Origin of the sequence: Lactiplantibacillus sp. 30.2.29 (assembly GCF_018991255.1) — a bacterium.
Classification (GTDB): Bacteria; Bacillota; Bacilli; order Lactobacillales; family Lactobacillaceae; genus Lactiplantibacillus; species Lactiplantibacillus pentosus.
In genome coordinates, this window is sequence record NZ_JAGYGU010000010.1 from 1 (window position 1) to 57,671 (window position 57,671).

43 protein-coding genes, 2 tRNA genes, 1 pseudogene and 1 riboswitch (1 of these 47 running past the window's edge) are annotated in these 57,671 nt (G+C 47.9%); of the genes and pseudogenes, 15 read left to right on the forward strand and 31 right to left on the reverse strand.

The genetic code is table 11. The annotated features are described in order from the left end of the window. Window positions 1-181: 181 nt before the first annotated feature. Window positions 182-949 (reverse strand): SGNH/GDSL hydrolase family protein, encoded by a 768-nt coding sequence (locus tag KGF65_RS06900; RefSeq protein ID WP_105924364.1) that lies wholly within the window; start codon window positions 947-949, stop codon window positions 182-184. A 559-nt stretch (window positions 950-1,508) separates the two neighbouring features. On the opposite strand from KGF65_RS06900, the gene KGF65_RS06905 reads away from it, so the two are divergent. The 5 genes from KGF65_RS06905 to KGF65_RS06920 all read left to right on the forward strand — a co-directional run bounded on the left by KGF65_RS06905 (window position 1,509) and on the right by KGF65_RS06920 (window position 8,308). Further along, window positions 1,509-2,597, forward strand: coding sequence for a bifunctional glycosyltransferase family 2/GtrA family protein (locus KGF65_RS06905; protein ID WP_105920851.1), 1,089 nt, complete (start codon window positions 1,509-1,511; stop codon window positions 2,595-2,597). Then, on the forward strand, window positions 2,587-4,572 hold the full coding sequence (locus KGF65_RS06910; protein WP_122212243.1) for a glycosyltransferase family 2 protein: 1,986 nt from the start codon (window positions 2,587-2,589) through the stop codon (window positions 4,570-4,572). Before KGF65_RS06905 ends, KGF65_RS06910 begins: the two co-directional genes overlap by 11 nt. Before the next feature lie 15 nt (window positions 4,573-4,587). Further along, on the forward strand, window positions 4,588-6,135 hold the full coding sequence (locus KGF65_RS06915) for an ABC transporter permease (RefSeq protein WP_313819571.1): 1,548 nt from the start codon (window positions 4,588-4,590) through the stop codon (window positions 6,133-6,135). A 126-nt stretch (window positions 6,136-6,261) separates the two neighbouring features. After that, window positions 6,262-6,426: a hypothetical protein gene (locus KGF65_RS17405; RefSeq protein WP_367114416.1), complete on the forward strand. Its 165-nt coding sequence runs from the start codon at window positions 6,262-6,264 to the stop codon at window positions 6,424-6,426. Window positions 6,427-6,442: 16 nt separating this feature from the next. After that, on the forward strand, window positions 6,443-8,308 hold the full coding sequence (locus KGF65_RS06920; protein ID WP_216748237.1) for an ABC transporter permease: 1,866 nt from the start codon (window positions 6,443-6,445) through the stop codon (window positions 8,306-8,308). Between the two features lie 171 nt (window positions 8,309-8,479). On the opposite strand, the gene ribH is transcribed toward KGF65_RS06920, so the two are convergent. Genes ribH through ribD form a run of 4 tightly spaced genes read right to left on the reverse strand, consistent with a single transcriptional unit; the run spans window position 8,480 to window position 11,830 of the window. Then, the gene (gene ribH / locus KGF65_RS06925; RefSeq protein WP_105924361.1) at window positions 8,480-8,947 is read right to left on the reverse strand and encodes a 6,7-dimethyl-8-ribityllumazine synthase; all 468 of its coding nucleotides are present in this window, start codon (window positions 8,945-8,947) and stop codon (window positions 8,480-8,482) included. Continuing rightward, window positions 8,947-10,158, reverse strand: coding sequence for a GTP cyclohydrolase II (gene ribA, locus KGF65_RS06930; RefSeq protein WP_216748239.1), 1,212 nt, complete (start codon window positions 10,156-10,158; stop codon window positions 8,947-8,949). The genes ribH and ribA overlap by 1 nt, the downstream gene beginning before the upstream one ends. 1 nt (window position 10,159) lies before the next feature. Beyond that, window positions 10,160-10,762: a riboflavin synthase gene (locus KGF65_RS06935; RefSeq protein WP_105924359.1), complete on the reverse strand. Its 603-nt coding sequence runs from the start codon at window positions 10,760-10,762 to the stop codon at window positions 10,160-10,162. Next, a complete protein-coding gene (gene ribD, locus KGF65_RS06940; RefSeq protein WP_105924358.1) occupies window positions 10,763-11,830 on the reverse strand; it encodes a bifunctional diaminohydroxyphosphoribosylaminopyrimidine deaminase/5-amino-6-(5-phosphoribosylamino)uracil reductase RibD in 1,068 nt (355 codons plus the stop codon). A gap of 152 nt (window positions 11,831-11,982) precedes the next feature. Then, a riboswitch (FMN riboswitch) is annotated at window positions 11,983-12,115 on the reverse strand. A gap of 217 nt (window positions 12,116-12,332) precedes the next feature. Here ribD and KGF65_RS06945 point away from each other — a divergent pair. Then, window positions 12,333-14,912 carry a YfhO family protein gene (locus KGF65_RS06945; RefSeq protein ID WP_216748806.1) on the forward strand — a complete coding sequence of 860 codons (2,580 nt, stop codon included), beginning with the start codon at window positions 12,333-12,335 and terminating at the stop codon, window positions 14,910-14,912. Between the two features lie 1,150 nt (window positions 14,913-16,062). Here KGF65_RS06945 and KGF65_RS06950 read toward each other — a convergent pair. The 5 genes from KGF65_RS06950 to KGF65_RS06970 all read right to left on the reverse strand — a co-directional run bounded on the left by KGF65_RS06950 (window position 16,063) and on the right by KGF65_RS06970 (window position 23,393). Next, complete coding sequence (locus KGF65_RS06950) at window positions 16,063-18,114, reverse strand: hypothetical protein (protein ID WP_105924356.1); 2,052 nt, start codon at window positions 18,112-18,114, stop codon at window positions 16,063-16,065. Continuing rightward, entirely contained in the window at window positions 18,111-19,106 is a 996-nt protein-coding gene (locus tag KGF65_RS06955) for a glycosyltransferase family 2 protein (RefSeq protein WP_105961893.1), read from the reverse strand. The genes KGF65_RS06950 and KGF65_RS06955 overlap by 4 nt, the downstream gene beginning before the upstream one ends. Before the next feature lie 571 nt (window positions 19,107-19,677). Further along, a complete protein-coding gene (locus KGF65_RS06960; RefSeq protein WP_088769691.1) occupies window positions 19,678-20,238 on the reverse strand; it encodes a hypothetical protein in 561 nt (186 codons plus the stop codon). Window positions 20,239-20,335: 97 nt separating this feature from the next. Then, window positions 20,336-22,774, reverse strand: coding sequence for a flavocytochrome c (locus KGF65_RS06965; RefSeq protein ID WP_216748241.1), 2,439 nt, complete (start codon window positions 22,772-22,774; stop codon window positions 20,336-20,338). A gap of 4 nt (window positions 22,775-22,778) precedes the next feature. Beyond that, window positions 22,779-23,393, reverse strand: coding sequence for an NADPH-dependent FMN reductase (locus KGF65_RS06970; RefSeq protein WP_216748242.1), 615 nt, complete (start codon window positions 23,391-23,393; stop codon window positions 22,779-22,781). 292 nt (window positions 23,394-23,685) lie between these two features. Between KGF65_RS06970 and KGF65_RS06975 the strand changes: the two genes are divergently transcribed. Both KGF65_RS06975 and KGF65_RS06980 read left to right on the forward strand, forming a co-directional pair. Continuing rightward, window positions 23,686-24,633 carry a LysR family transcriptional regulator gene (locus KGF65_RS06975; protein WP_105920840.1) on the forward strand — a complete coding sequence of 316 codons (948 nt, stop codon included), beginning with the start codon at window positions 23,686-23,688 and terminating at the stop codon, window positions 24,631-24,633. A gap of 368 nt (window positions 24,634-25,001) precedes the next feature. Beyond that, window positions 25,002-25,988, forward strand: a complete 987-nt coding sequence (locus tag KGF65_RS06980) for a S41 family peptidase (RefSeq protein WP_105924352.1) — start codon at window positions 25,002-25,004, stop codon at window positions 25,986-25,988. Window positions 25,989-26,201: 213 nt separating this feature from the next. Here KGF65_RS06980 and KGF65_RS06985 read toward each other — a convergent pair whose 3' ends face one another. After that, the gene (locus tag KGF65_RS06985; protein ID WP_216748243.1) at window positions 26,202-27,362 is read right to left on the reverse strand and encodes a hypothetical protein; all 1,161 of its coding nucleotides are present in this window, start codon (window positions 27,360-27,362) and stop codon (window positions 26,202-26,204) included. Between the two features lie 588 nt (window positions 27,363-27,950). Between KGF65_RS06985 and KGF65_RS06990 the strand changes: the two genes are divergently transcribed. Further along, the gene (locus tag KGF65_RS06990; RefSeq protein ID WP_213472194.1) at window positions 27,951-28,625 is read left to right on the forward strand and encodes a dihydrofolate reductase family protein; all 675 of its coding nucleotides are present in this window, start codon (window positions 27,951-27,953) and stop codon (window positions 28,623-28,625) included. 186 nt (window positions 28,626-28,811) lie between these two features. Here the strand turns inward: KGF65_RS06990 and KGF65_RS06995 are convergent, their stop codons facing one another. The 9 genes from KGF65_RS06995 to KGF65_RS07030 form a co-directional block, all read right to left on the reverse strand. Further along, window positions 28,812-29,792, reverse strand: a complete 981-nt coding sequence (locus tag KGF65_RS06995; protein ID WP_021336329.1) for a 3'-5' exoribonuclease YhaM family protein — start codon at window positions 29,790-29,792, stop codon at window positions 28,812-28,814. Window positions 29,793-29,802: 10 nt separating this feature from the next. After that, window positions 29,803-32,298, reverse strand: coding sequence for an AAA family ATPase (locus KGF65_RS07000; protein WP_213472192.1), 2,496 nt, complete (start codon window positions 32,296-32,298; stop codon window positions 29,803-29,805). Next, complete coding sequence (locus KGF65_RS07005; protein WP_105924348.1) at window positions 32,285-33,505, reverse strand: DNA repair exonuclease; 1,221 nt, start codon at window positions 33,503-33,505, stop codon at window positions 32,285-32,287. Before KGF65_RS07005 ends, KGF65_RS07000 begins: the two co-directional genes overlap by 14 nt. 68 nt (window positions 33,506-33,573) lie before the next feature. Next, window positions 33,574-33,918, reverse strand: a complete 345-nt coding sequence (locus tag KGF65_RS07010; protein WP_050340010.1) for a YlbF family regulator — start codon at window positions 33,916-33,918, stop codon at window positions 33,574-33,576. A gap of 90 nt (window positions 33,919-34,008) precedes the next feature. Next, window positions 34,009-36,138, reverse strand: a complete 2,130-nt coding sequence (locus KGF65_RS07015) for a PBP1A family penicillin-binding protein (protein WP_213472190.1) — start codon at window positions 36,136-36,138, stop codon at window positions 34,009-34,011. Between the two features lie 1,315 nt (window positions 36,139-37,453). Further along, window positions 37,454-37,576 (reverse strand): hypothetical protein, encoded by a 123-nt coding sequence (locus KGF65_RS17270; protein WP_003638431.1) that lies wholly within the window; start codon window positions 37,574-37,576, stop codon window positions 37,454-37,456. A 68-nt stretch (window positions 37,577-37,644) separates the two neighbouring features. Further along, on the reverse strand, window positions 37,645-38,106 hold the full coding sequence (gene argR, locus KGF65_RS07020; RefSeq protein WP_050340008.1) for an arginine repressor: 462 nt from the start codon (window positions 38,104-38,106) through the stop codon (window positions 37,645-37,647). A gap of 268 nt (window positions 38,107-38,374) precedes the next feature. Further along, a complete protein-coding gene (locus tag KGF65_RS07025; RefSeq protein ID WP_050340007.1) occupies window positions 38,375-39,496 on the reverse strand; it encodes an aminotransferase in 1,122 nt (373 codons plus the stop codon). A gap of 65 nt (window positions 39,497-39,561) precedes the next feature. Beyond that, complete coding sequence (locus KGF65_RS07030; protein ID WP_216748244.1) at window positions 39,562-40,170, reverse strand: LysE/ArgO family amino acid transporter; 609 nt, start codon at window positions 40,168-40,170, stop codon at window positions 39,562-39,564. Window positions 40,171-40,384: 214 nt separating this feature from the next. Here KGF65_RS07030 and KGF65_RS07035 point away from each other — a divergent pair, with 214 nt between their 5' ends. The 5 genes and pseudogenes from KGF65_RS07035 (at window position 40,385) to KGF65_RS17010 (ending at window position 44,243) form a co-directional block, all read left to right on the forward strand. Further along, on the forward strand, window positions 40,385-41,836 hold the full coding sequence (locus tag KGF65_RS07035) for a PLP-dependent aminotransferase family protein (protein ID WP_088769703.1): 1,452 nt from the start codon (window positions 40,385-40,387) through the stop codon (window positions 41,834-41,836). 105 nt (window positions 41,837-41,941) lie between these two features. After that, window positions 41,942-42,178: a D-alanine--poly(phosphoribitol) ligase subunit DltC gene (dltC, locus tag KGF65_RS07040; RefSeq protein ID WP_003638426.1), complete on the forward strand. Its 237-nt coding sequence runs from the start codon at window positions 41,942-41,944 to the stop codon at window positions 42,176-42,178. Window positions 42,179-42,481: 303 nt separating this feature from the next. Continuing rightward, window positions 42,482-43,092, forward strand: a pseudogene (locus tag KGF65_RS07045) (L,D-transpeptidase). Further along, a complete protein-coding gene (locus tag KGF65_RS17005) occupies window positions 43,092-43,652 on the forward strand; it encodes a hypothetical protein (RefSeq protein ID WP_225368238.1) in 561 nt (186 codons plus the stop codon). Before KGF65_RS07045 ends, KGF65_RS17005 begins: the two are co-directional and overlap by 1 nt. Window positions 43,653-43,850: 198 nt before the next feature. Continuing rightward, window positions 43,851-44,243: a hypothetical protein gene (locus KGF65_RS17010; RefSeq protein ID WP_253954398.1), complete on the forward strand. Its 393-nt coding sequence runs from the start codon at window positions 43,851-43,853 to the stop codon at window positions 44,241-44,243. 179 nt (window positions 44,244-44,422) lie between these two features. On the opposite strand, the gene KGF65_RS07055 is transcribed toward KGF65_RS17010, so the two are convergent. Beyond that, window positions 44,423-45,079 (reverse strand): hypothetical protein, encoded by a 657-nt coding sequence (locus KGF65_RS07055; protein WP_050340002.1) that lies wholly within the window; start codon window positions 45,077-45,079, stop codon window positions 44,423-44,425. 587 nt (window positions 45,080-45,666) lie between these two features. Then, window positions 45,667-47,715, reverse strand: coding sequence for an ATP-binding cassette domain-containing protein (locus KGF65_RS07060; protein WP_216748245.1), 2,049 nt, complete (start codon window positions 47,713-47,715; stop codon window positions 45,667-45,669). A 177-nt stretch (window positions 47,716-47,892) separates the two neighbouring features. Here KGF65_RS07060 and KGF65_RS07065 point away from each other — a divergent pair, with 177 nt between their 5' ends. Next, window positions 47,893-48,357 (forward strand): hypothetical protein, encoded by a 465-nt coding sequence (locus KGF65_RS07065; RefSeq protein WP_105924343.1) that lies wholly within the window; start codon window positions 47,893-47,895, stop codon window positions 48,355-48,357. Window positions 48,358-48,499: 142 nt separating this feature from the next. On the opposite strand, the gene argS is transcribed toward KGF65_RS07065, so the two are convergent. The 9 genes from argS to KGF65_RS07110 all read right to left on the reverse strand — a co-directional run. Further along, window positions 48,500-50,188, reverse strand: coding sequence for an arginine--tRNA ligase (gene argS, locus KGF65_RS07070; protein ID WP_105924342.1), 1,689 nt, complete (start codon window positions 50,186-50,188; stop codon window positions 48,500-48,502). A 273-nt stretch (window positions 50,189-50,461) separates the two neighbouring features. Then, window positions 50,462-50,908 (reverse strand): GNAT family N-acetyltransferase, encoded by a 447-nt coding sequence (locus tag KGF65_RS07075; protein ID WP_105924341.1) that lies wholly within the window; start codon window positions 50,906-50,908, stop codon window positions 50,462-50,464. Window positions 50,909-51,061: 153 nt separating this feature from the next. Then, a tRNA-Asp gene (locus tag KGF65_RS07080) sits at window positions 51,062-51,136 on the reverse strand. Window positions 51,137-51,188: 52 nt separating this feature from the next. Further along, window positions 51,189-51,259 (reverse strand) — tRNA-Gly (locus KGF65_RS07085). A gap of 63 nt (window positions 51,260-51,322) precedes the next feature. Further along, window positions 51,323-51,568 carry a hypothetical protein gene (locus KGF65_RS07090; protein ID WP_003638418.1) on the reverse strand — a complete coding sequence of 82 codons (246 nt, stop codon included), beginning with the start codon at window positions 51,566-51,568 and terminating at the stop codon, window positions 51,323-51,325. Window positions 51,569-51,694: 126 nt separating this feature from the next. Further along, on the reverse strand, window positions 51,695-53,086 hold the full coding sequence (locus tag KGF65_RS07095; protein ID WP_216748246.1) for an MATE family efflux transporter: 1,392 nt from the start codon (window positions 53,084-53,086) through the stop codon (window positions 51,695-51,697). Between the two features lie 455 nt (window positions 53,087-53,541). Then, a complete protein-coding gene (locus KGF65_RS07100) occupies window positions 53,542-55,320 on the reverse strand; it encodes an SLC13 family permease (protein ID WP_216748247.1) in 1,779 nt (592 codons plus the stop codon). Window positions 55,321-55,792: 472 nt separating this feature from the next. Beyond that, window positions 55,793-57,532 carry an aryl-sulfate sulfotransferase gene (locus KGF65_RS07105; protein WP_105924339.1) on the reverse strand — a complete coding sequence of 580 codons (1,740 nt, stop codon included), beginning with the start codon at window positions 57,530-57,532 and terminating at the stop codon, window positions 55,793-55,795. Window positions 57,533-57,577: 45 nt separating this feature from the next. Beyond that, on the reverse strand, window positions 57,578-57,671 hold the 3' end of the coding sequence (locus KGF65_RS07110; protein ID WP_105924338.1) for a bifunctional oligoribonuclease/PAP phosphatase NrnA. 875 nt of this gene lie beyond the right edge of the window; 94 of the gene's 969 nt are visible here — the last part of the coding sequence; its start codon lies beyond the right edge, outside the window; it ends in the stop codon at window positions 57,578-57,580.

The window sequence follows — 57,671 nt, forward strand, 5'->3', positions numbered from 1 at the left end:
TGAAAAAAAGAACCCAATTCGTAAATGAATTGGATTCTAAATATAACTTCATCAACACCGGTTGACAGAGACCCAAACATAACGACCGGATGAGCCTATCACATGACAGGTTCATCCGGTCGTTATTTTTATTGCTTTTGACTATCAACGGAAGCCTTGAAAACGCGAAATCGATTGACGATTATGCTTCCGACTGGCGAAGCACGTCTGTTAATTGTTGCCGAAAAATTGGCGTCCAGATATTCCGATAGCCTAATCGGGTTGGATGAGCGTCGTCGACCATTGCCAATGGCTGGGTGCGATTTTCAGCTTTGACCACTGGATCTTGCCAGAGGTCAATAATCGTGAAGTGCCACTTTTTTTGTAAGACTTTCAATTGCTGCACTAATTTACCATAATTCGCATCGTGTTTTCGCACACAGGTAAAGAACACGACCGGCACCGCCCAATGCTGTTGAACATAGGCCACGATTGTTTCAATCGCTCCGAGCGTCGTCGTTTCGTCAAAGCCGTGGCGCTGTTGTGCACCCGTGACTTGTCCCATAGCCTTATCATGCCGCCCATCATTGGTTGAAAGTTGGCAGACAAAAGCGTCCAATGGTTGGGTCACTGGAATCCGATGATAGAGCCGCTGCACATAACTATCTGGTGCGTTACCTGCTAAAGTGGTGCCGCTCACCGCTTCCTTGATGGCAATCACGCCATCCGTCGCGACGAGATAATCGACGAATGAATCTTCCAGTGCACCCGCACCGGCTGTAATTGACGAACCCAGAAATGCGATCCGCCGACCCATCAACGGTGACTTGAAATTCAAGGTTTGATGGCTGGGGGCGTAACTAGGCAAATTGCCCGCAATCAACCGCCCCACCATCGTCTCACGCTGCAACTGCTTATTCACCGTTCCGACCTTGATTGCCGCCTGCAACAACTGCTTACGAATACTCATCTCGTCCGCCTCCTGCATTTCCAACGTGTTTGCAATACGTTGCTTACTCAACTACTGTAGCACATTCAGTTGCGTTAATGTTAGCTGTGGCTACTGTAAATCGTTGTAAATCACAAGTCATCAATTTGGTTGGCAGAGTTGTCATTCGCTACCAGCAGTGCGGTCAGAAATTGGCCTCGTGTAGCCGTTAAATAAACGCAACCTTTCTTGATTCAATACCATTGCAATACCACGATTCAAAACTTTTTATATGTGCAACAATCCGAGACCTCATCAGTTACCAAGAGATCATGATTTGATGCCAATCCATCAAAACTGTGATACGTATTCTTTGAAACAACTAATTCACTCCCAGTTATTAATCATATATGATTTTCTGAAATACAGTTAGTTAATTGAACAACCCAACTTAGAAAACATCTCCTAAACAACAAGCTTCTCATTACTGCCATCATTAAAGGTTACCCGTGGTCTTTGTTAATCGTATATACTTTTCAATAATAATGTGATAAGTTAAAGTATATAAACACAACAGATTCAGGTACCAACGGGGGGAACCATGGAACAAATCAACGTTATTATTCCGGCACTAAATCCCGATAAAAAGCTAATTGCTTTGATTCGGGATTTTATTGACGCGCCGGAACTAATGCAGAAAATTCGAGCATTCATTATTGTGGACGATGGCAGTGACAGCGATCATCAACCGATTTTTACACAATTAGAACAGCTACCTTTAAATAACCTAACAATTTTACATCACACACACAATCGCGGTAAGGGGGCCGCATTGAAAACTGGCTTTCAGTATGTCGAGGCACACTTACCAACCGTTTCCGGAGTTGCAACGATGGATTCTGATGGTCAGCACACCGTTGCAGCACTTGCAAGCTGTGTCGCGACATTCAGTCGACAGCCACAACAGTTGGTCATTGGCGTTCGGCACTTTACCAACGCGGTCCCCTTTCGTAGCCAGTTCGGCAATCTGCTGACCAGTGGCCTCGTCCGTTTGTTGACTCATCAGAATATTTCCGATACGCAGACTGGTTTGCGTGTGATTCCAATCAGGTACATACCAGCATTGATTCGATTTCCGGGAGACCGGTTTGAATTTGAATTTGATATGCTACTGCAAGCTAAAAAGTACCAGATTAAAGTCATCGAACAGCCGATTCCGACGATTTATCTAGATGGAAACTCATCTTCCCATTTTCGTGTTATTCGGGATTCGATTGCGATTTATGCGCGCTTTTTTAAATTTGCTGCGAGTGGCCTCATCTCATTTGTGGTTGACATCAGTCTGTTCTATCTCACACTTTTTATTCTGGGCAACCATGTCTTGAACAGTATTCTCATTGCGACAATTGCATCCCGCGTGCTTTCGTCGATCGTCAACTACGCCATCAACCATCGTGTGGTCTTTGAACATGCCGGTCAGCAAACGTTACTTAAATATGCGGGCCTCTTCATCGTGCAAATGTTAGCTTCTGGTTTCTTGACCAATGCCTTAACTGCGGTGTTACCGGCTTCAAGTGGACAAATTGTGCCAACGATTGCCAAGATGCTGGTCGACTTTATGTTATTTATTATCAGTTATCAGATTCAACGTGATTTTATATTCAAGGAGCGGACTCAACATGTCCAATAAACGGCGTTTTCTCTATTTTCTAGCAATTGCATTATCGATTATTTATCTGCTGTGGCGCGTCTTTTTTACGATTCCATGGCGGGCAAATATTCTAACGCTTGTTTTTGCATTATTGCTCGTGATTAGTGAAATCCTCTCAAATTTGACCGGGTTTATCTTGATCTTTTTCAGGATGCTTTCAACTAAGAAAAAATGGAACTTAGTCATTCCTGATTACACGTCAACCCAGCCATTACCTGACGTCGATATCATTATCGTGACGCACAATGAACCGGTTGAACTGCTACGAAAGACCATAAATGCCGCGACTTATATTGACTATCCAGACAAAAGTAAAGTTCATGTGGTGGTCGCAGATGATGGCAATCGGCCGGAAGTTCAGGCGTTGGCGAAACACTACCACGTCGGCTATTCCGGTATGGACGACAATCATCAAGCAAAATCTGGAAATATCAACCATACGCTCGCAAAACTGCACGCACCGTTATTTGCAATTTTTGACACGGACATGATTCCCTTTTCGAGCTTTCTCCGGAATACCGTTCCGTTGTTCACCGAAAATTTCCAGCAACTGGCTGACGACCCTGACCACACCGAACCACTGGGTTTTGTGCAAACGCCGCAAAGTTTTTACAATGCGGATATTTTTCAGTTCAATCTATTTTCCGAAAAAATCATTCCGAATGAACAAGATTTTTTCTCGCGTGATGTCAACATTCTAAACGGCGGTAACAAACGCGCCCTCTTCACGGGCTCCAACGCCGTCTTTTTGCGGCAAGCAGTCGATGAAGTCGGCGGGTTTCCGACCGACACGATTACCGAAGATTTCGAACTGGGCACGATGCTCAATATGGCCGGCTATATTAGCTTGGCGACCAAGGTACCACAATCAAGTGGCATCACCCCAATTGATATGAAAGGCGTCATCAAACAGCGGACGCGTTGGGCTCGCGGCGTGATTCAAAGTTGCCGCAACTTGCATATTTTTACGAATCGCCACTTATCTTTTATTAATCGCGTCATCCTGCTCAACACGTACTTCTATTGGTGGGCTTTTTTCCGGCGAATGATTTATATGATTGCCCCGATTTTGTACGCACTCTTCAAGATTCAAGTCGTCAATGCCAACTTCTGGATTTTGATGGTCATTTGGGCACCGGGATACTTCCTGCTCCACTACGTCATGGGTGACACTTCTGGCATGGGGGATAACGCCAAGATTCGCAATGAACGCTGGGGCGAAGTTCAAGAGACTTTCTTTGCACCCTATCTCTTTATTCCCGTTATTCTTGAAAGTCTCGGAATCAAGGCGAAAAAGTTCAAAGTCACTGCCAAGAACGTGACCTATTCACTAAAAGACAAACTTTATATCCTACCGTACTTGATTTTATGGACCATCACCTTGGTAGCGATCATTAAATTTAATTACGGTAAGTATGGCTCTGAGATCCTAGTCGGCAGCGTGATTACTTTCTGGCTCCTGATGCATTTTGTGAATTTAAGCATGTGTTTATTTATTGCAATGGGGCGTCCGGTGTACCGCAAGAATGAGCGCTTCATCCGTCGCGTGTCTGGCACCGTTCAAGCCACTGATGGGCAGTGGCACCCCATCATGACTGAGGATGTCTCTGAGGGCGGAATTGCCTTTCGAACGACTGATGGCCCGGTTGAAACCATTGCCGAGGGTGACCATATCAAATTGACCGTAAAGCATCAGGACTTCACCATCCACTTATCTGGTCAGGTCGCTCGTATCAGTCATCGAGATGATGACGTGATCTACAGTGTTCAAGTTGAAGTTACTGCTGATGAAAATCGCAACCATTATTTACAACTTATTTACGATGGCAGCAACAAAACCCTCCCAAGTGTTCAAGATACCTGGGTCACGCCATTTGATGAGCTTTACATGAACTTAGTAGTGCGTGCTCGCACTTATGAACGCAAGCTTAGTCGTCGTTTTAATCGCTTTTAGGAGGAATCAGTCGTTATGTCAGTTTGGCTTGGATTCGCGATATATGCCATTGGACTTTTAGGTTATAATGGGACGCTCCGCCGCCTGGGAGTCAGTCCCTACCTGGCCTGGATCACTGCAATGTTGGTTCAAATTTTGATCTTATATGGGTTTGCCATGACCGGCTGGCTCACGCTTGGCATTCAAGTCGTCACCTATCTAGGCGTTGGACTCGCAGGCCTCTGGCTAGTCATGAGTTTCTTTCGGAAAGCTCAGCTGCGTTTTGAAGGTATCCATTTATTTGATTTCTGGATGATTGGACTGGGCATCGTCACCGGGCATACCTTATGGCAAAGTCCCTTAGTTCATTACGATAATTTCTCTCACTGGGCCGTGATGGTCAAGTTTATGGTGTTCACCGGTCGGCTGCCCGGAGCTAGCGACCATCTGATTTCATTTACGTCTTATCCACCAGCAACAGCACTGTTCATCACCCAGTTCGTGCACTGGGTCGGTTTTAGTGACGGCGCCATGCTGGTCGCTCAGTTTATCTTGATTTGGGGTGCAGCCTACGCCCTTTTTGCTGGCTTAAGGGATCGCTCACGCGCATTGACCAGTTTTGCCCTGTGCTTCACTTTGGCAATCTCATTCGTGTTCAACGTGGCAATTCGACTCAATAATTTACTCGTTGATTACGTCCTGCCAATTGTGACGATTGCGGCACTCGTCGGAATTTTTGTCTATCGGAAGCGACCAATTTTGCTGTGCGCCCACGTGGCTATTTTTGTCTCAGTCTTACTACTAGTTAAAAATTCAGCGACCTTTTTCGTCATCATGATTGGCGCCTATTTCTTATACACCTTAATCACCAACCATCACTGGCACTGGCGCCGACTAATCACCGTACCGATTCAATTTGCGGCTAGCATCGGCGCCGGCGTTTTGCCATTTGTTTGGTGGCAATGGCACGTGAAACAGACGTTTACCGTTTCAAAGCACCAGATCAGCACCCAGGCGTACGCTAAACAACTCAGCGGTGAAAGTCAGCAAGCCCTGTTGAAAATTGGTCACAAGTTTTTAAACCAAATTTTCAGTCTCAATTCACTATCCACTAAGGGCATCCTATTGATCAACGTCGTTTTGATTGTAACTTGGGCCTTTGTTCGGCTTCGGCAACATCAACGGAACAATCTATTGGCAACAGCCATCCTGCTCGATGTGATTTTCATCGCCTACTATGCCAGTTTGTTTGGCATGTATATCTTATCAATGCCATACGCGGAAGCCATTCTCCTCGATGGCTTTGAACGCTATATGGCAAGTACCGTGATCCTTAACCTATTCATCGGGGCAATCGCGCTCGTCCGGGTTCTTGATCGGCAACAATTCGAGCAAAATTTTGCAAAACGTGACACCCAAGCTTTCAAGAGTGCGACCACCAAAAATATTTATCAGATAGCGACCCTCGTCACCGGCTTTTTCGCCATCACCATGATGTATTCTGAAATCACCGGGACTAAGTTCACCAATGAGATGAATCACAATACACTTCCTTTACAAATGTCGCGGGTCTCTAAGCAGTAGACTCACTTAAATCACCGTAAAGTACTGATTGTTGATCCCGAAGTCGTCGATGTAAATGATTACTATGCAGGCTACGTCGGCCGCTACTGGTACTTCACTGACAAAGCGGTCGGACAAGAGGACTTTATGATGACGCCGAAAGTCTTCAAACGGACCGTTGAGCAGTATCAGTACGTCGCTATTCCAGAAAGCCATCGCACGTTTACGGTACTGACCAAAAAAGTCTTCCATCAACACGTCGTTACGGGACTGTTTAAAGTCACAAAACACGGGTTGATTCGGATGCATTAAGAAAGGTGGGGTCAACTTGGCTATCATTGGGGGACTCTTCTTCGCCCTGGCGTTAATTGGTTATAGTAGCGCACTCCGGCTAGTCCACGTGAATCCCTATTTAACGTGGATTACCGGTATTCTGATTCAAATGATGTTGTTGTATGGTTTCGCAATGGTCAATCTGTTAAGACCTGGAATTTGGCTTGTGACTAGTTTGGGCGTCGTGTTGCTCATCACCCGCCTGGTACTCGGCTATACCGGGAAAGTTAGCATCCATTATGACGGACTACATCTATTTGACATTTGGATGATTTTCCTAGGAATCGTGATGGCGATCGTACTTGGTCAGAGCCCACTCATTCATTATGATAATTTTTCACACTGGGCGACGATGGTTAAATTCATGACGTATACCGGACATTTACCTGGCGCAACCGATACCATTATTTCCTTCAGTTCCTATCCACCCGCGACCGCCCTATTTCTAACACAGTTCGTGACGTTTGCTGGATTCAGCGCGGGGGCAATGTTGGTCGGACAATTTATCTTGATTTGGGCGGCTAGCTACACTATTTTTGCAACACTCCGGGATCGAACACGCGGTCTCAATTCAATGTTACTCTGTCTGACGATTGCAATTTCGTACGTCTTTAACATCAACATTCGACTCAATAATCTCTTGGTTGATTACGTGCTCGCAATCATCACCGTCGCCGGTATCGTTGGCATCTTCGTTTACCGGTCGCGTCCCAAGATGCTAGCAGCACACGTCGCCCTGTTTTGTGGCGTCCTGCTACTCATCAAAAACTCGGCCGCATTTTTTGTCGCCATTTTAGTCATTGACTATCTCGCCACGCTGATTCACCACCGCGTGCGTGGCCACCGATTCCGACAAACGTTGAAGATCACTGCACGACTATTGGGGACACTACTGGTTGCGGCGCTACCGTTTATTTGGTGGGAAATTCATGTTCACCTGACCTTTACCACTTCGAAACACGAAATCAGTGCGGCAGCCTATCAAAACCAGTTTGCTCGTGAAGGCGTCACCGGTTTAATCAAAATTGGACAAGCAATTTTAAATCAAATATTCAGTTGGCAGTCGTTATCCACTCAAGGCTTCCTGGTGATCAACCTCGGTTTGATTGCGGCCTGGGCCATTATTAAATTTGTGTGCCATCATCCGAATTCGCTGCTAAAACTTTTAGGCCTGCTTGACCTAATTACGCTTATCTATTACGGTAGTTTGCTCGGTATGTACGTCTTATCGATGCCATACGCTGAAGCTATTACACTTGATGGTTTTGAACGGTACATGTCGACCGTCGTAGTGTTGAATTTGTTCATCGCCATGATGGCGCTCGTCCGTGTCATTGACAAAACGTTCTATGAACAGAATCTAGCCGAGCGCAGTCCCCGGACTTTTCGTTCGATTTGGACTAAGAATGGCTACCAACTTGCGACCTTCTTGGTGATGTTTTTTGCAATCATCATGATGTACTCTGAAATCAACGGCACGACGTTTACGAATCACTATAACCGCCGCTCACTGCCGGTCAAGCTCAGTCAAGTGACGCAACCGTGGACCAAACTGAACAACGCCAAAATTTTGATCGTCGACCCGCAACAAGTTGAAGTGACCACTTATTATGCGGGCTATCTGGCAAACTATTATTTCTTCACCAATAATGCCAGTGGTCAGGCGCACTTCAGTAAATCGCCTCAACGATTTCGCAAATCCTTGCGTCAGTATGAGTACGTCGTCATCCCTAAATACGACCGTTCTTTCACACGCGGCGTTAAGCGGGCCTACCATCGACGCATTCGGACCGGCTTCTACCGGGTCACACGCAACCAGCTACGACCAGTGACGCGACATGAAATCCAGCGTTATCGGTAAGTTACCGAAAAACGGTATTGTCAGAAATGCTTCATATCAATAGGCATAAAAAACAACCCGAAGCCAACTGCATCCGTGATGCAAATTAGCTTCGAGCTGTTTTTTGATACACATACACGTGTCTAAACGGTTCACGCTGTTTTGAATTCACAACGCTTCGTTTCACGCCAATTACTCAGTTAGCGCCCGTTGCACATCGATCGTCTCCAATAAACTGACCGCGCAATCGGCCCCCTTGTTACCGCTCTTAAAACCAGCGCGGTCCATCGCCTGTTCAATGGTGTCAGTGGTCAATACGCCAAACATCACCGGCGTGTCGGTAGCCAGGCTGACGGACGCGACACCGGTGGTCACACCGCTACAAACGTAGTCAAAGTGCGCGGTCGCACCGCGAATGACAGCACCTAACGCAATCACACCATCGTAGCGCTTGGTGTTAATCATTTTCTGTACGGTCAGTGGGATTTCAAACGCCCCCGGCACCCAGGCAACATCAATATCATCCGCATTAACCCCGTGTTGTTGCAGGCTTTCTTGTGCGCCAGCCAGCAGTTGCTTGGTCACGAATTCATTGAACCGGGCCACGACGATGCCGACTTTGAGTCCTTGACCTGTGATTTGTCCCTTAAAAGTTGTCATTAGTTAACCTCCGTAAGTTTGAGTTCATGATGGAAACGATCCCGCTTCGTCTTGAGATAGGCATAATCGTGTTGATTGGCTGGAATTTCCAATGGCACGCGTTCGACGACTTTGATGCCTAATGCTTGCAGCTGCTTGACCTTGTCCGGATTGTTCGTGAGTAACCGCACCTTGGTCACGCCGAGTTGCCGTAACATAACAGCGGCAATGTCGTACCGACGCTCATCCGGTTTAAAACCGAGTTTAACGTTGGCATCATAGGTATCCGCACCTTGGTCTTGCAAGGCGTACGCCGCGATTTTATTTGCCAAGCCAATGCCGCGACCTTCTTGCCGTAAGTATAAACAAACCCCACGTTTGGCCTGACTGATTGTTCGCAGGGCTGCGTGTAATTGTGCGCCACAGTCACAGCGTTGTGACCCTAAGACATCACCCGTAAAACACTCGGAATGCAACCGCACTAGTACGGGTTCGTCCCCACTAATATCACCGGTTTGTAGTGCTAACGGTAATTCCGTGTGCCCCGGAACCTTGAAGCCCGTTAACTTAAACGCGCCGTCCTGAGTGGGTAGATCAACTGTCGGTGTTGTGTCAAGCTTGACCGCACCCGTTTGGATGGCGTATTGTAATAAATCTTCAATCGTAATCATTGGCATCTGCAGTCCTTCCGCCAATGATTTCAAATCGCGCCGGCGCGCCATTAAGCCGTTTTTCTTGACCACTTCACAGATGTAGGCAACGGGCGAACCACCGGCCAACTTGGCCAACGTCACCGCAGCTTCCGTATGACCGCGTCGTTCTAGTAAGCCACCGGCCCGTGCAATCAGTGGAAAAATATGGCTGGGATGATAAAAGTCAGTTGGTTGACTATCAGTTGAGGCCAACGCTTGAACCGTCTTGGCACGGTCGGCAGCAGAGATTCCCGTACTCGTCGTTCGATGGTCAGTTGAAACGGTGAAGGCAGTTCCAAATGCGTCACGTTCGCCAGTCATTGGTTTTAAGCCCAAGCGGGTCGCAATTGCTGGCGCTACCGGGACGCACAACAACCCCCGTGCTGAGGTAATCATGCGATTAACGGTCGCGGTAGTGGCTTTGGCGGCCAAACCGACCATGTCGCCCTCTGCTTCCCGTGTCTCATCATCAGCGACAATAATCAAATCACCGCGTTTTAATGCGGCCAAGGCTTGTTCAACTTTTGTCATCGTATCCATGTTAATGGCTCCCTTCTAAAACAACTTGCCGGGCTAAGTATTTGCCCAAAATATCGGTCTCCACATTCACCGTCTCGCCAATCTGTAACGCGCTGAGGGTCGTGACGTCTTGCGAATGCGGAATCAGATCAACTTCAAAGGTCGATGCAGTCACGGCTACAACGGTCAAGCTCACGCCATCAACCGCAATCGAGCCCTTAGGAACGACCAACGCTTGATAATCTGCTGGCAAACTAATCAATACTCGTAACGCGTGTTCATCTGGCACCAGCTCCTGAACCTGACCACAATAGTCGACATGCCCCTGAACAATGTGTCCGTCCAGGCGGCCATTGACCTGCAGTGCCCGTTCCAAATTAACTTGAGCCCCCACGCTCATCTGGCCCAGATTCGTCCGGCGCGTTGTTTCGGGCATGACCGCAACGCTGAATGCATCCGGCTGTAGCGCCGTTACCGTCAAACAAATCCCATTGACCGCCACACTATCTCCAATTTTAAGTGTGGGTGTCACGATCGTCGGCGCAGTAATCGTGAGCGTCATCTCTAATGCGTCACGCTGGCACTGGCTGACGCGACCTTTGGCTTGTACAATTCCTGAAAACATTTACTCGACTCCCTTTCGCACGGCGCGTAGCCGCAAATCTGTTCCCAACCACTTCAATGTCGGTTGCTCAAACGCCAGCTGTTCGGTTGGTACCGCTCCCATTACTGCTGGCAAACCGGCACCGCCAATCATTGTGGGTGCGATATAGCTGACCCATTCATCAATCAAATTCGCTGCAACGAAATCCGCTTGCAGGTGCGCACCACCTTCGACCAATAACGACTGCCATCCGTGTTGAAGGCATAATTCGCTGATTGCCGCCGGTGTCCAATCACCAATTCGTACTTCCACGTTTGGTAACGCCTGTAATGACGCATCACTGGCGCTCGCCTGGCGACACAAAAGCCAAGTCTCACCAGTGGTTTCTTGTAGTATTCGCCGGTCACGCGCCACGGCACTGGTATTCAGTACAATCAGTCGAACTGGCGGATGGGACACCGCGAGTAAGCGGACGGTCAGTTGCGGATCATCGATCGTCAGAGTGCGTTCACCAATCAAAAGTGCTTGAAATTGCGAACGCAACCGTTGACTGTCGGCATAACTGGCCTGATTAGAAATCAACGTCCGCGCGTCCCCAGCGGCATTGGTCTTACCATCCAGACTCATCGCAGTCTTGAGCGTCACCCACGGCCGCTGATGCGTATAAAAATGATTGTAGTGCGGATTCAACGCTCGTACTTCCTTTGCCAGACAACCCGTGACGACCGCCACGTCATGATCCAACAAATACTGACGGCCCTTGCCACCGACAACTGGATGGGGGTCCAACTGACCAATCACCACTTTACGAATTCCAGCTTGAACGATGCGCTCACAGCACGGCGGGGTCTTGCCATAATGCGAACAAGGTTCAAGCGTGACCACCAGTGTCGCATTCTTCGCCTGTTCCGATGTCACTTGCCGTAAAACGTCAACTTCAGCGTGGTCACCACCAAAATAATGATGATAGCCTTGTGCTAAGACTTGGCCATCCTTGACTAGTACCGCACCAACTTGCGGATTTTGATAAGTCGCAACTCCCGCCTTTTTCGCCTGAGTGATGGCGAGTTGCATCCAATCAGTTAACATTGCTTCACCTCCGATAGAATATAAAACACCCGACTATCAAAATTCGATAATCGGGTGTGAGTGTTCGCTAAATAGATTTCACCAGTAGGGTCCAGCTAAATAGACCTTAATAAAGGTCATGAATAGCTACTACTGCCTAGTAAAATCAAGCCATTTTTCTTCTCCCATCCAGACTATACTGTCGGTCCCAGACTTGCACTGGGTCCACCGCGCGCACGCGGGTCACGGACTTCAACATACGTTGTTACCGTCGGTCGGGAATTGCACCCTGCCCCGAAGAAATCGTATTCAGTTTTCACTTTTTATAAAAACACTTTCTGAACAAATTGTCAAATCGTCACTTTAATTTCGACCCACCGACTGCTGTGTTAAACTTTCAATAAATTTATCGATACTTGCTTATAAAGTATAACTATTTTCAGAAATTTTTACGCATTTTTATGTAAAATTGAGACTTTTGAATGTTAGTCTGATGATATTTCTAGTATCGGAGTTGGGTTAAATGGGACAACCAAAAATGCACAATCGCCAAACTAGTCGGTGGCCAGTCGCCATCCTTTCAGGGCTGCTATCCATGATGATTATTGGGGTCGTCTTTGGGTACTACCACATTACGCCCTTTGGCAACCATAATTTGCTGATAAGTGATATGGGTGGTCAATACTTATCGTTTTTCACCGCCTATCGTCATGCAATTCTTGCACATTCTTTTCAAGCCTATTCATTTTCACAGTCAATCGGTGGTAACGCCTTACCAAATATCGCGTATTATTTATTAAGCCCCTTCAACTTATTAATTTTATTTTTTCCAGCGGCCCATTTACCGACCGCTTTGAGTTTGCTCATCATCGTTAAAATCGGTGCGATTGGCATCAGTATGACCTGGTTTTTGCAAACACATTTCAATACACGGCACTGGTCCACGGCCATTTTTGGAACGGCCTTTAGCTGCTGCGGATTCGTCGCACTCAATTATTTCACGGTGATGTGGTTAGATGCCTTGATCTGGCTGCCACTAGTCATTATGGGCCTGGACCGCTTGATTGCGACCGGACACGGCGGACAATTCTTCGGTTGGTTCTGGCTCAGCATCGTCACCAATTATTATTTAGGTTATATGACCGGCCTGTTCGTCGGTTACTACTTCATTTATCAATTGTTTGAAACTAAACCAGCCGGTGAGTGCATCTGGCAGACGATTCGCACTCAGTCGACCTTGATTTGGCATTTTATCTTGACGACCCTGTTGTGTGGCTTGAGTACGATGTTTCTGCTCATTCCGACTGGGCTGGGCATGCTGACAACGGCCAAAACGGCGGTCAAGCCTTCCAGTTACTTGCCGGTTTTGCAAATCGGCTGGAAAACGCTCAGTCAGCTTGGGATTGGCGCCGCTAATTTCACGACTCGCCTGGCCCACGCACCAACGCTGTTCACTAGCACGCTAGTTTTACTGCTCGCAGGGTGCTTCTTCGTCCACCCGCAACTATCGCGAGCACACAAATGGCATGACTTTGGTCTGTTACTGGCCTTATTTTTAAGCATGGCAATTCGGACACTCGATACGATCTGGCACATGTTTCAAACGCCCGCCGGCTTTCCATACCGGAACGCCTTCTTCTTCAGCTTTGCACTCATCATGATGGCTTTTGAGGCCTGGCAAGCCGGTCCCCGTCAGGTCGCGCCTGTCTGGAAATGGGGGTTGCCGATTGGACTGATGGTGGCCCTGATTTTAGGCTGGTGGGGCCAACGCGGCGGACATCATCCACTGGCAACTAGCACCTTACTCTTGAGCTTAGCTGCGGTCATCTTAACTGCCAGCTGTCTATTTTTGACGGCCAAACGTTGGCAGGTACTAGGTCTCACTGGAATCACGGCACTAGAACTGGGCCTCAATAGCAAGTTGATGATGGCCCATAGTCCGTTCGGCAATCAGGCCAAATACGTGGCAGCCTATCGCATTGAAGACCGGCAGATGCGCTCAGTCAGCGACCCGGATGGCCAACTCTACCGCGTTGAAAGTCGCAATACACTCATTAACCAAGCCTATAATGCCAGTAGCCATTACCGTAATTACAACGATCCACTGTTATTCAACTTTCACGACATCAGCTACTACAGTTCGACGTTTGCCAATCAAACTCGCTTGATGTTGAAGTCACTGGGATTATTTTCTAAAAACGCTCGCCGTGTCAGTTCTGAAGGTCTGAATCCCGTGACTGATTTATTACTGGCGATCAAATACGACGTCCAGCTCAACGCTGTTGGCCAAGCAACCATCAACTCGCGTAGTCAAAACGGCTTAGGCTTTGCAGTACCGAACGCCTTCACACAGGTTAAACTGCGGCAAAACAGTGCGCTTATCAATCAAGAGCGTATCTTGCAAAGCCTGCAACCTAGCGCCACAGCCTACTTTGGCCAAGCTGTTCGGCTGGCTGATCACGTCAGTTATGATGCCATGGCACCGACCTTTCCTTACCGCCATACGATTAAGCTCCGCGTGACCCGGACTGGTTATCTGTACTACAACGATACGTTAGGTCAGTCGAAATTCACGACCATGCGCGTTAACGGCCACCTGGTTCCGACAAAGTTCAACGCCAATGGGGATATCGTGTTGCGTTCCTTAGGCTACTTCGACAAGGATAGCCTCGTCACCCTGACTGTCAAACGTACGCGCACTAGCCTTGGCTCCCACGTCCACCTCGCCAGTCTCGATCGGGCCAAGTTTAATTCAATTAAGCATCGACTTCGTGCCAGTCGCTTCGTCCCAACTTATCACGTCGCTGGACTGCACACCATTGTCAGTGGCACCGTCACGGCAACCCACCAACAACGGTGGTGCTACATTGCGATTCCGGCCGATCAAGGTTGGGCGGCGACTGTGAATGGGGCTAAAGTTCGAACGCGCACCGTCATCGGCGGCATGCTGGCGGTTCCAATTCATGCCGGCCACAACCACATCCGTCTGATTTATCATGTTCCTGGGCTAAAATTCGGGGCTTTGATTTCACTGCTTAGCTGGCTTAGCTTTCTGACCTGGACAATTTGGAATCGGCGCCGATTACGTGACATCACTCATTAAAGATGGACGATTGAAACGACCGCACTGCTAATGATGAACCATCGGCAGTGCGGTCGTTTACTGTGTTTATAAAGTTGTCGCATGAACACGCGTTGTGCTGCTATTCTTTAGCACTAAAGATGATTAAATCATGCCATTTTCTAAATTCAAGTGCTGCCAGCTGCGACCCGCTGGAAACAGTGCGGGTTAGCGTAAACCTGCTGTTGTAACGACGTCCTACACCGGCTTCCAGGCATTCTGGGCAATGGCCGGAACATGGTGGACACAGATTTAAGCCGACAGCCCACGTCTTAAATACTGGTCTTTCACTAACCAAGCACAAGACGCTTGCTAAGTGAAATTTCACCATTGGGCCTTGCCCAGAATACCTTCCAGCCGGGATGGTATTCGAAAGGCGGACATGTGCGGACCCAACTTTTTGTAGAATAGGCCGTTGGTTCCGTGATACAGGGCCGTTCAACTGTCAGACTAGTTTTAACAGTGGCCAAGTATCCTGACCCATGATTTAATACTTCGAACACGCGGCTTGACTGAACTTGTCAGAACTTTCGCTAGTCGTCGGAGATAATAAAGTTTTGAATTCTGGGCGCAGGCAATTTTATCGACTAAATCCGAGGCCAGCTGCCATTGAAGTTAGTGGCATTAAGATGAATGACTAATATTCAGCTGAACTTTTCAGCAATTAAATGCCATATGTCATCACCGATACTGATTCAGAGCTTCTTGAAGGGCCAGCCACCTAATATTCAGTGGTCAATTGCACCCAGATAGGTGGCCGTTCATCTGCCATTCGAGCGGCTTCCCGACTGTAGGGGCCGGCTGACAATGCTCAAGGGCGAAATTCTTCTTGTCCGGGTGGTCTTCTCGGGCTAGAAGAAGACTCGTATTTGAAATTGCGCAGTGATTTTCTGCGTGAGTTCAAATCGATGTCCGCCCTGTTCCAGCGTTGTCAGCCGGCCCCGGAAGTCGGACTAGGGCGCGCATCGGCTGACGAACAGGAATCCACCAACTGGCATGATTTAATCATGATTCATGACAGATTAACCAACACAACGCGTACCAAATACTTAGGCCTATCAGACAAGCGTTTTTGTTCATCGGCCAGGCTTGCTATCAACTTAGCTAGTCAGTAACGATAAAACCGCTGCAATTACTCACGTGCAAACTTTTGCTTGTTCGTAGATAAATACTCAATTGACCAACTAGTGGCGGCCCAGGCAATTGCGATAACCACGAGACAGGCCTTACCAGTCGTTAGTGTTGCTGGCTGCTGATAGTGTTGCTTAACGGCATATTGCAAGTACTGTTTAGATTTGGCTGTCACTTGGCCAGTAAGTGGGCTGTAATTAGCCGTTACGACGCCATACCGAACGGCGCGCTTGCCCTGGTTTTTGATCGTCAACTGTAACTGGCCGGCAGCCGTCACCGGGTACGTCAAATTTTTCAATTGATCAGGCGTTCCAGTCCAGCGTTTAATCGTCCGCTTGCCCTTCGCCAAAGTAATGGTCACCGGCTGTTGCGACTTGTCAGGCTGCAATTGAATGGTATTACTCGGGCCACTGGCTTGAAGTGCAGACTTAAGCACTTGATGGGGTCGAATCGCCTGCTTCATTGTGACCACGTAAGTCCCATTGCCTTGACTCCCGCGCAAGACATCGTTGACTCGTGTCGACTGACTGGTTTGCCACAAGCTGATTAGACTGACTGCAGCAAGCGTTGCCGTCAACCACCTTAACCGATGACGCATCGACACTGAAAACTGCCAGTCGGGAATTTCGCGACCGCCCATCAGACTTAGTAGCATCAGGCCCGGCAATAGTGGCAACGCATAGCGTCCTTCGACTTCCCAAAAGCCAACGTGAAAAATCGTCAGCCCCAGAATGGTCAACGCCAGAAACGTCACGGGCCAGTCACGCCGTTGCAACAATGCCACAATGGCTTGCACTAACATCACTAAATAAATCGTCTGAGTCATCAACACCAGCCAAAATTGACATTGCCGCTGATGATTCCAATACCAACGGGGCACGCGAATCCACTGCGTCGTCAGTTTAAAGCTATCAAAGTCACCAGTCGCCCAAAACACCCGCAGCTTTTTTAGCAAATGAACCAATGTCCCAGTCACGCCCATGTGTTGCAGCCGCTGCTGAATCATTTGCTGAGCCTGTTGTTGTTTGGCCTTAGCAGTCGGTTGCTGGTTTACTAGGGCAAAATCATCATGGCGGTATTGGCCGTCACTCTTCGGATTTAAACTCATGGCGATCCAACTCGTGGCTGGTAGCGCTGCATTAGGCTGCCGTTGATAGCCAGCCTGATGTTGGGCCTGTTGCATCACTGCCACCATTAATAGCAACGTCACCGCAAGACTCATCAGCCAACCAAATAATTGTCGACCAGACCACCGCCACTGCCGCCATACAATCCCACCAATCATGACGAGTGCAAACCACAACACAATCAGGTTAGTTTTTATCATCACGCCGGTCGCTACCAGCAGGCCATCAATCAACCAGAGACCCCCGCGCCGCCACCCACCGACCTGTTGACTAAGTGTGAGTATGGCCAAGCTGTCTAGCATTAGTGGTAGCACGAGCACGTCGGTGTAAGCAAACAACCCGTATGCGGCCACTGGCACGCTAACCAACCATAAGCCGACCAAGCCCAGCGCGCCCGGTTGCCAGTATCGCCACCGTTTGAGCAAGTATAAGCCGCTCACAAGTGCTGTATCGGCCCATAAAAAGCGCAAGCCGTTCATGAAGACCCAGGGCGTCTCTGTCAAATGCAGCAGTGGTTTGAGCACCGCCGCTTCTAGTAGCGTCATATTAACGTTATTCGGATAAATCATAAAATAGTGTTGCCACTGATGGCCGCCACTAGCGAGAACAAGTGCCTGCTGACGGACATAGAAGGCATCTGCCCGCGCAACATCCACAAAGTTAACCGCCAGCCAGCCCTGAACGACCACCACTAAACCAATCGCGCCGAGCACCAACCAGTGGTACTGTTTCGCTGACAATTGACGAACGATTTGCCGGCCCGCATTTAGGCATACGAGCAAGCCGAGAACTAACGCCAATTGCACCAGTGGCGAAGCCCAGTCCGGGTTACCGAAGAACCGAATCGGTTGTAACCACGCCAAGCCAATTGCAACGACTAACACCGCAGCCGCGAGCCAGTTGATACCTTTAACGATGAGTTTCATACGTGCACCCGCTGTGAATCGAGCAATGCTGGCTGTTGAGTGACGGTATAATCATCGGTCTCAATAATATACCGCGGACGGTGTTTGACCTCCGCAAAAATTTTGCCCACATATTCACCAACCACACTGATTCCAATTAATTGCATGCCGCCTAAGAACCATAAACTCGTCATCAGTGAAGACCAGCCGCTAATGGCCGTTCCCAGCAACCCTTGAATAACCGCATACACCATCATCAGTAAGCTACCGCCACTGATCAACACGCCTAGCATCAAAATCACCTTGATGGGCGCGATGGAAAACGACGTGATACCGTCAAACGCAAACGACAGCATTTTGCGCAGTGGATACTTAGAAACCCCCGCAAACCGCGGACGCCGGCGATAATAAAGTTTGGTCGTCGGAAAACCGAGTTGTGGCACAATGCCCCGTAAAAATAAATTGGTTTCCTGATAGCTAAGTAGCGCCCGCACCGCTCGCTGACTCAATAAACGGAAATCGGCGTGGTCGGGCACCAACTGGACACCGATGCGATTCATCAAACCGTAAAAGCGTTCAGCCGTCCACCGCTTGAAATGAGAATCACTACTGCGATCATTGCGAACGCCTAAGACGACATCGCTACCAGCATGAAACCGCGCGACCATTTCCGGAATCACTTGCGGATCATCTTGCAAATCCGCGTCAATAGTAATCATCATATCAGAAGTTGGACAGGCCGTTTTCATCCCAGCCATCAACGCATTCTGATGACCAAAATTACGACTGAACTTGATACCGGTCACGACTGGTAATTGCGTTTCGAGTTCTTTGACCAAGGCCCAAGTTGCATCCTGACTGCCATCATCTACAAATAGCAATTTACTTTCTGAATTGACTTGTTTATGCTGAATCAACCCCATCAGAATCTCTGCCAAAACGTGCGCTGATTTGGGCAAAACTGCTTCCTCATTGTAACAAGGCACAATAATCGTTAACCGTGGACTTCGCATGCTAATTCCCCCAATATTACTTTGCTTATTTCCTAACATCACTAATCAAATATTCAGCAACGACATCCTCGCAATCGACACTAGCTGCCACCGATTTCACAAACTCGAGGACACCGTATTTGAACCCAGGTGACTGATTATTTGTGTATCCCCAAATACACTGACTTCATTGATGATACTCGCCCGGCAACCGGTCTGGTATCAGATTTAACAACCACGAACGATTCTTCTAGCTACCACCGTGTTGACTGTCATCGCTATTAATCAGGCGAATTTTGAGTATGAATTCACGCCATCAAAAATGAGATTGACCTGCTGATAATGCTGACTACCATTCACGGTCGATAGTTCAGATTGATGGTACCAATATCCAATCGGTAATTCAAATAAACCAGCAATTTTCAGGCCGTACATTAACAAATTATCCGAACATAGTGGCTCACTAAGAACTAAATCTACCAATTTTGCATGGTTACTAACGGGACTCATCTGGCGCATTTTGAACAAAAAATGGCGCTTACTTGCAATTCAATCTGCAAGTAAACGCCATATCTTCAGTTCTTTTGATGGTTTACCAATGCGCGCCAATCGTCTGTTGCCAGGTGAAGTACTTGGTGCCCTTCGTCAAGGCTTCAAACTGTGCGGTCGTCAAGTTCAGCCAGTCTAAATCACTGGTGGCTAATTGTAACGAATCAGTTAAGTGGAGTTGATAGTCTTTAATCCACGCAATCAGTGGTTCAATCACTGCCAGATCAGTGTTTAACAGTTGATAGCTAGCGCTGGGTGTCATCAGCGTCACCGCCAATGTATACCGGGCTTTCATCCGCACGCCATTGCCTAACTGCCGCACGATTGACCGGTATAGCCCTAGTTGGACGTCCGTAATCGCGGCTGACGTCGGTGCAAGCGTCTGAAACACCTGACCACGTTCGTCTGCCAAACTCAGCCGACTCGGCGTGATCGTCAAGCGCCCGTGTGCAGCCGCGCCTTCGTTTAACGCCTTGAGGATAAAAGGCGTCTTCTTACGCGCAGTAGAATATTTATGGTCATTTAACACGATCGTCATGTAGGCTGGCTGATGGGTAATATTGCCGGCGATATTCGTGACCGCAACTGGCATTGGTTTTTGCATGTGATAATCTCCCCCGTTCAATTCGGTACTTCTAGGTCGATTATACACTAACGCCTGGCCGTTGTTGCAGGTGATTCCATGCGCGGGTAAAACTCAACTATTCCGTCACTGCAGTCTCGTGGTCAGCGAGTGCATTTGCTGCCGCGATTCGACCGAATGTAAAGATATCGCTAAGTGAATTACCACCCAAGCGGTTACCAGCGTGAATCCCACCGGCAACTTCTCCGGCTGCGTATAACCCATCGATTGGTTGACCCTGGTGATCAAGGACGTGTGCGCCGGTATCAATCTTCAAGCCACCCATCGTATGATGCGTCGCTGGCTTCCGTGGGGTCGCATAGAATGGCGCAACCTCCACTTTCAAATCAAAAGCAGTCTTGTGGAACTCTGGATCCGAACCCGCATCAACATAATGGTTGTAATCGCTGATAGTCTTCGTTAACACATCAGGGTCAACCTTAATCTGTTCAGCCAGTTCAGCCAACGTGTTTGCCCGGAATAGCGTCCCGTCGGCAACTTGTTGGTCAATCTTGGCCTGACTCGTGTTGTAAGCAGTCTTCTTAATAGCCTCATCCGCAATCAAGTAGAACAAGCTCCCGTTATCGATGGCGGCTTGCGTCAATTCATCACGACTACCGTATTCATTCACGAATCGTTTACCTTGTTGATTGACCATCACAAAGTTAGCCGGTGGCACTTGCAGTCCGGTGAACAGTTCACCGGTATTCGGGTCAGAAACGGGCATCATTTGTGAAAAGCCCATGCCGACCAGGTCCGCACCAACGCTCGTCCCTAAACGAATCCCGTCACCGGTCATGGCTGGCGAATTGGTCGTTTTGACATCGTCGTCGATGGCCGTCCAGTAGGTATTGTACTTTTGTAACATTTTAGTATTGGCCGCAAAACCACCTGAAGCGAGAATCACCGCATCCGCATGCACGATGATCTGTTCGTGGTCAGCGTTGGTCGCAACGCCCCCGCGGACTTGACCATCCGTCACTAACAGTTTCTGAACGGGCGTTTCCGTCATGATCGTCCCACCTTGTTTTTCAACGAAATCTTTCAAGGTTTGAATATAGGCAAAACCGAGGTCGCCCATCGGTTTATGACCGCGCCGCCAGATCGCACCAACTGGCATCGTGACCTGTGTTTCATCAAATTTGACGCCGATTGACTTGAGCCATTTGACCGAATCCAGTGCATTATCAGTCAATTCTTTGACCAAATCATACTGACCATAAATTTGTTGGCCATTCAAATCGGTCCGCTTCCCACCCAGGTAAGTCTGAATGCGGTGTAGCAGTGTGGAATCAAACAAGGTCCCCGTCTGGTCGGCATTATCCGCTAAGTACGTCTTGATTTGTTGCTTAAGCGTGCGGAAATCGGCCCGATATTCAGGCGCAATTTGGGCTTCATCCAATTCAGTCAATTCTTGTAGCGACTTTTTTTCGCCTGGCAAAGCAGCAAATTGCCGTTGCCAGTCTGGGTCAGCGGCGTTCATTGGCCCACCAGCTCGAACGGTGTTACCACCAACCGCTGGGAACTTTTCCAAGACTAATGCTTGATGACCAGCTTGCAAGACCTTGGCCGCGGCCGTCAAACCAGCGCCACCCGCACCAACGACGACCACATCCGTCGTGACTTCGGTAACTTTGGGCTTAACTGCGGCTTTAGTCGCGCGGCGTTTCTTCAATTCATCAGGATTAGCGCCCGCTTCTTTGACGGCGCGAGCCACCCCATCGATCACCCCATGACTGGTAATTGAGGCGCCAGAAATTGCATCGACTGCCAACGTTTGACCGTCGATAATTTCCTTAGGAATCCGTTCGAAGGCGACATCCGCGATCCCCTTAGTTTCACTACTAGTATCGATTTCGATGTCTTCGATTCGGTCTGCCGACAACGTGACCCGCATTGGTAATTCGCCATTATGGCCAGTCGCGGTCACTTCATACGTCCCAGGATTAAAACTCAGGGCTTCCGGTGCGTTCATTTCAGCCACGATTTCCGCAAATTTTTGGAACTTGGCAAAACAGCTATCCAAGAAGTCAATCGTCCCTTGAACCTTTAAATTTCCCTGGTCATCAAACGCGGTTGGAGCGCGACCTAACAGAAATTCAGAACCTGGCATGACACTGGCATTAACGCCGGGTGCATCAAGTACCTGGCGCAAATGTAACTGGGCACGGGATGAACCTTGAACACTATAGGAAGCGCCGACAATCATCACCGCTTGCCCGTCAAATGGGTGAATTTTGAACGATAACCATTCAATAATGCTTTTAAGCGCGGAAGGAATCGAATGATTGTGTTCTGGAGAGGCAATGATCACCCCATCCGCTGCTTCGATTTTAGTCGCAAACTGCTGAATGACATCACTGTCCGTTTGGTCATTGGACTCGTCAAACATCGGTACATCCGTTAATTCGAGAATTTCAATCTCAGCCTGGTCCGCAAAGTGCCGTTGCATGAATTCTAGTAACATCCGATTATATGAGTGGGGGGCATTCGTCCCCACAATTCCAACAAATTTCATTTGGCTATTCCTCCCCAGTGACTTGTTTCCATGAAAATTGCTTACTCTTTTCAAAAAATTGACTGGACGGCATAATCTTGGTCGTCAAATCGGCAAAGTCTACGAACTCATCAAACGCGTTGTCCAGTTCTTGGACTTTGTCGGGATACGTCAAATTACCTTGGTCATCGAAGGCTTGCAAGGACCGACCGAGCAAGTATTCAACGTTCGGCATGACCAACGCCTTCAGTTCAGGCGCTTCTAAGATTTGCCGCAAATGGGCCTGTGCGCGTGACGTTCCTAGTGAGCCATTCGAAGCACCGACGATCATGACCGGCTTATTGATCAGGGGTCGCGTCGTGTATGACAACCATTCAATCGCACTCTTCAAAACGGCGGGAATCGAATGATCATATTCAGGGGTCGCAAAAATCACCCCATCCGCGGCGTTGATCTTATCGGAAAGCTGTTGTACAGTGCTTGGCGCGGTCCGGTCATCCGGTTCGTTAAACGCCGGTAAATCTTTTATTTCACAAATTTCAATCGTGGCTTGTTGTTCAAAATGACGTTGCATGTATTGCAATAACTGACGGTTCGTTGATTGGGTCGCATTAGTGCCGACAATCCCGACAAACTTCATAATATCAGTTCCTTCCATCGTAACTTGTAAGTGGTATTTTATCCGGTCAATGCCTCGAATCAGTTGAGCTTGACCGATTGCTTATACTGATTAGTTTAAATGAAAGCGCCATGCTTGTGAAATATTTATTTATCTATCGCGTTATAACAAATTTACTATAACCAACATTCGCGGTAAACTTAAGACACCTTAGACGCCCCTTTTAGTCAGCCACACGTCCTGAAAAAATGGTCACCAGTGACGGTGCGGGTTGCAATCGGCGTCCTCATTTTTTCGAAAGGAAGGTGTCCATTTGCCAAAAACTGACTCCAGCGAGATGCGCCGCTTTTTGGACGTCCTCTTAAAACATGGCAACTTTACCCGGGCTGCCCGCGACCTATACATCTCTCAGCCTTACCTGACACAAAGCATTCGCAACGTTGAAAAAACACTCGGTGTCAAAATCATCAACCGTGATGTCAGTCCACTTCGACTAACGCCAGCCGGTCGGACCTACTACCAGTATTTGACGGCGTTGGAAAATGACAAGGCCGCTTTTACCAAGCAACTACGCCAATATACGCATGCAGACCAAGTCGTGCTACGATTGGGCATCTTACCTAGTTTGGGGAACTACTTGCTGCCGTTGTTTTTGCCCGCTTTTCTGAAGGCGCACCCCACCACAAAGATTGAATTAACCGAGGATATTTTGGCCCGCAACGAGCAACGGGTGTTACGGGGTGAACTCGACTTTTTGATTGGTCAAAATCCAGAGACGATCGCCCCCGGTTTAGATAGCTTCGACCGCGGCCGCGATGGCTATTACGCCATTATTCCCAACACGGTCACTTGGTATCAACCGCATCAGGCCTATTTAAACCCCGGCGCACTCACCACCCAGGACTTGCTACAAGCCCCACTCGTGCTCTCGCCCCACGGTTCTTCAATTCGGCGCCAAGTTGATTATTTGCTGCAAAAATACAACGTGTCGCCCAATATCGTCATTGAAAGCACCAGTACGGCCACCATCACGAAGCTCGCCACAGCTGGACTGGGCGTGACATTTCTCCCAGACAGCGTGCACACCCGTCCGGACCCCGAACGTTACAATCTACTGCCACTACCGCAAGACTTGCTGTCACTGAATTACTTTATCGCATACCCATCAGGCCACCAGCTCAACAAGGTGGAAAAAGACTTGGTCACGATATTCTTAACACAACTCGAAGCGGACTTGGCGCAGTCGTCGACGATTCCATAGGCGTTACGGTTGCTCTGATATAGTTAATGGTCGTGGGTTGGACGAGTAACAACTTTAAATAATCACCTGAATTTTAAATCAATTAAATATGAGTTAAAAACGAGTTATCACGGCATTTAGGAGTCAACTGCTGGATAACTCGTTTTTGATTTTAATAAGCAGAGACCTGCTCAACTAACGTGACGTTCTAATTGCAACTCACGGTTACCAGATTTACACTTTAAATGACCTCAATTCGATCAAAATAACACTTTAAGTGATGGTGTTTCAAACCAGGCCCCGTCCTTTCTCATCAGTGGTCAGGTGGTCATCATCGCCGTTCAAATCTTTCAGCCAACTAAATTATCCGACTAAACGAAGCGCCAAACATGAAACGTAAACTTTTCCGGGTTATTGGGACCCTACTAGCTTGTATGGGCGTTATGATGCTAACCACCAGTCAACGCTTGTCGTCCCACTTTGACGCCCGACCCGCAATCGCTGCGATGACGCGTCGGGGGATCATCAATGACCGAGCGAGTTGGCAAACCATCCGCGCACAAACTGACGACGGACGCCAAATTACCTCGGTCACACAATTGAGCCGCTTGCTTCAACGCGCAAATCGGCATTCGTTCGCTGTTAGCAACATCCAGCAGGTCGAGCACCATCAATTACCGCGTCTCGTCACGGAGCATCGATTGAAATTCATCAACGTGCCGGGCTTCTTTAGTCAGCGTCGAGCCATCCAAAAACAATATTGGCAACGCCTACAAGCCCTGCTAAAACAAACCAGTCCCGCATCTCAACTAATTTTGAACTTTGCCAGCAATACGGGTGGCCTTGCAGAACCGATGATTGCCGGTTTGGCCGCGATCATCCCCGATGGCACGCTCTACACCGGTCTCGACAATCACGGCCGAGCCTTTCCACGAACCCTGCACCACGGGCACCTATCTGATAGTTTAGGACAAGAATCTCTGACGTTCCAACCTCCTAAACGGCTCTATTTTAAACACATTACCGTCATTGTCGGCGAACAGACCGCCAGCGCCGCGGAAATCACGCTTATGGCGCTGAAACGTAACCCTCACGTGACATTAGTCGGACATCCGACTGCCGGCTATACGAGTCTGAATAGTGGCGTCTACCTGAATACCGGGGCCGCTGCCGTTTTGACGATTGGCACCCTCAAGTCGACCGTCAAAATTCACGGTCAGCAATTGTTTAACAATCAGCCCCTCATCCCAGATGTGACCACGCTTTATCAGCCACTAGCGCCGACTCGGACTGGCCATCATCGGCAGTCAGCGCATTTGGATCCGGATTTCATCTCGGAATTACAAACGATTGCCCGCTCCCAAGGCAGCCAGTAAGTGGGCACGTTTTGTTCACGTCACTCACGATGGATAACCGTTGGCTGTTCTCAGTCATCAAATCGCACTGTTATTGCGACCATCGCGCCTGGTCCCCGTTTCGGCCCGGCCCTAAAACGCCGACTCATTTAAAATAATTAAAAAAGACCGCAGCCCAGCCTAATTGCCGAGTCCGCGGTCACCGATATACATCAGTCATTAATAAAAACTAGGCTAAAAAATCAACCGGCGAATTTGCCGCCAGCCCCAGATTCCAATGGTAATCACAATCGCGGTGATCAACCACGCCACTAAGACGATGCCAACACTGACCATCGCACCTAACGCCTGATTGGACATGCCAACAGCGGCTAGACCTGGAACGCTCTCTGGCCGAAACATGCCATACGCGATTAAGCGTACCGCAATCAAAACCGTGCTGTAGCTCGCGCCCAATTTCCAGGCTGGCTGTTCTTGCGACTCGTCATCATCGTCTTCATCATTGAATTCAGCATCAAAATGCCGCGCCCATTGTTCAGTATTCGCCGGTTGTGCTAAATCCCAATGTTGCCATGCATAGACCCAATTTCGCTCAGTCTCTTCGTTGAGTTTGCCATCGAGTGTTCGCTGCGTCAGCTTGTTTTGCAGCGTCACCTTCGCTGTCAGGTCGCCATCCCATTCTGCTTGGTCCAACAATTGCAAGGCTAGTGAGAGTCCTTCCACGAGTGTAATGGCCTGGGGATCAACATCGCTAGCGTCCACGATTTGTTGCCATTGTGCATCCAATTCAGCGTCACCCGACACCTGCCACGACTCTAAGGCGTTTAGCAAAGAATAAATATCAAACGGATCATCTTTCAAGTTATACCGCGAGATGAATACCCACACGACTGCCCGTAACTGACGCATCGTCAAGGTCTGAGGCGCACCCTCGGGATGCATGCTTTGACGATGTCGTTGCCAAATCTGCCACCCGGCGCCGGTCACCTGAACAGCCGCGCGAGTCCCAAGTAAACGCAGGTACTCGTCATTGGCTTGTCTTTGCAAAAAGGCATTCATCGCCGCATAGGCTTGCACATTTTCTAATTGGCGTTCAGGACGGACCGAAGTTGGCAAGACGACTTCTGATGCGTCATCGGTTGTTACTGAAGTATTCTCAACATCCGACGTCGGCTTGAGCACTTCAGTGACCGGCCGTTGCCAGTCGGCCCAATAGGCATCATCTTCACTCGGAGTGCCAACCGCCCCCGCCTGCATCTGATTCAGCAGATCCTCGACAGATTCATTCATTTCATCCAAGTCATACTCATCTTCTAGGCCAAGATAATCATCGTTCACCCAGCTGTCGGCCAGCCAGTAAAACGTCGTTAAATAGGCTTCGTGTTCAGTCATCATTTCCCGTAATTCCCCTTATTTTGTTTTCAACTATTACTTAGTTAGGTCCGCAATTCTCGCTGTGTGCGATTGCCAGTTGTTAGCTGCTTACAGCCCACCATTCCGCGGGTCAAACTTGAACCGCACGATAGAGTCCCCCTGATGGACAAGTCAAATTGGGCTAATATCTGAGGCCAGCAAGCACCAATCAGTTGGTAAACTTGCCAATTGCACATAACGCACCAATTAATCAACCATTTCACGAACCAAATAGCCTGATAATCGTTGAGTCCCATAACTAATAACTCGTAATAACTTATCATGTTAGCTTAGGAATTACAATAAAAATTTTTATAATCGTGATTTCACCTCCAAAAAAGCGCCCCCAATCAATGCCACATCTGAGGCACCATTTCAGCTTCAATTGATGTTAATCACATACTAGCCACACGACTTGCCTTGTTTCAGGTGAGTGCGAATCGTCACGATTGCCGGTTATTTTGGCAAATAATTGTCTTTTCTCCAGCAACTGACTTGCATTAAAGTACACTTTAACAGTTATGATGAAAGCAACCTCAGATTTTAACCATGAATGGAGCGAACTTTAACATGAATAAACCTTACATTATTTGCCACATGATGACCTCAGTCGATGGTCGTATCGACTGCAACATGACTGCCCAACTTCGCGGCGTTGAAGACTATAACGCTAGTCTAGTAGCGCTGGATGCGCCCAGCCGTTTGAGTGGACGAATCACTGGTCAATTGGAATTAGCAGCGGGGCCTTTCAAAGCGACAAACGCGCAGGCAATCGGTCACGAAGCTTTTCAGAAAAATCGTGAAGCAGCTGGCTATGAGATTGTTGTTGATACGCATGGCACCTTACGCTGGCACGATGATCGTAATGCTAGTCGACCGCACCTTTTAATCGTCAGCACATCCGCCCCTCAAGAATATGTCGATTATCTTGATTCCAAGCACATCTCTTGGATTGCGACGGGTGAAACTAAAATTGACTTGAAGCGCGCCATGGCCGTAGTGGCAGACGAGTTTAACGTGCGACGGCTCGCAGTCGTTGGCGGCGGTCACATCGATGGCTCGATGCTTGAAGCCGGATTAATCGACGAAGTGAGCCTGCTCATTGGGGCTGGTGTTGATGGCCGTGCGGGGCAAACCGCTGTGTTTGATGGGTTGACTAAGAGTGACCAACCAATCAGCTTACACCTCAAAAGTGTTCAGCAGTTTGACTCCGATGCCGTTTGGCTCAAGTATTCAGTCGACTAACCGTATTGACGTACGCTGAACGTCATCATATTTAAATGTCAGTATGCCACAAAAAAAGCGGCTTCCCAGATTTTTAAACAAATCCGAGAAGCCGTTTTATGCTAGTTTGCAATCAATATCAAGCGACAGGCGCTATCTTAACAAGGTGTAAAGAGCGCCCTGGCTAGCAATTAGTCACCGTTAAAATCAGTCATTATCTTCCGACAAATCGCCCTTAGTCTTGTCGCCAGTTGGTCGGTAAAAATTACGGCCATCCATCGCGAAGATGCGCTCCGTATACGTTCCCGGTTCAGCGTGGCCAATGGACGTTTGCATCATTTGAATTGAGGCGTCTAATTCGTCTAAGTCGTGGAGGATTTCAGCTTCCATAATATGCGGTCGTACGGGTGAGCCGTATTCCAATAACCCGTGATGGGCCAAAATCGTGTGGCGTAAGACCAGTACGGATTCTGATTGCTCATCAATTTTAAGTTGCTGGCACGTCTCAACGATTTGTTCATCAATCAACACGATGTGCCCAACTAAGTTACCGGCCAGCGTATAGGTCGTCGAAACAGGGCCTGACATTTCAATCGTTTTACCCATGTCATGCAGAATCGCACCTGCGTATAGCAAAGCCCGGTTAACGTGTGGATACTGGTCGGCAACGGCCTTCGCCAGCTTCAAAATCGAAAGTGTATGGTACGCCAAGCCACCAGCAAAGGCGTGGTGGTTCTTCTTGGCTGCCGGATAACTAAAGAATTTATCGTGAAATTCAGTCAACATGTGCCGCACGATTCGATTCCAGTTGGGCTCGGTGATGCCAAAGACGAACTGGTTGATTTCATCCGCCATCGTGTCCGTTTTGATTGGTGCATGTTCGACGAATTGTTGCACTTCTTGCGGTTCGCCGGCATGGGTCAGCCGCATCTGTTGAATTTTGATTTGTGGATTACCCTGGTAGTTTTCGCGTTTCCCTTTGAGGTGCACGATCCGCCCCGCTTGAAAATTCTCAACGTCGGTATCACTGGCATCCCAGAATTTTCCGGAAATTTCACCCGAGGTATCTTGGAAATTAATGGCTAAAAACTTTTTACCATTCTTGGCAATGCGTACTTCCGAATCTTTGAGCAAAAAATAGCCGTCCACTGTTTCATCCAATTGATAGTCAAATAATTTTTTTGCCATATTGTCCCCCTTAGGTTAACTGCTGCACGGTCGCGGTTGGCAGCTGTGTTAAAGCCGCCGTCTCATTAGTAAAGTATAACACTTGATGCTGGCGCGCGACGGTGGCCAAGGTCTGCCAAGCTGCCCGTTTGCGCTGATCATCGAAATTAACGAAGCCGTCATCAATCATCAGCGGCAATTGAGCTTGTTCTGCGAGATGGTCAATCAAAGCCAGTCGCAGCGCTAAATATAGCTGTTCCTTAGTGGCCGTTGACAACGCAGCGACCATGAAGGACGTGTCACTGGTTTTGACGACCATTTCATCACCCTCTAAGTCAATCTTATTATACCGCTGTGCCGTGAGTTGCGCGAAAATGGTAGTCGCTGCAGCTAAAACGGTCGGTAATTGTTGCTGCGTCAACGCTTCTAATGAGGCGTCGATCCAGTTGGCTCCCAGTTGCCGCGTCAACCATTGACGGGCCATCACCGTAATCTCGGTCTGTAGGTTGGCTTGTTGTTGCCGCAAAGTTGCGTAGCGACCATCTTCCGTCAAATGCTGCAGCTGAGTCTGGGCGGTCACAATATCGGCTGCTAATTGGGTCTGTTGTTGATCGATCTGGGACCGTTGCTGCCGCAATTTGAGAATGGCGGCTTGCAAATCGTCCAAACTTGCATATTGTTGCAACGCTGCCAGTTCGGCCGCTGACAACTGTTGGGCCAACTGCTGAGCACTGGTTGCATTAGCCGCCTGCGTCTCTTGGTCAGCAACCGCTTGCGTTAACGCGTCGATATCCGCTAAACCATGAGTCGTCGCCAATTGTTGCAATTGTTCAGTCACTGCCCGCACCTGAGTCGTCAGCTGCTGAACTTGTCGTTGGGCAAAGGCAAAATCAGGCCCCGCCATGGTTTGTTGCTGCATCACCTGGTGCACGTGGTCGTAAAAATCCGCGATTCGCGTGACACTTTCAACCAGGTGCTGTTCGTCAACTGGTAACCAGTCCCGCGCAAATTGATACGCCTGAATATCATGCCACAACTTGGTGGCCTGCGCTGCCAAGGCTTGGTCAGCATTCGTAACGGCGGCCTGTGCACGTTGCAGTGACCCCACTAAGTCCAGCTGTTGCAAAGCATCACTGGCCGTTAAATCAGGTGCCAATCCAGCCGCTACCAACTGCTCGGACAATTGGTCTGCCGCCGTTTGCCCAGAAGTTTGTGCTGAAGATGAAGCGTGCTCTAGTCCGAACCAGCCCAGTAGGCCGACCCCAATCAGCATGAGGACCCATTTGAAGCCACCCAGCGGCAACCCGATGCCGGCAACGACCGCGACGCCCCCGGCAATCAGGCGCCAGTCAAGCGATGACGTCGAAGGACTTGGTGTCCGTTGCGTTCGCGTATTCGCCGTGGCCGCCAGCGTGGCCTTCAGCGTCGCAATCGCCGCCTGCTTGTGAGGTGACAAACACCCGAGCAGCTCGGGATGAGCATTGCTTTGTGCTTGAAAATCGGCTTTGGCTGTCGCCGCCTGTTGCGTGAGCGCCTGATACTGGCCAACTGCCTGTTGCAGGGTCGGCAATTGCGCTGAAAGTTGATCAAACTGCGCTTGATGTTGCACGTAGAATCCGACTAATCCCTGTGATTGCGTATCGACAGGTTGTTGGCTCAACTGTTGCCGCGCACTCGCTAAGGTGTGTTGTAAGTCAGTCCGTTGCTGGCTCAGTTTGCGATAAGTTGCCACCGTCGCCGCATCAAGGGTGGTGGTCGGCTGACTCGTTTGTAATGCGGTTAATTGCTGATACACCGGCCATTGGTTGCGTAAATTAGCCAGTTGCTGTTGTTGATGTTCAAGGTCTGATAATTGACGGTTGACCTGCGCCTGTTGGGTTTGCAACGCGGCGAGTTGATTTTGTAAGCCCTCATATTCGGGATAACGTTGTTTAGCCGTTTTCACCTGCTCGTTTAGCAAATGGTAGCGCTGCAACGCTTGATTTAACTCTGGTTTACGGCCCCGTGGCTTGTATAAAGCTTCTGCATCCGCACGCAAGGTTGCCGCCGTTTCGCGCCATGGCGCACTACCCACCAGCCCAACTTGTTGGAGTTGCACGTTCAAATCACTGGCGCGCAAGGTCTTAAGTGCCGTCAATTCAGCTTGATTAAAAGTAAATAATCGTAAGTATTGGTCACGGTCATAGGGTGCCAACCACTTCTCTAGCAGCGCCATCGGTTGAAGGGCCTGAGTCGTCAAATTCGTCAAAGTAGCTGGCTGTTCACCCAACCGCGTCAGGCGATAAGTCGTGCCATCAACAAGCAGGTCAATCGAACCGCCATATTGGCTCGTACCCTGGGGTTCGTAGCGTTCCAGCGGATGCCGTCGTGACGGGAACCCGAATAGCATCCCCAAAATAAACGCGCGTAAGGTGGACTTGCCACTCTCATTCAAGCCATAAATCACTTGCAGCCCGTCGCCAAAGGTAAACTGACGTTGTTGGAACTTGCCGAAGCCGGCGATATCAAGCCGTTTAATCTGCATCATCCGTTCCTCCCGTCGTTAAGTGATATTGGTCGTTCAGTAGTCGCGCGACCCGTTGTTGCCAATCAGCAGGCGTCGTGGACTCTAATAACGCCGTATTCAAGAAATCTTCGTCTAATAACTTGCCAGCGAGTGTGGCGACCTGCTCGTCAGTGACGACATCCTGGCCAACCCGTTGCCAAGTCGTCGCGTTGATACCAAACAATGGCGCGACGGCTGGTGCTGCTTGTTGGGTAATCCCGACTGGCCACCAATGTTCACCGGCATGCGATTGGAGTTGGGCCAATAAAGCACCTTGATTCAAAGCCAATTCAGCTTGTGCATTCAATTGAAGTGTCGCTGGTAGCACAATCGTCACGAGTTTTAAACCAGTCGTCATCGCCACCATCAGTTGATCGGTCAATTGTTGCTGCAGTGCGGCCCGACTAAGCGGTGTCTTGGCATCCAACGTCGGTGTCCAATCCATCCATTCAATCTCAGTAAGCGCATGAAAGCTGGGTTGCAGCTGTCCATCCGCCTGACTCGTCACGATCAAACACCCCTTGGGCCCGGTCTCACCGCGATGGCGGCCTTGCAAATTCCCCGAATACACGATTGGGGGCTGCTGATTCAGCGTTTGACGTTGATGAATGTGTCCGAGTGCCCAGTAATCGTAGTGTTTTGACAGTAATTCCGTGACGTTAAATGGCGCATAATGGTCCCCCGCCGTCCCGGTTTGACCATGTAAGGTCCCAATCTGGTAATCAACAGTGGCGTCCTTAGTCGGGTAGTCGGCGCTGACGTCGGTCGTTACCCAGCGCTGTGAATAGCTAAAGCCGCTGACCGCGACCCGTTCTTGAGCCCGCGTCGTCAGAGTCACCGTGGTAACACTTGCATCAAAGACATGCACGTTAGCTGGAAAATGCCAGCGTGATAAGTCCGTCTGAAAATCATGGTTTCCAAAAGAAAGCAGGACCGGAATCTGTACGTCGTTGAGCCGTTCTAAAGCCGTCATCAGTGCTGCTTGAGCCTGCACACTCTGGCCTTGTTGATCAAATAAGTCTCCGACCAACAGTACAAAGTCGACCTTTTCGGCAATGGCTAAATCAACTAAGTGCGTTAAGGCGCGCAGCGGTGCTGTGACCAACCGCTCCTGTAATGCGGGCGTGACCCCGCTTAATCCTTGAAACGGGGTATCTAAATGTAAATCTGCCGCGTGTAAAAGTTTCATTATTCCCTCCACGAAAAAGGGGCAATCACGAAATTGATTCCGTCATTGCCCCTCGACCCTTAATTTACTTAGTTCTGGTATAAATCTTGAACGGGCTTGGTGATGATTTGGTTCAAATCATTCATCAATTGGTTCAAGTTACGTTCTTTACCCATTAAGGACTTAATTTCGTCAACGTTACCAACTTTGTCAGCTAGCTCATGGGCTTTTTGGACTTCTTCATCCGTTAATTCTTCGCCGTTCATTTGCTTTTGTGACAGTTGCATCTGAATTTCTTGGAAATCCTTGAACAGTGAAAAGGCGCTGTCGTTGGTCTTCATTGTCTCATAAGCGACCTTTAATTCCTTAAATTCCTTCGTTTGACGTAATTCTTGTTCTAATTGGTTCGCAGTATCGTAAATGTTTACGGCCATCGTGAGTTCCTCCTCAAAGTATGTGTCGTCATTATTTTAGCATTTTTGACCGTGCTTGAATAGCATTAGTCTATTCGGTTGCTGACTTTACTAGTTACCGAGTAAGCTCTTGGCCTTCGAGAACCAGTCCTTCGCCTTATTTTTGACGGCATTAGCGCCCTTCTCGACGTTTTCCCAAACAGAAGAACCACTGTCAGAACTGTCTGAATCATTATTATCATTTTCAGTTGCCAAGGTGGCCGCGTCTTTGGTTCCAAAACTGGTATTAGCCGTATTCGGCAGAATGTTTTGCAATTCATTCTTCACTAACGATGACAGCTGGTTTTCGGACAAGCTCTTCAGATAATGGGTACTGTTGGTCGTATCAAACCCAATCCAAGTGGTCATGACAATATCGGGCGTATAGGCGATCATCCACTGGTCTTTAGTTCCGGAACCGGTGCTATAATCGGCCTGGGTACTCCCAGTCTTACCAGCCACTGAATACCCGTATGGCTTAGCGGTCGCCCCGGTCCCGCTATTGTAGGTGCCGAGCATCATACTCGTCATCTCTTTGGCGACACTGGCGGACATCAGCCGTTTGGTCTTAGTCTTCGTATTATCGACAATCACATTACCGCTGGCGTCAACAATTTTGGTAATAAAATGGGCGGTGGTCTTCTTCCCATTATTTGCAAACGCCGTGTAGGCACTCGCCATCTGTTCTGGTGAGACCCCGGTCGTCAAACCACCGAGGGCCAGCGCCAAGTTATCATCAGATTTCGTAACGGGTAACCCGAACTTCTTGACGGACTGGTAACCCTTATTGACCCCAATCTTATTCAAGAGCCAGACCGCCGGAATATTCATACTTTGAGCAAGCGCCGTGTACATCGGCACCGACTTACTATAAACATTGTCATAGTTCTTCGGCGCGTATTTGTTAGCACCAAACGTCTGCTTCTTATTAGAAAGTTTCGAATCATAAGTGTAGCCATTTTGTAATGCCGGCGTATATACCGCGAGCGGTTTGATTGTCGAACCCGGTTGCCGTTTAATTTGCGTTGCCCGGTTGAAGCCACGGAAGACGTGCTTACCGCGACCACCAACGACTGCAAGAACCCCACCAGTGGAGGGATCGACCGCAATCGAAGCACCTTGGACCTTAGTCCCATCGTCCGCATTCGCCGGGAACAAGGCCGAGTTCTTAAACGAATCCTGCATCTGAGTCTGGTCATCTTGATTCAATGACGTATAAATCTTATAACCCCGATTCATAATGTCGGATTCTGACAACCCATACTTATTAATGGCTTCATCGATGACCGCGTCGAAGTAATACGGATAATTATAGCCACTTTCATAATGATAATTATTGGTCAATGCCATCGTCTTTTTCGAATAGACGTCATATTCTGATTTGGTCAATTTACCGTTCTCAACCATATTATTCAGAACCACGTTCCGCCGCGCCGTTGACGCCTTCGGATGACTGATTGGGTCATAGCCGCTTGGCGAACTCAGCATCCCGGCCAACGTTGCAGCTTGGTCGACCGACAATTCAGAGGCGTGCACGCCAAAGTAACGTTCCGATGCGTCTTCAGCGCCCCAGACCCCGTGGCCAAAGTAAGCGTTATTCAGATACATCGTTAAAATTTGCTTCTTAGAATAGACATTTTCAGTCTCAATCGCTAAGAAGATTTCACGGAACTTCCGTGAAAAGGTCTGCTGTTGCGTTAGGTAGGCATTCTTGACCAATTGTTGCGTCAAGGTACTCCCACCACCACTGATGTAGTCGCGGCCCAAAATCTTATTCATGGCATACAAGACAAACGCACGGCCAATCCCTTTAATTGAGAAACCATGTTCCTTATAAAAGTTCCGGTCTTCTGTCGAAATCACCGCATTTTGCAAGTTCTTCGAAATACTACTCAAATGGACGTAGGTCCCCTTTTGCGAATACAGCGACCCGGCCTTCTTGTTGTCCTGATCATAAATGACCGTTGTCTTTTCTAACTCGGCTTGCAAATTGCCAACTTTGGCTGTTTTTGCTTCATAAGTTAAGTAGGCACTCCCAACTAAGATGACCGACAAAACGAGTACAATCAACCACCGTGTCACTTGGCGGCGATGCCACTGATAGCCTACCACAGCAGCAAACCGCCGCCAATATGGTGCCAACCAGTGGCCAATGACTCGCAAGCCGTCTTTGATCGTGGCCCAAAAACCATTATTTTGCATAATCTTCCCCTTGTTCAGCGAATGGCCCTGTCACGACCACTCACGTTACTTGTTAGCTTTTACAATTGTATCATAAATCCTTCAACCGGCTAGAATTCGCACGAACCTTGAAAAAATCTTCAATAATGTTAATTTTTGTCATTGGTTAAGGACCATTCATGGCTAAAACGTGCCAGTTTAGATTCTTGTTAGTCAGCCGGTGGGCGTCTTAGTCCGACCTCCGGGGCTGGCTGACAACGCTGGAACAGGGCGGACATCGATTTGAACTCACGCAGAAATCCACTGCGCAATTTCAAATACGAGTCTTCTTCTAGCCCGGGAAGACCACCCGGACAAGAAGAATTTCGCCCTTGAGCATTGTCAGCCAGCCCCTCCGGTCGGGAAGCCGCTCGAATGGCGGATGAACGGCCACCTATCTTGGCGCAATTGACCACTGATTATGAGATGACTGGTCCTTCAGGCAAACTTTTAGTTGGTATCGATAAAGGCTTATAGTATCCGGCAAGACTTATAGCGTTTAATTATTGAGACGATTGCCTGAATATTAGTTACTCATCTCACTGCCACAAATTAGTCGATAAAAATGCTGCCGCATTAAAGTTAAAGACTTTGTTATCTCAGACGACTAGCAAAAGTCCTGACAAGTTCAATGAAGCCGTGTATCCGAAGCATTAAAACATGGGTAAGAAAGTTTAGCGATTGTTAGCAAACTGTCTGACACTTAAATATCAAGATGACCGTGTACAATGGAACCAACGATTAATCATACAAAAGGTTGGGTCCGCACATGTCCGCCTTTCGAATACCATCCCAAGCTGGAAGGTGTTCTGGGCAAGGCCAAGTGCTTTTAGAGTGTGAGGTTCAGACGGGTTGGGACTGAGGATTAGCCTAGCTAAAGCGTTAAGCGGCGAACTTCCGCTTGGCGTTCTGGCGTAGCTAACCGGAAGTCCCAGTCTGACCCGAACACGTTTCGGCTATATTGCATAGAACACGAAAGGCCAGTATTTAAGACGTGGGCTGTCGGCTTAAATCTGTGCCCACCACGCTCCGGCCATTGCCCAGAATGCCTGGAAGCCGGCTTAGGACGAACCTATCACTGCATGTTTACGGGTAACTCGCACTGTTTCCAGCGGGTCTCAGCTGGTTGCCTTTGAACTTATGACTTGGCACGTTTTAGCTATCTTTAATGTCGAATAATATATCAGAGATTTAGGTGAACGTCACACTCAACTAGTGATTAGGTAAGTAAGAAAAAAGCCTTCAAAAAAATCATTAAGATTCTCCTGAAAGCTCAACTGTTATGATTGATGTGCGCCTATTTGCGCCGAACGCCACGTCGATTGGCATTCAATTCATTCTGTTGTTGTTTGAATTTATCAAATGTCGCATCGCGTTGTTTTTGATTTTTTCGAGGCGTCCGTTTCTTGGTATATTTCATCTTTCCCACCTCTTCAATGTTAACATGATAGCGTGAACGGCTAATCGATGCAACCAATTAGTCCACCACTAGTCCTCATTGGATACGTGACTGGCAAATGAATCGTAGAGTTGCTTGGCGACCGTTGTGTTCGGACTGACGACAAAAATCGTATCATGACCGGCTAGCGTCCCGCTCACTTCGGGTAGATTTAAATCATCGATGATGGCTGCCAGCAAGTTCCCATTGCTAGGCAGCGTATGAATAATATTCATAAATTCGACCCGATCAATGCTCGTCACCACGTCATGTAAGGTTTCAAACAAGCGGTCTTGTTCATTTTTATTGTTTGCCTTAAAAATCGCATAGCGCGTCTGGCCGTGCTCATCCGGGGTCTTGACGATTTGCATCTCCCGGATATCCCGCGAAATCGTCGCTTGCGTGGCAGCGATACCCTCCGCCTTGAGCTTGGCCATCAATTCTTCCTGGGTGGCAATTGGATATTCAGTAATTAGTTGCGCAATAACTGCTTGACGCTCAGACTTTTTCATCTCGCGGAACCTCCCTAAATCGTATTAGTGAATACATTATACCAAATATTCAGGCTGTAAACTACGCGTGTGACGCCAAAAAGCACATTTTCCGCGTTTAACCAGAAAATGTGCTTGCTTGTTATTGTATATTTATGAATTTTCGCTAGTCAGCAGCTGTTGAACTAGACCGGCAATTACCACTAAAAATACGGCCTTAAAGTTTATTCGTACATCCGACCTGCCGACGTCAGTAAATTACGCCAGACACCCAGTCGAAAAAACAGGCCTAATCGAATCGGCGTAAATAATTGCCTAACAAGGCCAACCCTCGTTCCAAAGTCGTGGTATCCGTGCAATATCCCAAACGGGCATGACCGGGAATATCAAAACGTGAGCCAGGTACTAATAAAACACCGGTATCTTTTAACAACTCACGACAAAAGGTCTCATCATCAATTGGAATATTCAGCTTGATGCACGATACCGAAATACTATGTGGCGCAATCAAGTCTACCCGGGGTTCATCAGCGACCCAGTTCGTCAGGATTTTGAGGTTCCGTGCGACTAGTTCCTGATTGCGGGCGCGCACCTTATCGCGATGACGCAAGATTCGGACCGCCAGCTGGTCATTGATGACGCCGCCTGAAATCATGGTATAGTCGCGGTACTTGCGAAAAATATCGGCCACTTCCTGACTAGGCGTTGCGGTCCACCCGATGCGAATGCCGGGTACCGAATAAGTCTTTGACAGACTATTGACCGCGATACCACGGTCATACAAATCGGCGATGGAGACAAACGGCGTCGCATCCAACGGTTCATACACTTCATCCGCTAAGACGTAAGCGCCAACCGACTGAGCCACTGCCACGACTTGTTCCAAGAGTGCACGGTCCAATAAACTCCCCGTCGGATTAATCGCATTGTTGAGCAAAATCATTTTGGTATTAGGTCGAATCAAGCGCTGCAATTCTTCAATATCTGGCAACCAGTCCGCTGATTCATGAATATGCCAATAATCGACAGTCGCACCCAACGACTTGGGAATATCATATAGCTGTTGGTAGCTTGGGTATAACGCAATCACGTGGTCGCCGGGTTCAATCAGACTGTAAATGGCCAAATGATTGGCGCCGGTTGCCCCGTTAGTTTGTAACACGTTGTCCGCGGGGACGTGTTCATATAAGGTACTGACGAGTTGTTTGAATTCCGGTGAACCTTCGATCCAACCATAATCCAGGCGCGCTGCCCCCAGCTCCTGGTAAAACTCCTGTGGTGCTTGTTGGTCGTCCAAAGCGGCAATTTCAGCCATCGTTAAGGCCGCAATCGAGCTTTGACTAATATCGGTGGTCGCTTCACGCTCATGTGCGTTCAGCCAAGCTTCCACCCCAAAACCAGCAATTTTCATGCGTATCGTCCCTCTCATTAAAAGTCCAATACGACTAGCATACCGATTGTCTGAGCGAACCGCAACTATATTTTAGTCACGAAGTTCGCGAGTAGTTTAATCCCGTATAAAATAATAATCAGCCCGCAGACACGGTTGATCCACAATAAGACGCGTGGCCGCATCAGGTGCTTGAATTTACTGATCAAACTCGTGAGGCCGATAAACCAAATAACGGACGCGATAATTACGCCTGCAATGAAAAAATGCGTCAGCGCTGCAGGAATCGACACCCGAAAGGCCGCGAGTAATACTGACCCATCGATTAAGGCTTGTGGATTTAGCCACGCCACTGAAAACGCCGTCAAAATCGCCGCTTTATAAGAAAAATCACTATCGAGTGTGTCCATCGCCGCTTCTGGTTGCCGCAACAATTGCCAACCAATGTAAAAGACCAGTAAACTGCCGACGAATAACACAGCTAATTCCAGCCACGGTGTTGTTTGTAATAACTTACCGATGCCATAAAAGCATGCGAGTGACAGAGATGTATCAAACGCAATGACAATCAATGCAACGCGCAAGGCCCGCTGTAGTGGTTGCTCGATGGCCGTTGAGACCACAAATAAATTTTGCATCCCAATTGGTGCAATATAAACGATACCGAATAATAATCCTTGTGAAAAGACTTGCATAGTTACCCCCTGTTACCAGCCAATCCTGTCATCATCCCAACCAATTAATGATTAGTTGAGTGACCAAACTAGACTGGCTTTTAATTCAGAGATGATTATAATAGAGATAATCTCATTTGTAGCCAACCGATTTGAGCTTTTTAGCCCAACCACTAGCACTTATTTCTGAGGGATAGGTTCAGCTGCTATTTTTGAACACACAGGAGGTCCGTCTATGGCCGTATTAACGATTAACTGGCAGCCAGATAAGCAAGCTACCACACCAATTTACCAACAAATCACTGATTATTTTCAGAAACAAATCTCGACCGGCAACTGGGCAGTCGGATCCAAACTGCCCGCACAACGCAAACTCGCGGAACAGTTTGGTGTCAACCGTAGTACCCTGATTACCGCGCTAGACGAACTGATGGCAGTCGGACTGATTACCAGCAATCCGGGCTCTGGCATGGTCGTTTCCGGGAATCACTGGTCCAGCCTCCTTGCCGAACACGTCAACTGGTCCCAATACGTCAAAGCCGGGCAATTCAAGCCCAACTCCCACGCCTTGCAAAAAATCAACCAGTTTGAGACCGACGCCGTCATCCGTTTGAGCACCGGCGAACCCGCACCGGAACAATTCCCGCGGCCACTCTTTCAGCGGGCCTTCGCACATCTGGGCGAGCGACTCACCAGTCTCAATTACACCGAACCCGCTGGTATCTTAGCGTTACGGGAACAAATCGCGCGTCACTTACAAACGGTTGGCATTAAGACCCAACCCGAAAACATTTTAATTACGTCCGGCTCCTTGCAAGCACTACAACTCGTTTCAATGTCACTATTTCCAAAGGACGCGACAATTTATACCGAAGCGCCGACCTACGTCAAATCCTTGCATGTATTTCAGTCCGCCCACACGCACTTGGCAGGCATTCCGATGGATAATCAGGGCCTGGCCTATTGGCAAATGGCCGCTCCCGCACCCGGGCAGCACGCCATTCTCTACACCATTCCGACGTTCAATAATCCAACTGGCATCGTGATGAGCGCTGAGCGCCGCCAACAAGTCCTGCAAACCGCTCAGGAACACCGTTTGCCAATTTTAGAAGATGCCGCCTATCAAGACGTTTGGTTCGAACAGCAACCGCCACAGCCGTTGAAAGCGCTTGATACGACTGGCAATGTGATTTATTTTGGCAGCATCTCAAAGTCACTGGCACCCGGACTGCGCATCGGTTGGACGGTGGCAGCCCAACCGGTCATCGACCGACTGACGGATGTGCGGATGCAAACGGATTACGGGGCAAGTTCATTGTCACAGTTGGTCTTAGCTGAGATTCTTGCGGACCCTGAATACGACACTTATCAGGCCAATTTTCGAGCCGTTTTAGCCCAGAAAGCCGCCACCGCGCAAGATATTTTGCGCCATTACTGGGGCGACTTTGCCACGTGGCAAGCTCCGACTGGCGGTTTTTATTTATGGGTACGCTTGGCAGACAGCATCAACATTCCCAAGCTCTTTGATCTGGCGACTGCCCATAACGTGTTATTCAATCCTGGTAGCATCTATGACTTCCAGCCTAATCAATACATTCGCCTGAGTTTCTCTTACGAATCGAGTGCGCGTTTCGAACAGGGTATCAAGATTTTGACTGAGCTGATTCACGCCAACTTCAATGTTTGACCCTGTAAAGATTTGGTTAACATCCCTAATTAACCATCATCTGATTACAAACTATGCTAAGATGATACTGTTCCATTAATTATGAATAAGGGGAGTATGTTAATCATGGACGATGTTAAAGCAACGGTATTATCGATTTTACAAGATCTAACTGGGGAAGATGTTTCAAGTAATATGGATGCCAATTTATTTGATGAAGGCATCTTAGATTCAATGGGTTCTGTGCAACTTTTATTGGAACTCCAAAATCAATTAGGGATTGAAGTCCCCGTTTCTGAATTCGAACGTTCTGAATGGGAAACACCGGCAAAAATCGTTGCCAAGGTCGCCAGCTTACAATAAGCGACCACACCGAAACTGTTATCATGAAATTAAGCGCATCAAGAGTCGCGTTGATTCTTGATGCGCTTTTTAGTATTGTCATTCAATCAGTGACTCAGTAAAAAGCCATTCAGCATCGGCGTTAGCCCGTCACATTAACATTCGGTCCCCCCGCTTCATCCGAAATCCATCAGCATTTCGTCACTCAGCCAAAACTTTACGCAAACAATATGCAAAGTTTACACAATTTTGATAAACAAACGTTCGTTCGCTGAGTAAACTACATTATTATGATGCAATCGTTCATTTGCGGGGGGAATCGATTTGAAAACACGTGAAACACAATTCATTTGGCTGACCATTGCAGCCAGTAGTTTGACCATTTTGATTGGTTTTGGACAGCTCTTCATTAGCCATCATCAGCACGCTGTCCAGGCAAAATCAACCATCGCTGTGACTCGGCCCGCTGCTAAGCCTAAGGCACCGACGCCGATCAAAATCGACTGGCATCAGCCGTCCATGCGCAAGGCCTATCCAACGCTGAGCAACTATGCCGACTTGAACATTCAAGTCTCAATCAAACAGCAGCGCGTTTATTTAAAAAACAACGACCACGTCCTCTATACTATGCGCGCCTCAACGGGTAAACAAGGCTCTGAGACACCGCGTGGTCACTTTGAGATTCAGCCGGAACGCGGCCTCACTTCTTTAACGCCCAGTCCGGCGAGGGGGCCAATTATTGGGTCTCCTTCAAAGACCACGGCATCTACCTCTTTCACTCGGTACCCGTGGATGAAAATAACCACTATATTAAGTCGGAAGCCGAACAGCTCGGGAAAGTGGCCAATTCACACGGCTGCATCCGCCTGTCGATTGCCGATGCCAAGTGGTTGTACGAGAATATCCCGACCCATACACCCGTGGTGATTAGCTGATGGAACAGCTTGATACCGCTAGTGCCAGCGACCGCCACAACTTGGTTTGTTATCTCGGTAGCATGATCATCACGTTCTTTTGCTTTTACGGATTCAACTATCTGGTCACTTGGCTCACGATTCAAAAGACAGGTAATCCACAGACACTTGGTCACGTCATGGCTTTAATGATGTTACCTGCGATTGGTCTCAATTTGGTGGCAGGCCAAGTGTTATCCCACTATTCAGCAAAAACGATTATGTTTGTGACTGATATTTTGACTGCGCTTCTGTTTATGGGTGCCTATGGCTGGTTCGAAATTAGAAACTGGACCATTACCGGATTAGTGGTGGTCGCAATTCTCAATAAGTCGATTGGTGTCTTTTATAAACTTGGCAATAAAACGGTGCTTCCGGAGCTATTTGCCAGCACACGGCTTAAAACCATCAACGGCTATCAAACCCAGATTCGTCAGCTGGCAATTGTTAGTGCCACCACAATCATTACGGGTGCGTTGTTGTGGCTCGACCCCGCGACGCTGATTCTGATCATGGGTGGTGCGTTCGGCTTTTCAACTTAGCTAGACTGGCAATTTCAAGTTAGCCCTAGTGCCCCATCACCTCAGGCAGCTGAGCATTCTAGCTATCGATCGGTCGCGCTACCTAAATGGGCATTAAGTTACGCGGTCATCGGTTATCTGATTGATGCTGTTGTTGCCGTATGTATTCCCTGGATCGCTGTCACCTACCTTCAGGGTCACTGGCAATTAAGTTGGCTATTGACGGCAAATGCACTCGGTATCTTGCTGGGGCCGATTGTTTTCAGACGAAGTAAGCCATACACATTACTGACTTTAACGTTATCAGCCGGTATCTGCTTGCTGTTCATGCGTGCATCATTATACCAGCTACTACCAATGATGCTGGTGCTCGGCGTCCTGCGTAGTCAAACGAACATTCAATTTTTTACGCATATTCAGCAGATGCCCACTAGCAACCGCCACGCACTCATGATGTGGGTCCTCACAATTATTGATACTAGTACCGTGATTGGGAGTTTACTGGCCCCCAGATTGATTTTGCACCTCGGGTCCTGGGCGTTAGCAGTGCTTGGTGCCGCGATCGTCGGATTTTGCCTCATCAAACAGGCCATTGATTATCGCCATCGCTAATCAGCTCCACATATTAAATCGTGTCGCATTGTGGCATCTGGTAACCGTGTCACGATTTGAATCGCGGCTGGTCCAGGCCACAGCTTTTTTTAAATACAATTTTGGGTCACACCGGCGCCCGACACGACACAAAAAAGCACCCGTTGCTCCTCACAGCGCGTGTCGTTTGGTTTAAAGAATTAAGCTACTAATTTGGTCAAAATCTGAGTGGCGTCTGCCAAGACCTGCTCTGGATGTTTGCGCGCATCCGCTAACATTCCTAGGGGTTGCAAATCCAGGGCCGCAAATTCAGCGTGTCGGGTTTGAAACTGCCGGTGAAATGGGACTAACTCCGCCACAGGCCTCTGCCGCCGAACTGCCACTGGTGCCGGGTATTGATTCAAAACCGTGTAGATTTTGGGATTGGTTACCGTGTATTCCATGCTGAATTGTAATGCGCCTAAATCTTGGTACAACAATGTATTAACGTCTGTTTCAGTAGAATAGGTCAAAATAATTTGTTGGGCTAGTGGTAACCAGCATTCATTCCATAACCAGGTATAATTGTCGTGTGTCGGACCACTTGAAGCGAGATCAACTAGTAAATAGTCGCTTTGAATCCCTTGCAATGCCAACCAAAATTCATCAAGTTCCGCTGCCGTTTGGATGTCCGTTTGCCACTCGTGGCTCGAACGGCCATTAATCGTCGTCCACGTTGCTGTATGGTAGTCACATTGTACAACCGTGACCGTGGCGCCCCAATTCGTCAGTACATTTGCTAACGCAAGCGTCAGCAAACTTTTTCCGCTGGCTGGCTGCGTGCCACCGATAACCAGTGTATGCGGTTGTTTCTTCAAAGTAATAACCTCCCTCACTTAATTTACACCAACAGCATAACCGCAGCGACTTGTAATTGCTAGTATTTTGCATGTACAAATGGGGGAATTTCGGGCTTTTTATGAGAAGTCACTGATAAGTTTGTTGGCGAATTAATTCACTCGCTGAACAAGTAAAATCAACACAACTGTTCCCGTCAGATTAGCTGTCAAGACACGGTTTTGCCCAGACTCTCAAATCTTCAAAATCAGCCGTACACAATTTAAACAATTGCAATTCAATTTATAAAATGTCAATATTTCGAGCAAAAATTAGTTTTTACTAATAATAATTTGTTCTATCAATTAACTAACTAGCAGCACAGCCAGAGTCCTACATTGACATTTAGCAACCACTGGTCACCCGATTTTAGCTTGATAAAGCAAAGAAAACTCACGATAACCTGAGACGTTGTTTCGTAAGATGCGATAGATATCGTTAAAAAAATTAGCTCAGCCAGCAAGTCACACTAGTTGAGCTAAGATAACAATTTAATGTGAAAGCCATCATTTTTAGAATAGCTTTGTGACATTCGAACTACACATTTCACTCGAAGACAATCAAAGCCTTATTCACTTAACAAGGCTTTGATTGGATTTGCCCGTGCTGCTCGCCGTGCTGGCAAAATAGCGGCTAACCAAGCAATGACGATAGCCAGAATAAAGACAACCACAATATTACTGAACTGAATTTGAACCAATGCATAGCCCCCTGTCAATTTGGCTAGCATATGATTTAAGCCCCGTGCAACAACGTACGACAGGCCCGTTGCGATGGTGGCGCTAATCAATCCAATCATTAAGGCTTCACTGGTAAACAATCGTCGAATATCCCGCCGTCGTTCACCCAACGACCGTAAAATACCAATTTCTTTCATGCGGGCACTGACCGACATGAACATAGTTACAATGATCATGAGTGCGGAAACAACCAATGAAATGCCTGCGATCGCCGCTAAAACGGCGGTGGCAATATTAACGTAAGTATTGAACGAATCCAGCGTTGCGGAAATACTCGTCGCGGCAAACGGCCGTTTACCATCAATCGTCAGATGATTAATTTCGTTAACCACCGCCTGGTTCTGCATCCGACTCGTAATTCGGGCCGTAACAAACGTTGGCTGAGTCGAAACCTTGGCAGCAGCCCGCATCGATTGCATCGTCTGATAATTAAGCGCATTGATTCCGACTTCTGAGGAACTATCGACGATACCGGCAACAGTCAGCGTACGACTAATTGTCACTGGCTTTCCTTGGAGATTGAAGGTCTGATAACTGACCGATACCGGCTGGCCAACTAATTGCCGCCACTTGGTTGCCGACCACTTCTGGGCAATCGACGATTTATCGAGGACAATTTGGTTATTACCTGGAACGTGGCCAACTTTCAAATTACGGGTTGATTCATCACTCGTCCAAGTCGTGAGTTCTGGCGCCGCAAATTTCTGTTGATTAATGGCGATCGTCGCGTTCGTCGCTGAAATACCTGGTTCAATAGTAGTCACATGTTTTAGGTCCCGCAACGCAGTCAGCTGAGGCCCCGTAAACACTGGCATCCGCGCGGCGATTCCGCCAGCCACTGCGGGATCATAGACCGCCGCAGCTTGTTCTTCTCGATCCTTAGCATTATCGACCTGATGCATGACCATGATTGACTGCGGATCCACTAATGCGTTCATCTCATGGTTGATATAGCCTTTGATTCCTGTTCCCAAGCCATTGAAAAGCATTACTGCAAACAATCCAATCGCGGTCCCAATGACGATTAATGTATTCCATGTCCAAGTATGGCGCATGTGTTTAAACGCCATCATGACTGAGACGTGCCAAGGCAACGGCCGTGCGGGTAGCTGTTGTCGAACTATCGGCTGGGGTTTCTTGGGTGAACCGGCGTCCGTTGCCGCACCAACGCTCACAGGTGAAGCTTGCTGTTGTCCGTTTGCATTCGATTGTGGTTGAATGTGACCATCGTTGAGTTCAGCAATCCAACTAGCGGCGTGAGCCACCCGCTGAGAATGGGTGACGCAAATCACTAAACGGCCATCTTGGGCGATTTTCTGAAGCATCGCCATCACTTCGGCTGTGTTGTCCGCATCAAGCGCACCCGTGGGTTCGTCTGCAATCAGTATCTGCGGGTCGCCAGCCAGTGCCCGCGCAATCGCGACCCGTTGTTTTTGCCCACCAGAAAGTTGCTGTGGATACTTCCTGATTTGGGCGGTCAAACCAACTTGCGCCAGTAACTCATGTGCGCGTCGGAGTCGTTCCCCATGACTGAGCTTGGTCATGTCTAGCGCCAACATCACATTTTCGAGCACCGTTAGATGGGCAATCAAGTTGTATGACTGCGAAATATAGCCGATCACCTCACGCCGATATTGGTCAAGCTGCTTCTCGTGGTGGTAATCCAGCAACTGTCCCGCAATCCGGACTGTCCCGGCGAAATCATGGTCCAAACCACTAATGATATTCACCAATGTCGTCTTACCGCCACCGGACTCACCCACAATCGCCACAAATTCCCCCAGTTCAAATTGCAGATTAATGCCCTTTAAAACGTCAAATTTTTGTTTACCGATTTGATAACTTTTATGAATATTTGTTAGTTCCAAATAACTCATCACCAGGCCCCCAATATGGCTATTCGAATTACCCTTCAGAATACCACCCGGTCACTCCAAACAGTCGCAGAACTATTTGGTATCGAAACTTGCCTTATTAAGGAATTGAGGCGATCAAAGCGCCCATTATTCGCTATAATCAAGCAAAAAAAAGATTAAGCAGGGAGATGACTCACAATGAAAAAATTAGCCATGCTCGTGGGCGCTGACTACATTCGGTGTGCGTTGTTTACGATTATCGCAGTATACGCCGTAACGGCATCACCCACAGGTCAGTTCAAATTTCATTGGACACTCGTCAATGGTTATCTGCTCAGTGCCTATTTCGTTGCACATCCCTTATTAATGGCGCTAGTGCCTAAACTTACCCGTCACCCGTTTCAGCTGATTTCCGCCGCTTCGAAATCACTACACCAAACGACTGGCAACCATCAGAGTCTCACCGAGATCTATCACAACGCACTCAATCCGGTCATCAGCCGTGACATGTTACTGGCTAAAAATGAGTACCAAGATGACTTGATGGGCATCACCGTCGCTTTCATTATTCACGGTTGCCTGCAGCTACTGGCGTGGCCGCTGGTTATTATTATTGGCACTTCACGTGGTATCCACTATTTGTGGAAGGTCAAAATACGCTAACCAGTTACTGACTAACAGGCGTTACCTAAGCGCAATCCGGTCCACAACGCGTTATGCTCGAGAATATGCTGGCTAAAAAAGTCGCCCCAAGAACTTGTCCATTCTCAGCGCGACTCGATTTAAAACTTTAGTTATGCATAAATTACATTTCGTCAGGCGCCTTAACCCCAAGTAAGCGCAAGGCTTCCTTCAAGACGATGCTGACACTCTTGACCAGTGCAAGCCGTGCATTCAAGTCATCATCTTCGACTAAGATCTTCGTGTTGGCATAGTACTTGTTGAAGGCCTTTGCCAAGTGGATGGCGTACTTGGCAACCACTGATGGTTCGTATTCGGTACTTGCCCGAACGACCGTGGCTGGGAATTCGCTCAATAATTTGAGCGTATCCCAGGCAGCAGGGTCTGCTAAGGCTTGATCCGTCGTGGCAATTTCGGGGCTACCCGCTTTGCGTAAGATACTTTCCGCCCGAGCATGTGCGTATTGTACGTAAGGTCCAGTCTCACCTTCAAAACGAACGACTTCTTCCAAGTTGAAGTCAAAGCTGTTCATCCGTTCGTTCTTCAAGTCATGGAATACGACGGCGCCAATTCCGACTGCATCCGCAACTTCATCCTTGTTAGGTAAATCAGGGTTCTTGGCTTCGATTTGTTCATGTGCTAACGAAACGGCATCATCTAAGACTTTGTCTAACAAGATGACCCGGCCACTCCGCGTTGACAGCTTCTTACCACCAGAAGTAATCAAGCCGAATGGAATATGATGAATTTCATCCGCCCAGTCAAAGCCCATTTCGGTCAAGACGGCCTTCAATTGCTTGAAGTGGTTCGTCTGTTCGTTGCCCACGACGTAGAGGGATTGAACGAAATCATAAGTCCGCTTCCGGTAAATTGCGGCAGCTAAGTCCCGGGTGATGTACAGTGTCGCACCATCAGACTTCTTGATCAGAGCTGGATTTAAGTCATATTTGCTCAAATCAACAACTTCAGCACCTTGGCTTTCTTGCAACAAGTGCTTGTCTTCCAAGATATCGACAACTTCTTGCATCTTGTCGTTGTAGAAGGCTTCACCCTTGAAGGAATCAAAGTCAATGTCTAACCGTTGATAAATCTTCTTGAAGGCTTTCAGTGATTCAGAACGGAACCATGACCATAACTTAGTCGCTTCTTCATCGCCATTTTCCAACTTTTTGAACCATTCACGTGCTTCATCGTCCATTTCTGGGTGATCAACATCTTCCTTATGGAACCGCACGTAGTACTTCAACAAGTTATTGATTGGGTCAGCCTTGACTTCGGCTTCACTCCCCCACATCTTGTAGGCGGTGATCAACTTACCGAATTGCGTGCCCCAGTCGCCCAAATGGTTGATTTTAACGGGTTGGTAATCCAACTTACTTAAGATATTGGCTAACGAATTACCAATCACGGTTGAGCGTAAATGCCCCATTGAGATTGGCTTAGCAATATTTGGTGATGACATGTCAATCGGCACTTGACCCTGTTCACCTAACTTGCTATCACCAAAATGACCTTCAGCGCTCAGTATTTGGCCTAAAATATCGGCCGCAAACGCATCCTTCTTGAAGAAGAAGTTGACGTAAGGGCCCATGGCAACGACCTTTTCAAAATCAGTGTCGTCAACCTTTTCGACGATGTCACTGGCAATCATCTGTGGTGCTTTGTGTAACGTCTTAGCCAACGTAAAAGTTGGAAAGGCTAAATCACCTTGTTTGGAAGTCTTTGGTTGTTCGAGTTTTTCGAAAATCGCTTCCTTAGTGAAATCTGGTAAGGCAGGCGCTAAGGCTGCCGTAACGAGTTGTTTGTAATCCATATTGTCCTCCTTGACTTGCGTGGCGGGACAAAAAAAGTCCCCTACATATTTTTATAACATGTAAGAGACGAGATGTTCCCGCGGTACCACTCTAATTGATATTGCATCCACTTATTATCGAATTGTCGTCTTCAAAAGCGCGCTTCCAATATGGCTCAGATTCGGCTTCCATCATCCCGAATTCGCTGTGCTGACCCGTTATTGTACTATTCTTTCTCATTAGACGTGTAAATTTTTACCATGCGTTAGTATAACAGAATTTATTGCATTTGACTAGCGTAACTTCAAAACCATGTCTTGGTGCGGAATACCGTCCTCCAGATAGACTGCTGACACGGGCTCAAAGCCAAAGCGACGATAGAAGCGGTCCAAGTAGTGTTGTGCCTGGATATTGACCTGCGTCGTTTCCGGCCATAACGCATTGATCTGCTCAAGCGCCCGCTGTACCAATTGCTTGCCGGCACCCTGACCACGAAAATCCGGATTCGTCAGCACCCGACCAATGCGGGCCTGATGATTGGTTTCCTGCATCAAGCGTGCGTATGCAATTAAGTACCCCTGTTGATCCTGCCCCAGTAGGTGCCAAGCGGTCAAATCGGTATCATCGACCTCTTGATACGGACAGTGCTGCTCAACGACGAAGACTGCAACTCGTAGCTTGTAGATTTGATGCAATTGGCGCACCGTTAACTGATCAAAAGCAATTGTTGTAAAATTCATCGAGTTCTCCTCTTTTCATCCAAATTGGCCAGAATGTCAGTGCAAATCAGCAATTGACCGTACCAGACTTTTATAAATAAAGTGAGGCCAGCCATCAGAGATTGATTCTAACAAAAAAACGTGCCGTCAAACGACACGTTTCCATCTAAATTACGGTCCGTACGAGACTCGAACTCGTGATCTCCTGCGTGACAGGCAGGCGTCCTAAACCAACTAGACCAACGGACCATAAGTGAGGAGCTTGTAGCAAAGGCCATTTCAACCTCGAAGTTAACTACAAAGCGGGTGACGGGAATCGGACCCGCGACGCAAGCTTGGGAAGCTTGAATTTTACCACTAAACTACACCCGCATTTAACAACAGAAATTAGTATAGCATACATTTTTTCTGTTGTCATGGTTATTTATAAATTTTTTAGTCTTCTTTTTGAGGAACCACCTTGGCTTTTGGTGCCGCCTTGATGAGCTTAGCGTCTTCCTTACGAACAACGGCCCGGTGGTTGTACTCATTGACGATTGGTTCGTCAGCTTTTTCAAATTCTTTAATGAGGATCAAAACTGAATTTTCATACACTTTTTCAATTTCACCCTTGAAATCGTGTTCTAGTGAAGCAAACTTTTTACCGGCGACATAATCGCCAATTTTTAATTCTACGGCCATGTGTTAAACTCCTTAACCCTTCTTGGTGTGCCGCTAGTTCACTGTTGCTAGCGACCTATCCAGAAACTTTTAAAATAAAATTGATAACAAATATTATCAAAAAATCCAGCTTGTTGCAAGTCTTAATTATGATTTGTCGAAATCCGCCAAAATAGGTGTCGGTTCTTCAGCGACCACGGTCGTCATGCGTTCTTGAAGCCGCAAATCACGAACGGACTTAATGTACGCTGGCAAAAGTACGGCACACGATCCCAGCCAGGCTAGTGGCTCTGAGCTACATGCCCCGGCGTAACCAAGCAGTCGAACCAAAATCAAAGCAGCGAACACCCGCATAAATAGTTCCGCAGCCCCGGCCAGTGTCGGAATCGCACTGCGACCCAGACCTTGAAGCGTGTTACGCATAATGAAGAGCATCGACAGTAACAAATAAGTACTCCCAATGACGTTGAAATACGTCTGCGACAAGTTCAGGACGGCCACATCTTGATGACCAACGAAGAAGCCGACCAGTTGCTTGCCCCAGATAATTTCAATCAGACCAGCAACGACACTAAAACTCCCCGACAGCCACATCGTTTGTTTGACACCCGTAATAATCCGCTCATACTTGTGGGCGCCGTAATTTTGAGCCGCAAAGGTCGCCATCGTGACCCCAAACGACATCAGCGGTTGCGTCGCCAATTGGTCAATTTTTTGAGCGGCAGTCGTTGCGGCCACAGAGTTCGTTCCGAGACTATTCAGCGCAGCTTGTAAGACAATCGTTCCAATCGCAATGATCGACATTTGAAACGCCATTGGTAAGCCGACGTTCAAATGTGCCCGTACTTCTGCCCAGACTAGCTTGAAATGGCGCCAGCCAATGTGCAGAATCGGCACCTTGACCATGATATACACGACGCACATCAGGGTCGCAATCGCTTGTGCCAGAATAGTGGCCCAGCTAGCACCGGCGATGCCCCACTTAAAGACCAGAATGAACAGTAATTCGAGGCCAATATTAATTAAGGCACTGATAATCAGAAACCACAACGGTGTCCGACTATCGCCGAGTGCGCGAATGATGTTCGACAACAAGTTAAAACCAATCGGGGCTAACATCCCGCCAAGCATGATTTGTAAGAAGGTCCGGGCATCCGCGATAATATCCGTCGGCGTCTGCATCAGCAACAAAATATGGTCCACAAATATCAGCGACAGTACCGTCAAAATAATACCGACGATCAGACTGACCACGATACTGATAGCAAAACTCCGCCGAACTGCTTTAAAATCACGGGCACCAAAATGTTGCGCCGTTAAAATCGACAGCCCGGCCGTCAAGCCTTGCGCGAACCCGATAATCAAGAACTGGACACTCCCCGTTGACCCGACAGCTGCTAAGGCTTTGACCCCAAGCGTCTGACCAACGATCAACGTGTCTGACAAACTATAAAATTGCTGAAAAATGTTACCGATTAGTAATGGAATTGTAAACCAGAAAATTAATTTTAACGGTTTCCCCTTTGTTAAATCGTTCATTTCCGCACTCCTTTCGTTAATTAAGATGGCCTGCTTGTAATCGTTTTCCTGTTGACCAAACAATCAAGCAAACTTTGCTAGTATATCAACTTTGGTTTTAGAATACTAGTGGTTTGTTCCCTAAAAATTAAATAATTTATTTTCGCAATTATTTGGGGCTTCCGACTTGGGATAATCAAGTCAGTGACTGGCAGTCAGAACCGCCCCAGCTGCCATCATCGCATGGTACCCAGGGCCACTCGTTTTGGTATTCCTACCACGACATCCCCCGTCTTTCCACCGTGACACCCCATTCAACGCAAAAAAGCGTCCAGAAATTCTGCACGCTTGCGTTTAGTTTAGTTTCTCTGATCAACGCGTCATCCGCATCCAGCGAGCAACGCAATCAGATTTTATTCAATTAGTCACTTGTACTCGCGGCCAGCCAAACTTCATGCCGCAGATTAACGTCAAAATTACAGTATCACCATATAATAGTAATACGAAACGAAGACACAGACGACCATACAGATTAAATTCAGTGGAATCCCAACTTTGAAGTAATCAGTAAATTTATAATGACCAGGTCCATACACAATCAAGTTAGTCTGATAGCCGATTGGCATCGAAAAGTCTGCCGTCGCCGCAATCGTGATCAGCATGACCAACATCATAACGGGCAGGTCCTCCAGTTTGGCGGCCGACACGACCACTGGAAACATTAACGAGAGCGCCGCCGCGTTGGATAAAATAGCTGTCAGGAAGTTCGTGACAAAGTAGATCAAAAACATGTAGATGATTGGTGATGCGTTACCAGTAATGGCAACTAGCGACTTTGCAATGAACTTATCGGCACCGACATTGGACATCGCTAATCCTAGACCATAACTACTTGCGACTAGGAACAGCACGTTCATATCGACCGCCTTAACAATATCACTGATCGACACACACTTCGTCAGGAATAACACCACACATGATGCGGCCAAACCAACGAATAAATCAATAATCCCCATCGTTGAAACGACAATCGTCGCCACTAACAAGAAAATCGGTAAAAAGTCTTTGTAGGTATGTTTGCGGGACTGGACGGGTTGTGAGTTGAAGACGTGCAAGTCTTTCAAAGTCGCCAATTCATCCTGGTCACTCGTTGTAATCATGACCAGGTTGTCGCCACCTTTGAGCCGAATGCCACCGAGCCGACCTTCCAGATTGACGCCATTCCGCCGAATTGCAACGACGACACTACCGAAGACGTTCCGGAAACGGGCGGACTTGATACTTTGGTTAACTAAACTCGAAGTGTCAGGAACCGAAACTTCGACTAACCGTGCCCGTTCGTTGGTAATATCTGCCAAATTAATTTTCTGAGTACTTGGGACCAATCCCTTAATATTCATTAAATCGTTGATGCAATCAAAGGTCCCGGTAAAGTACAGGCGGTCGCCGAGTCGTAACACCGTATCATCCGCAACCGGCACGATTGCCTGTCCACCCCGGTTGATGGCGGCTAAAAAGGATCGTGGCAAGTTCCGTAATTTGGCTTCAGCCACCGTTTCATTCAAGTGTTCAAACTCATCAGAAATCGACATTTCAATCAAATAATCATTCGGTTCAGCGGCCACATCATCGACACTGCTACCATAATAGCTTGGCAATAGCCGGTAACCGACTGTTAGTAAGTAAATCAGCCCAATAATTGTGATTGGGATCCCCACAATTGCGAGGTCAAACGTTCCGAACTTAGCCAATTTATACTTCGATAATAAGCCCTGCGCCACCAAGTTGGTCGACGTCCCTAACACCGTCAACAACCCACTCAAAATCGTGGCGTACGATAATGGAATCAAAAATTTAGAAACCGCCATCCCCTTGCGCTTGGTCCAGCGCTGAATCATTGGCGTCAAGGTTGACACGATTGGTGTATTATTCATGAAGGGCGAAATCACACAGACACTGGCGAGCAGCCGCAACAACGACCGTTTTTCATTATGGCCATCACCGAGAATCCGGTCAAATAATCGAGTAATCAAATTACTCTTCGCGATGGCGTACGCGATAATATACATTAACGCGATTGTCGCGAGCCCATCATTGGCAAATCCAGATAAGGCATCCGTTGGCGATAGAATCCACACGAACATCAAAAATGCCAGGGCACAGAGGATGACCGCGTTAGGCGTGGTAATTTCCATGGCCATTAATACAAATGATACTAATAACGTAATTAAAACTATTGCAATATTGAGGGTCATCGTCATCGCTCCGCTTCAGCTAATTTCTATTCTTTCCAGTAATCTGAACATCCCCGGTACCACTTCAGAAACCAAGTCATTCATTAATACAAGAACCATTTTAGACTTGGAATATGAACTTAATTACGTTACGGTATGAAATAATTCCTGATTTTCAGATAATTTTGCGATGAATTTATGACTTTTTTGTTAACTTATTGGTTTAGACTAATTAACGTTTTCGGTATGGTGAAGATTACAAGTGAAGCACGGTACTCGCCACGCCAGTCAGGGCTCACGTGGAATACTTCGGCTCAAACTCCGGCTCAAACTCCGGCTCAAAAAAATAAGCCCCTCGCGCCAAAACCGCGAGGAACTTATTTCCATCTAAGATTTGTGTGACGAATGAACTTCACATCACTGCCAGTCACCTAGTGAACCAGGCTGCAATCCTGCACTTACTAGCTATATGATCAGTTCGTCAATCGCAACACTACTCATTGATCCCATAAGCATGCTTCGTTGGATACAATGAGAAACGTTCTGCCCGGTAGACGTAACCACCGCTTGGCAATCCTGTCAATTCAACGTTAAACACTTGTTGCTTGCTCTTGAGGTCGTATTCAATAATATTGGCCGACTTACCATTGTTCAACCAACCAAAGTCGATCAAGCGGTTGGAAGCACTCAAGTAACGGTTCGAACCAATGATATTCGCGAAGTTCTTCTTACCGAGTGACTTCCCATAAGCACCGACTTGTGAAATAGTCTTGGTCTTCTCGTTGATGTGGTATTCGACACCTTCGGAATACTTACCAGAAGAGTCTTGCAAGGACTTCTTGGTCGTCCCGACTGCCACATTATTGTTGAAGATCATCACATTCAAGGAACCCTTGTTGCCTAAGGTCGATGGGTCCACAATCGCCGCATGTTGACCACCTGGCCAGGCAATCTTACCCTTAGCCTTCAGCAAGTACTTGCGGTAAGACTTCGGCCATGCCGACCGTTTCTTACTGGAGAGAATCCACTTGATTTTTTCGGTCTTGTAGTCGATCTTCATGACTAAGTTTTGGTTCCGACTAGAAATAATCAGGCTCTTGTCCGTCTTGTCATAATAAACTGAGTTTTGATGGAACCAGTCTTTCTTACCCATGTATTTATTCGACTTAGTAGCATTGTACTTAGTATAGAACTTGGCCGGTAACAGATTCTTCATGTTGATGACCTTGGTGATTTTACCGGTCTTATGCGAAATAACGATCATGGTATCTTCGACATAAGTCCGACCACCATCTGAAACGGTCGCAATCAAGTCACCGTTTGGCAACTCAGTCACATCATGGTGGACTTGGTTATGGTTCTGCTTCTTAGAACCCTTAGCCTTGCCCCAAGCCTTATGGTTAAACTTGTAAGTCTTGTAAACTTTACCCGTGTAGTCCATTTCCACTAACTCGTCGAAGTATGAATTCTTAGCATTCGACTTGGTCCAAATGAGCAAATGTCCATTGTTGAGTTGTTTGAAAATGTGTGAGGTTGGCCGCGTGGTGTACCACCGAATATTACCATCGGCATCGATCCCAAAGGATAAGTTCTTTGACTGCTTGCTACCAGAAATCGTTGTCCGAACCATGAAGGTCAACTTCGAATTTCCAGTACCGAGAACCATCTTTTGTTTGTTAGCCTTCTTAACGTTGATTTTGAAATCCGTTAACGCTGAAGGTAACTTGGCCGTCTTCAAACGAATCGTTTTGGTCGTTGACGTCCCATTCTTGTACGTTACCTTGATTTTAACTTGGTTATTCGTATTCGCATATAACCCGAGTACCGTCAAGTCATGGCTCGTCGAGTACTTACTGATGGTATTGGAGATTGACGTCTTGGCACTCTTACCAACCACGGTATAACTCACTTTAGCCGCCTGATCCGTGTGGAAAATCACCTTAGCCGAAAGTGGTGAAACGCCGTACGGATTGACTTTGGTATACATGTTATTGACCGTGTAATTCTTATTAGCGACGGCCTTCTTGAGCGTTGCCGTCTCACCCGCTTGGGCCTTGATTTCAGTCTTGACCAAACGCGTGTTGATATCCTTCTTCGTCTTACTTGCCGACCGGACCTTGCTAGTCGTCGTCGAATTCGTCGTAGATTGATGATACTTGTAATATCCCCAACCACCGCCGATTGCAACCACAATGACGACAATTAGTGCAATCAACCAATTTCGCTTTCGCATTTACCATTCACCAACCCTATTACTTTATTTATAATATTAACCTAATTATACTTGCTCTGATGCGGTTTGTGCTAACACTTGCGCTCGCATTTGGTCAACGACTTGCTCAGCCGAGGCTAAATCTGGCACAAATGCCCCG

What these genes read in the sequence shown, in the direction of transcription:
- KGF65_RS06915 (WP_313819571.1), top strand. Translation starts at nt 4,588, where the DNA reads ATGTCAGTTTGGCTTGGATTCGCGATATATGCCATTGGACTTTTAGGT.
- KGF65_RS07060 (WP_216748245.1), bottom strand. Translation starts at nt 47,715, where the DNA reads ATGAGTTATTTGGAACTAACAAATATTCATAAAAGTTATCAAATCGGT.
- KGF65_RS07030 (WP_216748244.1), bottom strand. Translation starts at nt 40,170, where the DNA reads ATGCAAGTCTTTTCACAAGGATTATTATTCGGTATCGTTTATATTGCA.
- ribA (WP_216748239.1), bottom strand. Translation starts at nt 10,158, where the DNA reads ATGGATACGATGACAAAAGTTGAACAAGCCTTGGCCGCATTAAAACGC.
- KGF65_RS06990 (WP_213472194.1), top strand. Translation starts at nt 27,951, where the DNA reads ATGAATAAACCTTACATTATTTGCCACATGATGACCTCAGTCGATGGT.
- KGF65_RS07000 (WP_213472192.1), bottom strand. Translation starts at nt 32,298, where the DNA reads ATGATGCAGATTAAACGGCTTGATATCGCCGGCTTCGGCAAGTTCCAA.
- KGF65_RS07015 (WP_213472190.1), bottom strand. Translation starts at nt 36,138, where the DNA reads ATGCAAAATAATGGTTTTTGGGCCACGATCAAAGACGGCTTGCGAGTC.
- KGF65_RS06945 (WP_216748806.1), top strand. Translation starts at nt 12,333, where the DNA reads ATGGGACAACCAAAAATGCACAATCGCCAAACTAGTCGGTGGCCAGTC.
- KGF65_RS06950 (WP_105924356.1), bottom strand. Translation starts at nt 18,114, where the DNA reads ATGAAACTCATCGTTAAAGGTATCAACTGGCTCGCGGCTGCGGTGTTA.
- KGF65_RS07010 (WP_050340010.1), bottom strand. Translation starts at nt 33,918, where the DNA reads ATGGCCGTAAACATTTACGATACTGCGAACCAATTAGAACAAGAATTA.
- KGF65_RS06955 (WP_105961893.1), bottom strand. Translation starts at nt 19,106, where the DNA reads ATGCGAAGTCCACGGTTAACGATTATTGTGCCTTGTTACAATGAGGAA.
- KGF65_RS06905 (WP_105920851.1), top strand. Translation starts at nt 1,509, where the DNA reads ATGGAACAAATCAACGTTATTATTCCGGCACTAAATCCCGATAAAAAG.
- KGF65_RS07035 (WP_088769703.1), top strand. Translation starts at nt 40,385, where the DNA reads ATGGCCGTATTAACGATTAACTGGCAGCCAGATAAGCAAGCTACCACA.
- KGF65_RS17405 (WP_367114416.1), top strand. Translation starts at nt 6,262, where the DNA reads ATGATGACGCCGAAAGTCTTCAAACGGACCGTTGAGCAGTATCAGTAC.
- KGF65_RS17270 (WP_003638431.1), bottom strand. Translation starts at nt 37,576, where the DNA reads ATGAAATATACCAAGAAACGGACGCCTCGAAAAAATCAAAAACAACGC.
- KGF65_RS07095 (WP_216748246.1), bottom strand. Translation starts at nt 53,086, where the DNA reads ATGAACGATTTAACAAAGGGGAAACCGTTAAAATTAATTTTCTGGTTT.
- KGF65_RS07025 (WP_050340007.1), bottom strand. Translation starts at nt 39,496, where the DNA reads ATGAAAATTGCTGGTTTTGGGGTGGAAGCTTGGCTGAACGCACATGAG.
- KGF65_RS06900 (WP_105924364.1), bottom strand. Translation starts at nt 949, where the DNA reads ATGAGTATTCGTAAGCAGTTGTTGCAGGCGGCAATCAAGGTCGGAACG.
- KGF65_RS06935 (WP_105924359.1), bottom strand. Translation starts at nt 10,762, where the DNA reads ATGTTTTCAGGAATTGTACAAGCCAAAGGTCGCGTCAGCCAGTGCCAG.
- argS (WP_105924342.1), bottom strand. Translation starts at nt 50,188, where the DNA reads ATGGATTACAAACAACTCGTTACGGCAGCCTTAGCGCCTGCCTTACCA.
- dltC (WP_003638426.1), top strand. Translation starts at nt 41,942, where the DNA reads ATGGACGATGTTAAAGCAACGGTATTATCGATTTTACAAGATCTAACT.
- KGF65_RS07090 (WP_003638418.1), bottom strand. Translation starts at nt 51,568, where the DNA reads ATGGCCGTAGAATTAAAAATTGGCGATTATGTCGCCGGTAAAAAGTTT.
- KGF65_RS06960 (WP_088769691.1), bottom strand. Translation starts at nt 20,238, where the DNA reads ATGCAAAAACCAATGCCAGTTGCGGTCACGAATATCGCCGGCAATATT.
- KGF65_RS07005 (WP_105924348.1), bottom strand. Translation starts at nt 33,505, where the DNA reads ATGAAACTTTTACACGCGGCAGATTTACATTTAGATACCCCGTTTCAA.
- KGF65_RS07065 (WP_105924343.1), top strand. Translation starts at nt 47,893, where the DNA reads ATGAAAAAATTAGCCATGCTCGTGGGCGCTGACTACATTCGGTGTGCG.
- KGF65_RS17005 (WP_225368238.1), top strand. Translation starts at nt 43,092, where the DNA reads ATGGAACAGCTTGATACCGCTAGTGCCAGCGACCGCCACAACTTGGTT.
- ribH (WP_105924361.1), bottom strand. Translation starts at nt 8,947, where the DNA reads ATGACAACTTTTAAGGGACAAATCACAGGTCAAGGACTCAAAGTCGGC.
- KGF65_RS07100 (WP_216748247.1), bottom strand. Translation starts at nt 55,320, where the DNA reads ATGACCCTCAATATTGCAATAGTTTTAATTACGTTATTAGTATCATTT.
- KGF65_RS06980 (WP_105924352.1), top strand. Translation starts at nt 25,002, where the DNA reads ATGAAACGTAAACTTTTCCGGGTTATTGGGACCCTACTAGCTTGTATG.
- KGF65_RS06965 (WP_216748241.1), bottom strand. Translation starts at nt 22,774, where the DNA reads ATGAAATTTGTTGGAATTGTGGGGACGAATGCCCCCCACTCATATAAT.
- KGF65_RS06970 (WP_216748242.1), bottom strand. Translation starts at nt 23,393, where the DNA reads ATGAAGTTTGTCGGGATTGTCGGCACTAATGCGACCCAATCAACGAAC.
- ribD (WP_105924358.1), bottom strand. Translation starts at nt 11,830, where the DNA reads ATGTTAACTGATTGGATGCAACTCGCCATCACTCAGGCGAAAAAGGCG.
- KGF65_RS06910 (WP_122212243.1), top strand. Translation starts at nt 2,587, where the DNA reads ATGTCCAATAAACGGCGTTTTCTCTATTTTCTAGCAATTGCATTATCG.
- KGF65_RS06985 (WP_216748243.1), bottom strand. Translation starts at nt 27,362, where the DNA reads ATGATGACTGAACACGAAGCCTATTTAACGACGTTTTACTGGCTGGCC.
- KGF65_RS07075 (WP_105924341.1), bottom strand. Translation starts at nt 50,908, where the DNA reads ATGAATTTTACAACAATTGCTTTTGATCAGTTAACGGTGCGCCAATTG.
- KGF65_RS07105 (WP_105924339.1), bottom strand. Translation starts at nt 57,532, where the DNA reads ATGCGAAAGCGAAATTGGTTGATTGCACTAATTGTCGTCATTGTGGTT.
- argR (WP_050340008.1), bottom strand. Translation starts at nt 38,106, where the DNA reads ATGAAAAAGTCTGAGCGTCAAGCAGTTATTGCGCAACTAATTACTGAA.
- KGF65_RS06995 (WP_021336329.1), bottom strand. Translation starts at nt 29,792, where the DNA reads ATGGCAAAAAAATTATTTGACTATCAATTGGATGAAACAGTGGACGGC.